Annotated in this window: 41 protein-coding genes, 1 tRNA gene and 1 pseudogene (1 of these 43 running past the window's edge); 27 read left to right on the top strand and 16 right to left on the bottom strand. The window is 42.3% G+C overall.

Annotated features, from left to right (window positions below):
• The 9 genes from hemZ to GT641_RS06280 all read left to right on the top strand — a co-directional run.
• On the top strand, nucleotides 1-539 hold the end of the coding sequence (hemZ, locus tag GT641_RS06320; RefSeq protein ID WP_161117093.1) for a coproporphyrinogen dehydrogenase HemZ. 955 nt of this gene lie to the left of the window's left edge; 539 of the gene's 1494 nt are visible here — the last part of the coding sequence; its start codon lies off the left edge, out of view; it ends in the stop codon at nucleotides 537-539.
• A complete protein-coding gene (locus GT641_RS06315; RefSeq protein ID WP_008401760.1) occupies nucleotides 536-1156 on the top strand; it encodes an HD domain-containing phosphohydrolase in 621 nt (206 codons plus the stop codon). Before hemZ ends, GT641_RS06315 begins: the two co-directional genes overlap by 4 nt.
• 41 nt (nucleotides 1157-1197) lie before the next feature.
• Nucleotides 1198-2448 carry a histidine--tRNA ligase gene (hisS, locus tag GT641_RS06310; RefSeq protein WP_119963281.1) on the top strand — a complete coding sequence of 417 codons (1251 nt, stop codon included), beginning with the start codon at nucleotides 1198-1200 and terminating at the stop codon, nucleotides 2446-2448.
• Nucleotides 2449-2471: 23 nt separating this feature from the next.
• A complete protein-coding gene (aspS, locus tag GT641_RS06305) occupies nucleotides 2472-4277 on the top strand; it encodes an aspartate--tRNA ligase (RefSeq protein WP_119963280.1) in 1806 nt (601 codons plus the stop codon).
• A 215-nt stretch (nucleotides 4278-4492) separates the two neighbouring features.
• Nucleotides 4493-7012 carry a fibronectin type III domain-containing protein gene (locus GT641_RS06300; protein WP_161117092.1) on the top strand — a complete coding sequence of 840 codons (2520 nt, stop codon included), beginning with the start codon at nucleotides 4493-4495 and terminating at the stop codon, nucleotides 7010-7012.
• Nucleotides 7013-7087: 75 nt separating this feature from the next.
• The gene (locus GT641_RS06295) at nucleotides 7088-7891 is read left to right on the top strand and encodes a hypothetical protein (RefSeq protein WP_119963278.1); all 804 of its coding nucleotides are present in this window, start codon (nucleotides 7088-7090) and stop codon (nucleotides 7889-7891) included.
• Nucleotides 7892-8002: 111 nt separating this feature from the next.
• A complete protein-coding gene (locus tag GT641_RS06290; RefSeq protein ID WP_008401765.1) occupies nucleotides 8003-8542 on the top strand; it encodes a DUF4342 domain-containing protein in 540 nt (179 codons plus the stop codon).
• Between the two features lie 255 nt (nucleotides 8543-8797).
• Entirely contained in the window at nucleotides 8798-9481 is a 684-nt protein-coding gene (locus GT641_RS06285; protein WP_008401766.1) for a response regulator transcription factor, read from the top strand.
• 95 nt (nucleotides 9482-9576) lie between these two features.
• Complete coding sequence (locus GT641_RS06280) at nucleotides 9577-10875, top strand: HAMP domain-containing sensor histidine kinase (protein ID WP_008401767.1); 1299 nt, start codon at nucleotides 9577-9579, stop codon at nucleotides 10873-10875.
• Between the two features lie 278 nt (nucleotides 10876-11153).
• On the opposite strand, the gene GT641_RS06275 is transcribed toward GT641_RS06280, so the two are convergent.
• The 10 genes and pseudogenes from GT641_RS06275 to GT641_RS06235 form a co-directional block, all read right to left on the bottom strand.
• A complete protein-coding gene (locus GT641_RS06275) occupies nucleotides 11154-12521 on the bottom strand; it encodes an MATE family efflux transporter (protein WP_161117091.1) in 1368 nt (455 codons plus the stop codon).
• A 15-nt stretch (nucleotides 12522-12536) separates the two neighbouring features.
• Complete coding sequence (locus GT641_RS06270) at nucleotides 12537-13013, bottom strand: dihydrofolate reductase (RefSeq protein WP_161117090.1); 477 nt, start codon at nucleotides 13011-13013, stop codon at nucleotides 12537-12539.
• Between the two features lie 60 nt (nucleotides 13014-13073).
• Nucleotides 13074-13520, bottom strand: coding sequence for a hypothetical protein (locus tag GT641_RS06265; protein WP_243104438.1), 447 nt, complete (start codon nucleotides 13518-13520; stop codon nucleotides 13074-13076).
• A gap of 67 nt (nucleotides 13521-13587) precedes the next feature.
• Entirely contained in the window at nucleotides 13588-14139 is a 552-nt protein-coding gene (locus GT641_RS06260) for a histidine phosphatase family protein (RefSeq protein ID WP_161117089.1), read from the bottom strand.
• A 54-nt stretch (nucleotides 14140-14193) separates the two neighbouring features.
• Nucleotides 14194-14295: pseudogene (locus GT641_RS13180) on the bottom strand (cell filamentation protein Fic); the annotation flags it as partial.
• Nucleotides 14296-14540: 245 nt separating this feature from the next.
• Entirely contained in the window at nucleotides 14541-16010 is a 1470-nt protein-coding gene (gene rlmD / locus GT641_RS06255; protein ID WP_161117088.1) for a 23S rRNA (uracil(1939)-C(5))-methyltransferase RlmD, read from the bottom strand.
• Between the two features lie 19 nt (nucleotides 16011-16029).
• Nucleotides 16030-16971, bottom strand: coding sequence for an HD domain-containing protein (locus tag GT641_RS06250; RefSeq protein WP_021944344.1), 942 nt, complete (start codon nucleotides 16969-16971; stop codon nucleotides 16030-16032).
• Nucleotides 16972-16987: 16 nt separating this feature from the next.
• A complete protein-coding gene (gene upp, locus GT641_RS06245) occupies nucleotides 16988-17617 on the bottom strand; it encodes a uracil phosphoribosyltransferase (RefSeq protein ID WP_008401775.1) in 630 nt (209 codons plus the stop codon).
• Nucleotides 17618-17823: 206 nt separating this feature from the next.
• On the bottom strand, nucleotides 17824-18429 hold the full coding sequence (locus GT641_RS06240; protein ID WP_008401776.1) for a transglutaminase family protein: 606 nt from the start codon (nucleotides 18427-18429) through the stop codon (nucleotides 17824-17826).
• Nucleotides 18430-18492: 63 nt separating this feature from the next.
• A complete protein-coding gene (locus GT641_RS06235; protein ID WP_117807836.1) occupies nucleotides 18493-19692 on the bottom strand; it encodes a class I SAM-dependent rRNA methyltransferase in 1200 nt (399 codons plus the stop codon).
• 220 nt (nucleotides 19693-19912) lie between these two features.
• Between GT641_RS06235 and uvrB the strand changes: the two genes are divergently transcribed.
• The 3 genes from uvrB to GT641_RS06220 all read left to right on the top strand — a co-directional run bounded on the left by uvrB (nucleotide 19913) and on the right by GT641_RS06220 (nucleotide 25604).
• A complete protein-coding gene (gene uvrB, locus GT641_RS06230) occupies nucleotides 19913-21901 on the top strand; it encodes an excinuclease ABC subunit UvrB (protein WP_161117087.1) in 1989 nt (662 codons plus the stop codon).
• A gap of 318 nt (nucleotides 21902-22219) precedes the next feature.
• Nucleotides 22220-25057 carry an excinuclease ABC subunit UvrA gene (gene uvrA / locus GT641_RS06225; RefSeq protein WP_008401783.1) on the top strand — a complete coding sequence of 946 codons (2838 nt, stop codon included), beginning with the start codon at nucleotides 22220-22222 and terminating at the stop codon, nucleotides 25055-25057.
• Between the two features lie 118 nt (nucleotides 25058-25175).
• Nucleotides 25176-25604 (top strand): hypothetical protein, encoded by a 429-nt coding sequence (locus GT641_RS06220; protein ID WP_008401785.1) that lies wholly within the window; start codon nucleotides 25176-25178, stop codon nucleotides 25602-25604.
• A gap of 47 nt (nucleotides 25605-25651) precedes the next feature.
• On the opposite strand, the gene GT641_RS06215 is transcribed toward GT641_RS06220, so the two are convergent.
• A complete protein-coding gene (locus tag GT641_RS06215; protein ID WP_161117086.1) occupies nucleotides 25652-26959 on the bottom strand; it encodes an MATE family efflux transporter in 1308 nt (435 codons plus the stop codon).
• A 254-nt stretch (nucleotides 26960-27213) separates the two neighbouring features.
• On the opposite strand from GT641_RS06215, the gene GT641_RS06210 reads away from it, so the two are divergent.
• Nucleotides 27214-28251, top strand: a complete 1038-nt coding sequence (locus GT641_RS06210; RefSeq protein ID WP_161117085.1) for a YeiH family protein — start codon at nucleotides 27214-27216, stop codon at nucleotides 28249-28251.
• A gap of 152 nt (nucleotides 28252-28403) precedes the next feature.
• Here GT641_RS06210 and fba read toward each other — a convergent pair whose 3' ends face one another.
• On the bottom strand, nucleotides 28404-29273 hold the full coding sequence (gene fba, locus GT641_RS06205) for a class II fructose-1,6-bisphosphate aldolase (protein ID WP_021944348.1): 870 nt from the start codon (nucleotides 29271-29273) through the stop codon (nucleotides 28404-28406).
• A gap of 305 nt (nucleotides 29274-29578) precedes the next feature.
• Between fba and GT641_RS06200 the strand changes: the two genes are divergently transcribed.
• From GT641_RS06200 to GT641_RS06180, 5 genes are all read left to right on the top strand, one after another.
• Nucleotides 29579-32212 carry an ABC transporter ATP-binding protein/permease gene (locus tag GT641_RS06200; RefSeq protein WP_008401791.1) on the top strand — a complete coding sequence of 878 codons (2634 nt, stop codon included), beginning with the start codon at nucleotides 29579-29581 and terminating at the stop codon, nucleotides 32210-32212.
• Between the two features lie 283 nt (nucleotides 32213-32495).
• Nucleotides 32496-33200, top strand: coding sequence for an ABC transporter ATP-binding protein (locus GT641_RS06195; RefSeq protein WP_008401792.1), 705 nt, complete (start codon nucleotides 32496-32498; stop codon nucleotides 33198-33200).
• Between the two features lie 9 nt (nucleotides 33201-33209).
• A complete protein-coding gene (locus GT641_RS06190; protein ID WP_192919812.1) occupies nucleotides 33210-35765 on the top strand; it encodes an ABC transporter permease in 2556 nt (851 codons plus the stop codon).
• A 155-nt stretch (nucleotides 35766-35920) separates the two neighbouring features.
• Nucleotides 35921-37075: an FprA family A-type flavoprotein gene (locus tag GT641_RS06185; protein WP_161117084.1), complete on the top strand. Its 1155-nt coding sequence runs from the start codon at nucleotides 35921-35923 to the stop codon at nucleotides 37073-37075.
• Nucleotides 37076-37151: 76 nt separating this feature from the next.
• The gene (locus GT641_RS06180; RefSeq protein ID WP_161117083.1) at nucleotides 37152-37760 is read left to right on the top strand and encodes a phosphoribosylanthranilate isomerase; all 609 of its coding nucleotides are present in this window, start codon (nucleotides 37152-37154) and stop codon (nucleotides 37758-37760) included.
• Between the two features lie 105 nt (nucleotides 37761-37865).
• Here GT641_RS06180 and GT641_RS06175 read toward each other — a convergent pair whose 3' ends face one another.
• A complete protein-coding gene (locus GT641_RS06175) occupies nucleotides 37866-38594 on the bottom strand; it encodes a LytTR family DNA-binding domain-containing protein (RefSeq protein WP_119963266.1) in 729 nt (242 codons plus the stop codon).
• Entirely contained in the window at nucleotides 38591-39934 is a 1344-nt protein-coding gene (locus GT641_RS06170) for an ATP-binding protein (protein ID WP_119963265.1), read from the bottom strand. The genes GT641_RS06175 and GT641_RS06170 overlap by 4 nt, the downstream gene beginning before the upstream one ends.
• 291 nt (nucleotides 39935-40225) lie before the next feature.
• Between GT641_RS06170 and GT641_RS06165 the strand changes: the two genes are divergently transcribed.
• The 4 genes from GT641_RS06165 (at nucleotide 40226) to GT641_RS06150 (ending at nucleotide 44684) form a co-directional block, all read left to right on the top strand.
• The gene (locus GT641_RS06165; RefSeq protein ID WP_119963264.1) at nucleotides 40226-41338 is read left to right on the top strand and encodes an FtsX-like permease family protein; all 1113 of its coding nucleotides are present in this window, start codon (nucleotides 40226-40228) and stop codon (nucleotides 41336-41338) included.
• Nucleotides 41335-42561: an ABC transporter permease gene (locus GT641_RS06160; protein WP_161117082.1), complete on the top strand. Its 1227-nt coding sequence runs from the start codon at nucleotides 41335-41337 to the stop codon at nucleotides 42559-42561. Before GT641_RS06165 ends, GT641_RS06160 begins: the two co-directional genes overlap by 4 nt.
• Before the next feature lies 1 nt (nucleotide 42562).
• Entirely contained in the window at nucleotides 42563-43225 is a 663-nt protein-coding gene (locus tag GT641_RS06155) for an ABC transporter ATP-binding protein (protein WP_008401800.1), read from the top strand.
• A 160-nt stretch (nucleotides 43226-43385) separates the two neighbouring features.
• Complete coding sequence (locus GT641_RS06150; RefSeq protein ID WP_008401801.1) at nucleotides 43386-44684, top strand: AAA family ATPase; 1299 nt, start codon at nucleotides 43386-43388, stop codon at nucleotides 44682-44684.
• 25 nt (nucleotides 44685-44709) lie between these two features.
• Here GT641_RS06150 and GT641_RS06145 read toward each other — a convergent pair whose 3' ends face one another.
• Together GT641_RS06145 and GT641_RS06140 are read right to left on the bottom strand one after the other, a co-directional pair.
• The gene (locus GT641_RS06145) at nucleotides 44710-45114 is read right to left on the bottom strand and encodes a hypothetical protein (protein ID WP_044945563.1); all 405 of its coding nucleotides are present in this window, start codon (nucleotides 45112-45114) and stop codon (nucleotides 44710-44712) included.
• 277 nt (nucleotides 45115-45391) lie between these two features.
• Nucleotides 45392-45465, bottom strand: a tRNA-Pro gene (locus tag GT641_RS06140).
• A gap of 460 nt (nucleotides 45466-45925) precedes the next feature.
• Between GT641_RS06140 and GT641_RS06135 the strand changes: the two genes are divergently transcribed.
• The 5 genes from GT641_RS06135 to GT641_RS06115 form a co-directional block, all read left to right on the top strand.
• On the top strand, nucleotides 45926-48367 hold the full coding sequence (locus GT641_RS06135; protein WP_161117081.1) for a LuxR C-terminal-related transcriptional regulator: 2442 nt from the start codon (nucleotides 45926-45928) through the stop codon (nucleotides 48365-48367).
• A gap of 171 nt (nucleotides 48368-48538) precedes the next feature.
• The gene (locus GT641_RS06130) at nucleotides 48539-48742 is read left to right on the top strand and encodes a helix-turn-helix domain-containing protein (protein ID WP_008401806.1); all 204 of its coding nucleotides are present in this window, start codon (nucleotides 48539-48541) and stop codon (nucleotides 48740-48742) included.
• A 278-nt stretch (nucleotides 48743-49020) separates the two neighbouring features.
• Nucleotides 49021-50823 (top strand): bifunctional homocysteine S-methyltransferase/methylenetetrahydrofolate reductase, encoded by a 1803-nt coding sequence (locus tag GT641_RS06125; RefSeq protein ID WP_161117080.1) that lies wholly within the window; start codon nucleotides 49021-49023, stop codon nucleotides 50821-50823.
• Between the two features lie 79 nt (nucleotides 50824-50902).
• Entirely contained in the window at nucleotides 50903-52270 is a 1368-nt protein-coding gene (locus tag GT641_RS06120; RefSeq protein WP_161117079.1) for an MATE family efflux transporter, read from the top strand.
• Between the two features lie 253 nt (nucleotides 52271-52523).
• Nucleotides 52524-57671 (top strand): SpaA isopeptide-forming pilin-related protein (locus GT641_RS06115; RefSeq protein WP_161117078.1); only part of this gene is annotated, 5148 nt, incomplete at its 3' end.

Here is a 57671-nt window from a genome sequence, read left to right as displayed (position 1 = left end):
CAGGCTTTGATAATATCAATATGGATCTGATCGTAGGTCTTCCGGGTGAAGATGCAGAGATGGTGAAGCGGACGCTGGAAAAAGTGAAGAAGCTTGCACCGGAGAGCCTTACGGTTCACACCCTTGCGATTAAACGGGCAGCACATCTGAAACAGGAGATGGACAAATACAGCTTTGCAGGTGATGTGGACGAGCAGTTATCACTGGTCGGTCAGGCAGCAGAGGAACTGGGTCTTGCACCATATTATCTGTACAGACAGAAGAATATGGCCGGCAATTTGGAAAATGTCGGATATGCAAGACATGGACTGGAATGTCTCTATAATATCCTGATCATGGAGGAACGGACAGACATTATAGGAATCGGTGCGGGAAGCTCCAGTAAGCTGATCCGCAGGGAAGGTGATTCGGATCCGGTTACTGGAGAGATGATTACAGGAACCCGAATCGATCGTGTGGAAAATTGTAAGAGTGTAGACGATTATATCGCGAGAATTGATGAAATGATTGACAGAAAAAAGCAGGCGTTTGCAAAATGACAGATAAAGTTATAAACTTAGACATAGATAAAGAAATTGAATACTATGAACAGGATCTGAATGATGCCATCCGTCATGGAATGTGTGTCAGCCGGTTGTCGTCGGAGCTTGCCAGAGAACTGGGGCTGTCAGAAGATGAGATCCATAAGATTGCGGTTGCCGGAATGATCCATGATATCGGAAAGCTTCGTATTACACCATATATCTATGGTCGTGGCAATTCCATGAAGATTGAGGAAATGCGTTATGTGAGACTCCATGCGAAGCTTGGAGCGGATATCGTAAAAAAAGAAGGCTACGGAGATGATATTGCGGATATTATCCTGTATCATCATGAGAACTACGATGGCTCCGGTTATCCGTTCTGCCTTCAGGGAGATGAGATCCCGATCGGAGCAAGGATCATTCGTGTATGTGATGTGTTTGTCGCGCTCATAAGTGATCGTGCATACCGGAAAGCATTTGAACCAAAGACTGCATTATTGATGGTGATCGATGAAGTGCGGCATTTTGACATGAATGTATTTCTCGCATTTCAGAGAATTATAAATACAACCGATATTTTAGATGAGGTTCAGTCAATTTTAAAAGGAAGCTATAAATCACAGATCAGTTGATGTATAGTATAAAAATATGAACAATAGATGGAGGATGGAATATGATAACTCAGGCACCAAGAGGAACCAGTGACTGGTTCGGTGACAAGATGAGAACACGTACACAGGTAGAAGCAATGGCAAGAAATCTGTGTGAGAAATTCAATATAAAGGAAGTGATCACACCGGTATTTGAGCATACGGTTTTGTTCCAGCGTGGTGTTGGAGAGACGACCGATGTAGTACAGAAAGAAATGTACACCTTTGTTGATAAGGGTGGAAGAAGTATCACATTGAAGCCGGAAGGTACAGCAGGTGCGATCCGTGCTTATGTTGAGAATAAATTATATGCAGAACCACAGCCGGTCAAGATGTTCTATATCACACCGGCATTCCGTTATGAGAAGCCGGAAAGCGGACGACTTCGTCAGCATCACCAGTTCGGTGTTGAGTTTGTCGGATCTCCAAATCCAATGGCAGAAGTTGAGGTTATGACACTGGTATCAACTCTCATCAGGCAGATCGGTCTGTCAGATGCGAAGCTGCATATCAACAGTATCGGATGTCCAAAATGTAAGAAGGTGTACAATGATGCACTGATCTCCTATTTGAAAGGGCATGAAGAGGGACTCTGCAATACCTGTAAGGAACGTATGGTTAAAAATCCGCTTCGTGTTATTGACTGTAAGGAGCCGGGCTGTAAGGCGATCGTAAAGGATGCCCCAAGAACGATTGATTATCTGTGTGAAGAATGCGATGCTCATTTTAAGGAGCTTCAGAGACTTCTGACAGAGCTTGAGATTCCGTTTGAGGTTGACACCGGAATCGTTCGTGGCCTGGATTACTATACAAAAACAGTATTTGAATTTGTGAATAAAGAGGGCTTCACCTTATGCGGTGGAGGAAGATACGATAATCTGGTATATGAGATTGATGGAAAAGAGGCACAGCCATCTGTTGGATTCGGTATGGGAATTGAAAGAATCCTATATTTCCTTGAGAAAGAAAATATCAATCTCGCACCGGAAAAACCGATCGACTTATATGTCGGTATCATGGGTGATTCCGCAAAGGCAAAAGCTTATAAGCTGGTATATGATCTTCGTCTGGCAGGTTATATTGTGGAGACAGATTATATGAATCGAAGTGTAAAGGCGCAGATGAAATATGCAAATAAATTAAATGCGAGATACACGATCATTATTGGTGATAATGAATTAGAGACCAATACCGGTCGTATCAAGAATATGGAAACGGGCGAGCAGACCGAGATCGCGCTGGATCAGCTTGCAAGTGTATTAGAAGAAAGATAAGAACCACAGGAGGATATAGAAAAATGGCAGAATCAATGCAGGGACTGAAGCGTTCCCACAGATGTGCAGAGGTTTCAAACGCTCTTGAAGGACAGAAAGTAACCGTAATGGGCTGGGTTCAGAAGAGCAGAAATAAAGGTGGAATTATATTTGTCGATCTCAGAGACAGAAGCGGTATTCTTCAGATCATATTTGAGGAATCCAAATGCGGAAGCGAGTGCTTTGAGAAGGCAACAAAGCTTAAGAGCGAGTATGTAGCAGCAATCGAAGGTACAGTTTGTAAGCGTGCCGGTGCGGTAAATGAGAATCTGACAACCGGAGATATCGAGGTTGTAGCAACTTCCCTTCGTATCTTATCAGAGGCTGAGACACCTCCGTTCCCGATTGAGGAGAACAGTAAGACAAAAGAAGAATTACGTTTGAAATACAGATATCTGGATCTGAGAAGACCGGATCTTCAGAGAAATCTGGTTATGAAGAGCAAGGTTATGACCATTGCCAGACAGTTCATGGCAAATGAAGGTTTCCTTGAGATCGAGACACCTATGTTATGTAAGTCAACACCGGAGGGTGCAAGAGATTATCTCGTACCAAGCCGTATCCATCCGGGTACATTCTATGCACTGCCACAGTCTCCGCAGATCTACAAGCAGCTTCTGATGTGTTCCGGTTATGATCGTTATTTCCAGATCGCAAGATGCTTCCGTGATGAGGATCTTCGTGCAGACAGACAGCCGGAATTCACACAGATGGATATGGAATTATCCTTCGTAGATGTGGATGATGTTATAGATGTAAATGAAAGACTCCTTGCAAAGTTATTCAAGGAGATTTTGGATGTAGATGTACAGCTTCCAATCCGTCGTATGACATGGATCGAAGCAATGAATCGTTTCGGATCTGATAAGCCGGATCTTCGTTTTGGTATGGAATTAAAGGATATCAGCGATGTTGTTAAAGGCTGTGGATTCGGTGTATTTACAGGTGCACTTGAAAATGGCGGATCTGTCCGTGGTATCAATGCAAAGGGACAGGGCGCTATGCCTCGTAAGAAGATCGATGCTCTGGTTGAATTTGCAAAGACATACGGAGCAAAGGGTCTTGCATATATCGCAATTAATGAAGATGGCACTTACAAGTCGTCATTTGCAAAGTTCATGACTGAAGATGAGATGAACAATATCGTAGCAGCACTTTCCGGTGAACCGGGAGACTTATTGTTATTTGCAGCAGATAAGAACAAGGTTGTATGGGACACTCTTGGAGCACTTCGTTGCCATCTCGCAGAACAGATGGGACTGCTTGATAAGAATGTATTTGAATTTGTGTGGATAACGGAATTCCCACTTCTTGAGTGGTCAGATGAACAGAACCGTTTCACAGCTATGCACCATCCATTTACTATGCCGATGGAAGAGGATCTGGCGATCATTGATACAGATCCGGGTAAGGTTCGTGCAAAGGCTTATGATATTGTATTAAATGGTAACGAGATTGGTGGTGGATCTGTCAGAATCCATCAGGATGATATTCAGGAGAAGATGTTTGAATGTCTTGGATTTACAAAGGAACAGGCGTATGAAAGATTTGGTTTCCTGTTAGACGCATTCAAATATGGAGTACCACCTCACGCAGGACTGGCTTATGGTCTGGATCGTCTGGTTATGCTTATGGCAAAGCAGGATTCTATCCGTGATGTGATCGCGTTCCCTAAGGTAAAGGATGCATCCTGCCTGATGACAAATGCTCCGGATTATGTAGATGAGGCTCAGCTCAAAGAGCTGGGTATTGACATTACAGTGTTAGACGAACAGAAGACGGAAGAATAAAAAATAACAAGACTGCACACTGTATATTCTTATTGTGTATAAGCAATGAACCAAGGTTCGTGTTTACATCGGGCTTTGGCGGTTGTATAGGATATATGGGGTGCGGTTTTGTTTTTTAGGGAAACACAATGTGCAATAAGGCACATTGCGGATGCTATGATAGATTGAGAGAAAATGGAGCAGGATGTAATTAGTTTTATAAAGGAGAGAGGCATATGACAAAAGGTGTACAGGGGTTAAAGAAAAGCATCATTGCTGTAGTGACCGGATTTACAGTGGCAGCAGGAATTCTTTCCGGTGGAATAACAGGCCGCCTTGGTGGAGGACAGCAGGTACAGGCGGCAGAGGTTGCTTGTACAACTTATACAGGAGATAATATCGAAGATCAAAACTATGAGTATAGTCAGTGGGCAAAGCCGATCCGATCATATCTTACATATGAGAATGGAACTTATATGCGGGTACAGGCTGGGGCTGATGCCAACGGTTATGTCGTTGAATATTTTGATTCGTCTTTTACGATCACCGGACGGAAGATTGTTCCGCAGGAACTTCCTTTATTTGGTGGATTTTATGAGATGAATGGGAATTATTATATTCTTTCCGGTCAGACCAATAAGAACGAGTCGGATAGTGTAGAAGTGTATCGTATCACAAAATATACAAAGGACTGGAACCGGGTAGCTTCCTGTGGACTGTATGGAGAAAATACGACAGTCCCATTTGATGCCGGCTCTGCAAGAATGGCGGCTTATGGGGATTATCTGATGATCCGTACATCTCATGAAATGTATAAGTCAAAGAAAGATGGTTATAACCATCAGGCGAATGTAACGATTCAGGTAGATACATCTGCGATGAAGGTCACAGATTCATATACAAAAGTTATGAATGTAAGTTTTGGTTATGTCAGTCATTCATTTAATCAGTTTATTCAGATGGAGAATGGTAAGATCGTTGCGGTTGATCATGGAGATGCACATCCGAGATCTATCGTTCTGGTAAGGTATCCGTCTGTAGTTACTTCCAATGGATTCACCGATGTTTTTTCTACCTGCAAGGCAACAGATATTATGGCATTTGAGGGAAAATCAGGAGATAATTATACAGGAGCGACGGTTGGCGGATTTGAGATATCAGATACTGCATATCTGACGGCAGGAAGCGTTGATATTGACAGTACCGCCAAATATTCAGCAGGTCAGGATATATTTGTAGGTGTTGTATCTAAGAGTACAGATGCGGTGAAAGTAAACAAGATAACGAATTATACAGCGGGTCAGGGTACGACTGATACACCGCAGTTTGTGAAAATTGGAACAAACAGTTATATGCTGTTATGGCATAGAGGTTCTTCCGTATATTACACGAAGATCGATGGAAACGGAAATCAGGTCGGAGCTATCTATAGTCTGGCCGGCGATCTGTCAGACTGCGTTCCTGTTCTTGCGGGAGATAAGTTGGTCTGGTATACATGGAAAAATGAAATATTGCAGTTCTATCAGATCAACATAAATGATCTGTCAGACTATACAGTAAAAAATGTTGTGTTAGGGCATAGCTATCAGGTGAGTGCTACAAATGCATCAGATGCATCAGTGGTATTAACATGTTCAAAATGTGGTCAGTCGCATACGGAATATGTTGTTAAGTCTTTTGCCGTTTACTGGTATGGATCTGCAGATAATGGTTATTATTATACCAATTATGAGTCTAGATATGATACAGGTACGAAGCTCAAGTTCCTGTTAAGAAATCAGACCTATTCATCTGAATCTGATACGACCAATCAGAATAGCGAGATGGTATGGGAATCTTCAGATACAAGTATCGCAACAGTCAGTAATCTGACAGATGAAAGTGGAACCGTTAATATGCTTAAACCGGGTATTGTGAAGATCAGCATTTATCCAAAGTATAATCCATCTTGTAAGGAAACGGCTACATTTACGATAACAGAAGCAAAGAAAGATGACGGAAGTGAGACCAAACCGGGCGACGGAAGCGAGACCAAACCGGGCGACGGAAGTGAGACAAAGCCGGGCGACGGAAGCGAGACAAAGCCGGGCGACGGAAGCGAGACAAAGCCGGGCGACGGAAGTGAGACAAAACCGGGCGACAGCGGTAAGACGGAGCCGGGTGATGTACCTGCAATAATCACGGTAAATAAGACAACTATTTCCAAGGTGGAAAACAAAGCAACAGGTGTCAAGCTTACATGGAAGAAGGTTTCGGATGCTACCGGTTATGTTGTCTACCGTAAAAACTTAGGGTCCAAGTCATGGAAAAAGATTAAGATAGTAAAGGGCGCTTCGAAGAATACTTATACAGATTCAACAGTGAAGTCAAAGCATGGCACAGTTTATAGTTATAGAATAGAATCTTATAAATCTGTGAACGGACAGACGGCAAAGGCGGTTAGTAAAGAAAAGAAGATCCTTCGTCTGACTGCACCAACTAAGTTAAAGATTGCGAACCAGAAGGGAAGAAAGCTTTCAGTAACGTGGAAAAAGCAGAAGAAGATTTCCGGTTATCAAATTCAGTATTCTACCGGCAAGACTTTTGCAAAAGGGACAAAGATGACAAATATAGTTAAATCTTCCGATAAAGCAGTAATTAAGAAATTGAAAAAGGGAAAGACATATTATGTCAGAATACGTTCTTATCAGAAGTCAGGTTCGAAAAAGACATATTCTGCATGGAGCAGTTATACTAAGGCCAAAATAAAAAAATAATATGTGAAAAATCGGGGCGCATCAGATAGAAGTGGTGTACCCCGGTTTTGATAGAAATGTGGAGGATGAATTATTATGAAAAGAAGACATTATATTCTGGCAGCTGGCTTGTGTGTATTTGCAAGTCTGTGTGGTTGTGGAAAAAAGGAACAAAAGACAGAATCATCAACAGAAGAGGAGAATGTAACTGTCATTGTGCTAGATAATGACAAAGTGACTCTTACATATACAGGATATGACAAGGAAGCTGATGGTATGACGTTTACTGTTTCCAATAAGACGGGTGATCCTGTTAATATTTATTTTGGGGATGTAGCAATTAACGGAGAGACGATACAGCCATTGTTTGGTCCTGAACTGGAAGCAAATGCAACAGAAGAAGATGTGTGTATGATTGAGTGTGATAAAGCAGTTTCCGTATTGAATGGTATACTTTTTATTGATAACGATGCGGGAGAAACAGTTGGACATTATGAGGTTAAGGATGTTCCTTTATCTGGTAAGGCAGAAGCTTCGGGTGATCAGAGCTTTACATTAAAGGATGGTGCAGTTCAGGTGTTTGATAATGATAAGATTACCATTGCATATACAGGTATAGAGACTGACGGAGAGGGTGAAGATGCAGAGACTTGCCTGGCATTTGAAATCTATAATAAGACAGATGAATTAATTCAGGCAACATTTGACACTATCCTTGTAAATGGAACGGACGAAGAACCATCCTATATGACAGAGGCTCTTGGGCATACATATGGAAAGCTTCTGTGTGATGTAACAGATCCGGCAAGTATAAAAGAGTTAACCGCAAGCGTATCTATCTATACGGCAGAGGATGAGCTGATTGACAGTTATTCCATCGAAAAAGCAGCTTTAAAATAAAATGGTCAGATTTTTAATCTGATTTTAATCTTTCTCCTATTTTAGATTAATTCGTGGTTGGTATAGTAATACCATCAGCTGAGGAGAGAATAGAGAAAGAAGGAAAAAGATATGGATAATTTAGAAAAAGTAGAAAAGTTAAGAGAAAAAACAGGTGTCAGCTATGAGGAAGCCAAGGAGGCATTAGAAGCAAATAATTATGATGTGCTGGATGCGATCATTTATCTGGAAAAGAAGGGTAAGGTAAAAGCACCGGAAGTAACCGATTACACGACGGAACAGGCACAGCAGACATCAACAGAATTCGAACAGGCACAGCAGGAATATACTAGAGACTGCAATAAAAAGACCTTTGGTCAGATGATGGATCAGTTCTTTTCCTGGTGTGGAAGACTTTTGAAGAAAAGCGTTGATTCCAAGTTCATCATAGAAAGACGTGGCAGCACTATGGTGAATGTACCTGTTCTGGTATTGATACTTGCGATTATCTTCGCATTCTGGATCACGATCCCGTTATTAGTGGTCGGTTTATTCTGTGAATGCAGATACCATTTTGCAGGAATCGACAATATCAATGTAGATCTGAACAGTGCTTGTGACAAGGTTGCGGATACGGTAGAAACTATTAAGACAGACATTAACAAGAACTAATGTGAGAGATTAATTTACAATACACAGATTTATTTTAAGGGACATGAAACGAAAATACATTGTCCATGTTCTGATATACTATTATGCAGCAAGCCTTTGCGAATGTCGGTACTTAGCGATCCACGGAGTGGAGCGGTTAGAACCGCTACATGAGCAACAGAGCGAGAGCGTCTTGCGGAATAATAGTATATCAGAATATGGACATAGGTACTCAAGATACTCCCTTAAAATAAATTGTCACAACAAGGAGTAGAGATGAGCCGGAAGATTTTGATTGTAGAGGATGAAGAAAAGATTGCCAGATTTGTAGAGCTGGAATTGGTTCATGAAGGCTATGAAGTAATAAAGGCATTTGACGGGCGGACAGGTCTGGATCTGGCACTATCAGAACATGCTGACCTGATCGTGCTGGATGTTATGCTTCCAAGGCTAAATGGTCTGGAGGTCCTTCGCCGTATTCGTAAAGAAGGAAATAATGTTCCGATCCTGCTGCTTACTGCAAGGGATGCGGTAATGGACAAGGTGTCCGGGCTGGATGCGGGAGCGGATGATTACATTACGAAGCCATTTGCGATCGAAGAACTTCTGGCTCGTATCCGTGTAGCGCTGAAGCGGAAAAGCACCGACCGGCAGGAGACACATAAGCTAGAGATCCATGGGGTCAGCCTGGATACCGACCGGCATGAGGTTATGGTGGCGGGAGAACCGGTGGAGCTTACCAATCGGGAATTTGAGCTGCTGCATACTCTGATGGAGAATAAGAATATCGTCATGGATCGGGAAAAGCTGATGAATATTGTCTGTGGTTATGAGTATGTCGGTGAGACAAATATCATAGATGTATATATCCGGTATCTGCGTACGAAGATCGATGACCGGTTCGGTATCAAGCTGATCACAACGGTACGAGGCGTAGGCTATGTGATCAGGGAATCATAGGAAGGTGTAACGGGATAGAGTATACGGTCTGATGATAAGGGTAGATGCAGAAACAAGAGCAAGATTGAAAGAATGTATAAGAAAAGGTATCACGGATGAATGAAAATAAGAGGATGACCTCGATCGCCAGAAAAATAAATATCAGCTTCTGGCTGAAGGAAGTAGGCAATGTAATAGGAATCAATATTATCATTGCCTTTCTTATTATGGGAACCTGGATGTACTGGTGTACCACAAAGCTTCCGGATCAGGTAACAGGTGAGCATTATTATTTTAATGTCAATCAAGAAAAGCATACACTGGAATATGTGATCGATGGAAATGACCGGAAATCATATGCATATGATTTCCGGGATGTAAGGGATCTGGTAGCTGTACCGGGAATCATACTGTTATCGGCAGAAGGATTTGTGTTGTTCTTTGCGTTATTCCGGACTTCTGTTGTCAGAAGAAAGCTGAAGCCGTTAAATGATCTGGCGGTAAAGGCAGAACAGATCAGTAAGATGTCATTTGAGCAAAATGGTATGGAGGATCAGAAGAAACGTTCCGATAAGAAGTCTGCAAAGACATTTGACCAGAATCAGATGGATCATCTGGAACAGGCAATATCACATATTTCTCCGGATGATGCCGAACAGGGAGTCCATACCGGAGACAAGGAATTGAAAAGTATTGAGATCGCGTTGAATAACCTGCTTCGGAATATGAAGGAAAACGAAAGGCGGCAGGTACGGTTTGTATCGGATGCATCACATGAGCTTCGGACACCTATTGCTGTGATCCAGGGATACGTGAATATGCTGGATCGATGGGGAAAAGAGGATGAAAAGGTTCTGACAGAATCCATTGAAGCCCTTAAGAATGAGTCCCAGCACATGAAGGAGCTGGTAGAACAGCTTCTGTTCCTTGCGCGGGGTGACAGCGGAAGAAATACTCTGAATAAAGTGAAACTGGATCTGAATCAGATGGTCAGTGAGGTCTGGGAGGAATCCCAGATGATCGATGAGAAGCACCGCTATCTGTTTCGTGGAACAGATCCTGCATATATGACAGGTGATATAGCCATGATCAAACAGTCCATCCGGATCTTTGTACAGAATGCGGCAAAGTATTCTTCGGATGGTGCGGATATTACATTAGGAGTTATGCTGGAATCCGGTTATGTCAGTTATATGATTCAGGATGAGGGCATCGGAATGGAGTCGTCAGATGTCGTTCATATCTTTGAACGATTCTACCGATCGGACGAAGCGAGAAACAGCGAGACCGGCGGTTCCGGCCTGGGACTTTCCATAGCCAAATGGATCGTCGATGCTCACTCCGGCACGATCCAGGTCGTATCCCGTCCGGAGATCGGCACCCGATTTATTGTCCGTTTCCCGATGTGTGAGTAAACAAGAGGTTGTTGATGATTCTTGTGTTATTTATAGTTGTGATATTTTGGCTCTGCTGGTATGGATATATACATAAGACATCAGTGAAGTTTTCGTTGTGAGGTTTGCACTAGCTGTCAGCACCAAGCCCATGTCTGAACCCGTAAGGGTGAGTTTGGGCGACTGCTGGCAATAAGCGTGCAAATCCGAGCAGAAAACGGAACGGTCTTTGTATATGTCCATACCAGCAGAGCCAAAATATCATGGCAAAAAGTAGAGGTTGAACAACAACAACCTCTTTAGCGGAAAGGTCTGGTGCGGAATTCGTTAAAGACCATGAAGATGGCGACCGCTCCGGCAAGTCCATCGGCGATAGGGCCGGAATACATAATGCCATCAATACCCATAAAAAGCGGCAGAATAATTAATAATGGAAGAAGGAACAGGATCTGTCTGGTTAATGACAGGAATGTTCCTTTTTTCGGTTTGCCGATCGATGTAAAGAAGTTCGAAGTGATCGGCTGCATAAAGTTTATAAACGTAAAGAACAGAAAAATACGAAAATAGCTGATCGAAAACTGGAAGTAGCTTTCGGAGCCATTTCCGAAAATGGATATGATCTGCCTTGGCACAAACTGGAATAATAGAAACGCAATGAGCGCGATCACAAATCCACAGGTAGAGGCGAACAGATAGGCAGACTTTACCCGTTTGTATTTTCCTGCACCGTAGTTATAGCTGGTGATTGGCTGTAAGCCTTGTGATATACCGATAATCAGAGATAGAAATACCTGATTTACTTTTGTGATAATTCCGGCACAGGCGATAGGGATTGCTTCGCCATAGATGGAAAGGGAGCCATAGTATTTGAGAGATTTGTTCATAATGATCTGTACGATCATCATGGCAAGCTGATTGCTGCAAGGAGCAGTACCAAGGGATGTGACTTTCGCTATGATCGGTCTACTGATGCGGAGATGTTCTTTTCTTATCGTTACAGTCTTACAGTGGGATAAAAACCAGATGACAAGACCGGCGGATATTACCTGACCGATAACGGTTGCGATGGCTGCGCCTGCCATACCCATCTGAAGAACGGATACAAACAGAGCATCTAAGATGGTGTTGATCACGGCTCCGGTAAGGTTACAGATCATGCTGATCTTTGGTCTGCCATCTGCGCGGATCAGATGACCGCTTCCGGTCGTGAGGATCAGAAAAGGAAATCCAATCGCAACAATGCCTGTGTAAGTTTTTGCATAGGAAAGTACATTGTCGGGAGATCCAAAGAAACGGAGCAGAGGCTCTAGGAACAGCAGGGTGATCGTAGTTAAAATCACACCACAGCCAAAGAGCATGACAGCGGAATTGCCGATATAATAAACTGCTTTTTCCTTTTCTCCTTTTCCCATAGCCAGATTAAAAGCAGATGCGCCGCCGATGCCGAACAGCAGAGCGATCGCGATACAGGATATGGAAAGTGGAAATGAAATATTGGTTGCGGCATTTCCGAGTTCACCGACATTTCGCCCAATGAAAAACTGGTCAACAATGTTATAAAGAGAGCTGACCAGCATGGCTACTATACTTGGAATAGCAAATTGCATTAATAATTTTTTTACGGGTTGAGTGCCGAGAGGATTTTCATTCGTTGTCTGTGTATTCATGTGAGTTGTCCTTGTTTACAGTTTCTTGCGGGTGTAGGTCGTGCGGGTAAATGTAATGTCGTCACCACCGGATTCGCCGGTTGTAATATCGAATTCATCTGCATTGAATTCAGGGAAGAAGACATCTCCGTCTTCAACGACAGTATCAACTTCTGTGATATACATCGTATCAACCAGTGAAAGTGCCTCTTTGAACAGCCCATATCCACCGGAGATATAGACATTTCCCTCTTTTACAGCATCAAGAGCTTCCTGTAAGGAATGAACGGTAAGCAGGTTTTCACCGGAGTAATTGGCAGTATTTGACACAACGATATTCATTCGGTTCGGGAGAGGATGTCCGATCTCTTCATATGACTTACGTCCCATAACCACAGTATTCCCTGTTGTCAGTTCTTTAAACTGTTTCTGTTCTCCTTTGATCCGCCATGGGATCTGTCCATTTTTTCCAATTACATTATTTTTTGAACGTGCGACGATTAATCCTATCATAGTATGGGTTCCTTTCTCAGATGTCATATTTATTTTTCAGCATACCTGATCTTACGAAAATCAGCAAGTGGATTGCTGGTTTAAGCATGCCAGTTGTTGTTTCAGATATTCATATCTTAAACGTTTTTCTTCTTTTGCAAAATGTACTTCACGGAACTGCTCAGGATTGTTCTTATAAGAAAGAGTCTCATCACCAAACTGTTCACTGGTCAGGTCAAATATATGACCGTTGACATCGTTATAGCAATGATAGTTTCCGCCGGGACGCAGGATGCCATACACCTTGCCGCCAAAGATGTCCTGAACCAGAAATGCTGTGATAGAACACTGCCCCAAGGTTTTATTCTCCGGTGTCCAACCATCACGCAGTCTTGGTGCGCAAGTATCAGCGCACCAGATATCAGATAATCTGTCATACAGATCCTGTGGTGTATGGATTCCTTTATACTTGTTTGTTATGGCAGGAACGGTTGCCTGTTCCCAACCATAGAAGTTGTAGGTCTTCATTTTCAAATATCTCCTCATTTGCTATTGAATGAAATGTGTTGCTTTTGTTTGGATTTATAAATGATATTTATAGTATGCGTTTCAGTTTGCAGTTTTCGATTCCTGCGCTCCAGAATTCTGACAGCGGGATCCCTTTGACCTGACAGATGATACTGGAATTCATAGCTCCATGTCCGACAATCAGGACATCCTTTCCTTCGTCTAATTGTGGTTTTACAACCTCTTTTAGGAATTCTCCTGTTCTCGCAAATAGCTGTTTAAAGCTTTCTCCACCATCCTTTGGAACTTTATAGTTTGCCGGATCAAGAAAGAGATCTTTTATTGGACAGCCGGGAGTAGTTATGCAGTTTGCGGTTCCTTCATAGCTGCCAAAACTCATTTCTTTTAACCGGTCGTCCGTTATGATCGGAATGTTCCGCCCTTTTAATACGATCTCGGCTGTTTCCTTTGCTCGGATAAGGGGAGAGCAGTAGCAGATATCAAAATGGATATCGGCATATTCTGTTCTGGCATGCTCCGCCATCTGGCGTCCTTCTTCATTTAATGGAATGTCTGTCCGACCTTGTAGTTTCCGCATGGCATTCCAGTCTGTTTTTCCATGTCGCATGATGTATAACATTGTTGTATCTCCTATAGATATAATTTTTTATCTTCCGAATGTCTGACAAGCATCCAATTCTCTTTCCTCAAATATCTTTTTAATATGTCTCGATATAGTTGATTTATCCCTTTGAAACAGTTCTGCCATCTGGTCAAGTGATAACCAGACTGTATCATTTCCAAATTTCTCATATTTTCTCGTTGCTCTTATCTTTCACCATGTTTTCCGTTTTAATATAGTATGCCAACAGCCTAAGGACATAATCTGGAGCATTACACATTCCTCTTTCCTACGCTGTCTTTGCACTTCGTGCACGCCAATCGTGGACAGCTATCGCATGGTCAGTGCTAATGCTCCTTGATAAGGTTCAAGGAAGTTCTGCTCTCGCTTCGCTCGCCAGAACAACTGCGTTTCTAAGTTCAGACTTCGTGCGTTGCACTTGTCTTCTCTAAGAGAACGCAAGTTTCAACGTGCCCGGTGTGACCAAATTGGTCGACAACAGCGACTTTTTCGAGGTGGTAGCCGGCGGGAGTGAGGATGGCGATGTCACGGGCAAGGGTTGCGGGATCGCAGCTTACATAGACAAGCCGTTTTGGATTCATCCGGATCAGGGTGTCAAGGAGTACCTTGTCACAGCCTTTTCTTGGTGGATCGACAACGACGACATCTGCATGGGAACCATCGCCGCCTTTTTCGTAAATGGCAGGAACGACTTCCTCCGCTTTTCCGATAAAGAATTCGACGTTGTGGATATCGTTAAGTTCCGCATTTTTACGGGCATCCAGGATTGCTTGAGGAACGATCTCCACACCGTATACCTGTTTTGCTTTCTGAGCAAGAAACAGGGAGATGGTTCCGATGCCGCAGTACATATCCCAGACGGTTTCTTCGCCGTTCAGATCTGCATATTCCAATGCTTTTTCATAAAGTACCTTTGTCTGCACAGGGTTTACCTGATAGAAGGACAGAGGTGAGATCTGGTATTTTACATTGCCGATATAATCTGTGATGTATGGACTGCCCCACAGTGTTTTGCAGGTTGGCCCAAGAATCTTATTTGTTTTTTCTGTATTGATGTTCAGGCAGATTGAAGTCATTCCGGAAATCTTTGTCAGACGGGAGATGAGTTCATCTGCATGAGGCAGTTTTTTTCCATTTATGATGAGACAGACCATGACTTCGCCGGTTGTAAAACCAACACGGGTCAGAATATGACGTACCAGACCCTGTCCGGTTGTTTCGTTATAAGTGGAAATGTTATATTCCGTGAGAAATGCACGGATGATCGGCAGAATCTGATCATTTACTTCTGCACCGATCGCACAGGTATCGGAATCGATGATCGAATGGGTTCTGCCGGCATAGAAGCCGATCACGATATTGCCGTTTTTGTCTCTGCCAACCGGAAACTGTGCTTTATTTCGATAGTGGTATGGTTCTTTCATACCATAGATTGGTTCCATCAGAGTATCGGGATTCTCAATCTTGCCGATCCGGCGCAGACATTCTCTTACTTTATTCCATTTGTATTCCAACTGCTTCTCATAGGAAATGTGCTGAAGACTGCATCCACCACAGCTCTTTGCGACTGGGCAGACCGGAGTTACGCGGTAAGGGGATGGTGTGATCAGGCGAACCAGCCGTCCGTAGGCGATCGATTTTTTTGCTTTCATGATCGAGATCTCGGCTACGTCACCGATCACTGTATCTTTGACAAATACAGTGATATTCTGCACGTTATTTCCATCTTCGGATGAAGCTTTCGTGGAAATGTCTGTGCCTGTTTTGTTATTTGCTACATCAGAAAGAGAGAGATGGCCGATGCCTTCTCCCTCATTTCCCATGTCCGTTATTTCTATTGTATATATACTGTTCTTTTTAAGTTCCATAAAATAAATATCGTATCCTTTATTTTGTAGATCTGCGGATATTACTTTCTATCATTTTATTGTAACCAAGCCAGCCGGTCTCGTCCTTGCTGTCTAATGCTTCCATGAATGTCTGGATCTTGGCATCTGTATTATCGGCAAATGATAATGCAAGTGCTTCGATCAGGGCAGGCTTCTTTGGAGAGCCGTATTCCAGTTCGCCGTGGTGGGCGAGGATACAGTGCTCCAGTTCGTTTGCTTCCTTTGCAGGAAATTCCGGAACAGAATCACGAATCTTGTCGCGGATCATCATAGTACCCATTACGATGTGACCAAGTAACTGACCGGAATCTGTGTAATCGTTTTCCGGGAATGTTGAAAGCTCATAGACCTTGCCGATGTCATGAAGCATGGCAGCAGTCAGGAGCAGGTCACGATTTAAGATCGGGTAGTATGTAGTGTAGTAGTCACACATGCTGGTAACTGCCAGAGTGTGCTCTAACAGACCACCGACAAATCCATGATGAATGGATTTGGCAGCCGAATGCTTTTTGAATTCTTTTGCAAGAGCTTTGTCCTCTACAAAGAAGCTTTCCAGAAGCTTTTTGTAGTAAGGCTTTTCGATCGTTGCGATAATGCCAAGCAGCTTGTCAAACATTTCATCGACATTTTTCTTCGTGCATGGCATATAGTCGTTGATATCGTATTCCCCTTCTTCAGCGATACGGATCTTCTTAATTGTCAACTGGAGAGTGTTGTTAAATGAGGTAACCTGACCGTCAACCTTAACATAGTTCATGGATTCAAAATGCCCAATTCCGCTGTTCAGTTCCCAGATCTTACCATCCATTGTTCCGCTGGCATCTACCAGCTGCAGAGAATAGTAGGATTTACCTGATTTTGTCTTTCCTGTGATCTTGTTTTTGCAGAGGTAAACCTCTGAAACCATTTCGCCTTCGCGAAGCTCGTGTATATATCTCATAATGTAAGCCTTCCTGTTATTTTGTTCCGAAAATTCTGTCGCCGGCATCACCGAGACCCGGGCAGATGTAAGCATTTTCATTTAAGCATCTGTCAAGCTGACCAACATAGATCTGGATGTCCGGGTGATCCTTCTGAAGTCTTTCCAGACCTTCAGGAGCAGCGATGATACACATGAATTTGATATTCTTGCCGCCGTGCTGTTTGATAAATGAAACAGCTTCGGAACCGGAACCGCCGGTTGCTAACATTGGATCAACAACAAGGATTGTTCTCTGCTCGATCGGATCCGGCAGTTTACAGTAATACTCATGCGGCTCGTGTGTCTTCGGGTCTCTGTAGAGCCCGATGTGTCCAACCTTTGCTGATGGAACCAGAGCAAGGATGCCGCTTACCATGCCAAGACCGGCACGGAGGATCGGTACAACTGCCATCTTTTTGCCTGCAATCATAGGAGATTTGCAGGTTTCGATCGGAGTCTTGATCTCTACATCTTCTGTAGGCAGATCACGAAGTGCTTCGTAGCCCATAAGCATAGCGATTTCTTCTACAAGTGTACGGAATTCATTTGTTCCGGTGTTCTCGTTTCTTAACATTGATATTTTGTGTTTGATCAAAGGATGATTCATAATTGTGACATTACTCATATCGGTAACCCCTTTTCGTAAAATTTTTAACTGTGTATAATTCTACCATAAGACAACAGGAAATTAAACCCTGCGATACCGGAAAAATCAACGGAAATCATTTCAGACAGACATAAAAAATCATCGACCGCGCCAACAGAACAGTTTTTAGAATGATCAGGAAAAACTGTCGGTCGGCAGGACCGATGATTTTGTAAAATATAATATTAATCGTTGTAGTCCGGCAGATCGTTATAGTACATTTTGATCGCATTTGTGCTCTTTTCCAGAACTGCCATTGTCGATGGAAGAGGAACTGCGATCAGATCGTCGAATTCAAATTCACCAAGCTCCGGTCGGATCTCATATCCAAGATTTCGTTCGTTGATCGAGAAATCAGCTTGAAACTGGTAATTGTTTCCTCTGGCGTCCAAGCGGATCCATTTCTTGACATCCGGTTCAAATACTGCATTCAGTGCATGAAGTGCCAGCTTGTTATCATATGTGAATCGTTTGATCCTCTGGTAGCAGAATCCGGTGTAAATACCATTTGCACGCATCAGTGCGGCTAACAGATTTGCCTTTGAATAGCTGATACCGGTTTTCTTTTCCAGAACATCTGATGCAGAGATCGTGATCGTGGAATCTTTGGCGTCCCAGGTGTGATCAATTTCATCTCTGACAAAATAATATATGGTTTCTATTTTTTCGTAAACAGATCTGCAGTTTTTGGTAAGATCCATAGCCTTCTCCATAACCATGGGATTGTCGAAATCGACATATTTATCATACTGTAGATATGCTGCATCCCTATTTCTCTGTATTAGCTTCATGTTTACCTCCCAAAAGTATTACAAGTAAGATAAATGACAGAGGACCAATCTCTGAAACTCCAGCTATTTGTCGCTGGTTACTTGAAATATGTAGAACTTCAGATAATATGATTCATCTGCAGCCCACAGAATCGGATGATCAGGAGCCTGAGTACGGAATTCAACCTGTCTCAGTCGTTTGTGAGAGTTGGAAGCAGCCTGCCCGATGGTTTTTGTAAAGAGTTCATAGTCCATGAAATGGGAGCATGAACAGGTGGCAAGAAAGCCGCCATCTTTAACGAGCTTCATGGCTCTCAGATTTATTTCCCGATAACCTTTTACAGCGTTTTTAATTGAGTTGCGTGATTTTGTAAATGCAGGTGGATCCAGAATTACAACGTCGAATTTCTCGCCCTGTTCTTCCAGTTCAGGGAGCAGATCAAAGACATCTTTACAGATAAATGTAACCGAATCCTCCAGGTGGTTCAGCTTTGCATTTTCCTGTGCCTGTCTGACCGCAAGTGCGGAAGCATCTACACCCAGTACGCTTGCGGCACCGGCAATTCCGGCGTTCAGCGCAAAAGAGCCTGTGTGTGTGAAACAGTCAAGAACTTTTGCATCCTTACAAAGACGCTGGATCGCAAGTCGGTTGTATTTCTGGTCAAGAAAGAAGCCGGTCTTCTGACCGTCTTTTACGTCAACAATATAGTGTACGCCATTTTCAATAATTTCCACGTTCGTGTCGAATTCATCCCCAATGAATCCCTTGAATGGCTGCATCCCTTCATTTATTCTAACTTTAGCATCGCTACGCTCATAAACACCTTTGATTATTATACCATCCGATTTAAGGACATTTTTTAAAATATTTATTAACAAATTTTTAACTCTGTCAATTCCAAGTGCAAGTGACTCAACAACCAGCACATCTTCAAATTTGTCAATCACAATACCGGGCAGGAAGTCTGCCTCGCCAAATACGATACGGCAGCTACTTGTATCTACGGTTTTCTTACGATAATCCCATGCTGCCTGCAGACGCATGCGGAAGAAATCTTCATTGATCTCGGTATCGACGTGACGTGTCAGCATACGGACAGTGATCTTGGAATTCGTATTGATAAATCCCTTTCCCATCGGATATCCGTCAAAGTCTTTTACAATGATGATATCCCCGTTTTCAAAACTCCCCATGATGGTATCTATTTCATTGTCATAAATCCAGGCGCCGCCGGCTTTGATGGTTCTGCCCTCGCCCTTCTTTAATGTTACGATTGCGCTCATGTTACACCTCGTTCATTTTTTGATAAATTATAGTATATCATGGATGGCATGTTTTTTAAATCCGCTTTGCGGATGAAACAGTGGGAAGCAGAAGGTTCTTACAGAATAAAGAACAAATATTCGATTTACTCTGTACTTTTTTTAAATGGGATGATATATTAGACAGAGAACAATAATAAGAATATTGATTGTATTTATATAGATATATCAGGAGAACATAATGGATCATTTCAAATTAGTATCAGAATATCAGCCGACCGGTGATCAGCCGCAGGCGATCAAAGAGCTGGTGGATGGATTTAAAGAAGGAAATCAGTTTGAAACCCTGTTAGGTGTAACCGGTTCCGGTAAGACATTTACCATGGCAAATGTAATAGCACAACTGAATAAACCGACGCTGGTGCTTGCGCACAACAAAACGCTGGCGGCACAGTTATATTCGGAAATGAAGGAATTTTTTCCGGAAAATGCGGTAGAATATTTTGTTTCTTATTATGATTATTACCAGCCGGAAGCATATGTGGCATCGACTGATACTTATATAGCGAAGGATTCTGCGATCAACGATGATATTGACAAGATGCGTCACAGTGCAACAGCGGCCTTGATCGACAGAAAAGATGTTGTGGTCGTATCCTCGGTATCCTGTATTTACGGTATCGGTGATCCGGATGAATACCGGGAGCAGATGCTGTCGCTCCGTGTCGGCATGATCAAGGATCGGGATATGGTGATCGATGAACTGACGGATATCCAGTATGTCAGAAATGATATGGATTTCCACCGTGGAACATTCCGTGTACACGGGGATGTGCTGGAGATCCTTCCGGTATCGACATTTGAAGATGCTGTGCGGGTTGAATTTTTTGGTGATGAGATCGATCGTATCTGTGAATTTGATCCGTTGACCGGGGAGATCAGGCGCAGTCTGAATTTTACCTGTATCTTTCCTGCTTCTCATTATGTTGTCGGACATGAGAAGCTGGAACATGCACTTACAAAGATCGAAGCGGAATTGGCTGAACGGGTACAGTATTTTAAGGAAAATGATAAGCTGATCGAAGCGCAGCGGATTGAAGAACGGACAAATTTTGATATAGAGATGATGCGGGAGACAGGCTTCTGCTCCGGTATCGAGAATTATTCAGGACCATTATCCGGCAGAGAATCCGGGGAGACTCCGAGCACATTGCTGGATTTCTTCGGTGATGATTTCCTGTTGATCATAGATGAGTCGCATATGACGATTCCGCAGGTCGGAGGAATGTATGCAGGTGATCGTTCCAGAAAACAGAATCTGGTGGATTATGGATTTCGTTTGCCATCCGCATTGGACAACCGTCCGTTAAACTTTGAAGAATTTGAATCGAAGTTAGATCAGGTGTTATTTGTATCGGCGACACCATCCAAATATGAAGCAGAGCATGAGCTGCTCCGGGCTGAACAGATCATCCGGCCGACCGGATTGCTGGACCCACCGGTAGATGTCCGTCCGGTAGAAGGACAGATCGACGACCTGATGTCAGAGATATTGAAAGAGACAGAACAGGGACACAAGGTTCTGGTTACAACACTTACAAAACGTATGGCAGAGGATCTGACAGATTTCCTGCGTGAGAATGGCATTAAGGTCAAATATCTTCATTCCGATATTGATACAATGGAGCGTGTAGAGATCGTGCGTGATCTCAGAATGGGTGTATTTGACGTATTAGTTGGTATCAACCTCCTTCGTGAGGGACTTGATATTCCGGAGATCACACTGGTGGCTATCCTGGATGCAGATAAAGAGGGCTTCCTGCGTTCGGAGACGTCATTGATCCAGACGATCGGACGTGCTGCGAGAAATTCAGAAGGTCATGTTATCATGTATGCAGATACGATGACAGACTCCATGAAACGTGCGATCTCGGAGACAAATCGTCGTCGAAAGATTCAGGATGCTTATAATAAGGAACATGGGATCATACCGAAGACGATCCAGAAGAGTATCCGTGATCTTATTACAAATGAAGTCACAGAAGATAAACCGGTTGTGGATGCTGAGAAAGATATTGAATCCATGACGAAGAAAGAGCTGAAAGCAATGATCGATAAGCTGACAAAGAAGATGAACATGGCAGCCGCCGACCTGAACTTTGAAATGGCAGCGATCGTCCGTGATGAGCTGAAGAAGTATAAAGAAGCACTTCGGGACTATGATAAGTAGAAAATACAATACAGATCATGCTGTCGTACTAATTGAAAGTGTATAAACATGTATGATCATAATATTATTTGTTTGAATATTAGTTGTTAAACTAATATGAAAGATATCATTACTATTATGAAGTAAGCCTTATCCGAGGCCGGTACTTAAGTTGCGTTTTTTGCAACTTTATGTACCGCTGCACGAGGATACGAGCGGAAGCGTCTTACGGAATAATATGTAATGTATCTTTCATATTGTATAAAAGTAATAATAAATATAATGATCATACATGTTTATAAGATTCAAATAAAATGAGCAGAAAGAAGGTCAACCGAAATGGGTGATATTAAGTATATTACGATTAAAGGTGCAAAAGAACATAACCTGAAGAATATAGATGTGAAGATTCCGAGGGATAAATTTGTCGTTGTGACAGGTCTGTCCGGTTCGGGCAAATCCTCACTGGCATTTGATACGATCTATGCCGAAGGTCAGCGACGCTATATGGAGTCCTTATCTTCCTATGCAAGACAGTTCCTTGGACAGGCAGAGAAGCCGGATGTCGAGAAGATCGAGGGCCTGTCGCCTGCGATATCGATCGATCAGAAATCGACGAATAAGAATCCGAGATCCACAGTCGGAACAGTAACAGAGATCTATGATTATTTCCGTCTGTTATATGCAAGAGCAGGAATCCCACACTGTCCGAAATGTGGAAAAGTGATCAGCAAACAGAGCGTGGATCAGATGGTAGACGATATCATGCAATTGCCGGAACGGACAAAATTCATGGTACTTGCACCGGTTATAAGAGGCAGAAAAGGGGAACATGTGAAGCTGTTGGAGAAGGCGGCAAAGAGCGGTTTTGTCCGTGCGATCATTGATGGCAGTATGTATGAGTTATCCGAGGAGATCAAGCTGGATAAGAATAAGAAGCATAATATTGATATCGTTGTGGATCGTCTGGTCGTTCGTCCTGATATGGAACGAAGACTGACAGATTCTGTAGAGACAACTCTGCGGATGGCAGAAGGTCTGATGAAGATTGAGGTTATAAATACAGATGGAGAAAATGAAATCTTGAATTTCTCTGACAGCTTTTCCTGCCCGGATTGTGGAATCAGCATTGATGAGATTGAGCCCAGAAGCTTTTCATTCAATAATCCATTTGGCGCATGTCCATGTTGTGCCGGTCTGGGATTTAAGATGGAATTTGATCCGGATCTGATGATCCCGGATACCAAGCTGTCGATCAATGAAGGGGCAATTGTTGTGCTGGGCTGGCAGTCCTGTAATGATGGAAAGAGTTTCACAAATGCAGTACTTCGTGCATTGGCAGAGGAATATCATTTCTCACTGGACACACCATTTCAGGATTACAGTGATGAGATCAAAGATCTGTTATTATATGGCAAGAACAGCCGTCCGGTAAAGGTTCACTATAAAGGACAGCGTGGAGAAGGCGTCTATGATATTACATTTGAAGGACTGATCAAGAATGTCCAGCGAAGATATCGGGAGACCGGAGGTGAGACGACCAAGGCCGAGTATGAGACTTTTATGACGATCACGCCATGTGAAGAATGTAAAGGAAAACGTCTGAAACCGACAGCACTGGCTGTTACGATCGCCGATAAGAATATTGATGATCTGACCAGAATGTCGATCGAGGATCTTACAAACTTTATGGATAATATTAAGTTGACAGACCGGCAGATGCTGATCGGCGGGGCAGTTTTAAAGGAGATCCGGGCGAGACTGCATTTTCTGATCGATGTAGGCCTTGATTATCTGGCACTTTATCGTTCTACAGGCACATTGTCCGGTGGAGAGGCACAGCGAATCCGTCTGGCGACACAGATCGGTTCCGGGCTTGTGGGAGTTGCTTATATTCTGGATGAACCAAGTATTGGTCTGCATCAGAGAGATAATGATAAGCTGATCGGAGCATTGGAGCATTTGCGTGATCTTGGAAATACTCTGATTGTGGTAGAGCATGATGAAGATACGATGCGTGCAGCAGATTATATTATAGATATCGGTCCGGGAGCCGGTGAAAATGGTGGTTATGTTGTTGCGGAAGGTACAGCAGAGGAGATCATGAAAAATGAGAACTCGATTACCGGTGATTATTTAAGCGGAAGAAAAAAGATTCCGGTACCGGAGGTACGAAGAAAGCCAACGGGCTGGCTGACCGTTCAGAATGCGTATGAGAACAACCTGAAGCATATTGATGTGAATATACCACTGGGTATTATGGTATGCGTGACTGGTGTATCCGGTTCGGGAAAGAGCTCACTTGTAAATGAGATCTTATATAAGAAGCTGGCGAGAAGACTGAACAAGAGCCGTATCAAACCGGGACATCATGATCACATCGTGGGTTACGATGCACTCGATAAGGTGATCAATATCGATCAGTCACCAATCGGAAGAAGCCCGAGATCGAACCCGGCAACCTATACAGGTGTATTTGACATGATCCGTGATCTGTTTGCAAATACAAAGGATGCCAAGGCAAGAGGATATAAGAAGGGAAGATTTTCATTCAATGTATCGGGTGGACGATGCGAAGCCTGCCGTGGTGATGGTATCATCAAGATCGAGATGCATTTCCTGCCGGATGTCTATGTTCCTTGTGAGGTATGCGGTGGCAAGCGGTACAATCGTGAGACACTGGAAGTAAAATATAAAGGTAAGAGCATTTATGATGTTCTGGATATGACTGTGGATGAAGCCTGCGAGTTCTTTGCAAATGTTCCAAGCATTCTGCGAAAGATCGAAACGTTAAAGGATGTTGGCCTGGGCTATATCCGTCTGGGACAGCCATCTACCACTTTATCCGGAGGAGAGGCACAGAGAGTAAAGCTTGCGACGGAGCTTGCCAGACGTGGAACCGGAAAGACGATCTACATTCTGGATGAACCGACGACCGGACTTCATTTCGCCGATGTTCATCGTCTGGTGGATATTCTTCGCAGACTTAGTGACAGTGGAAATACCGTAGTTGTTATCGAGCATAATCTGGATGTTATAAAGACTGCCGATTATATCATCGACATGGGACCGGAAGGCGGTGTTCGCGGTGGAACAGTGATCGCACAGGGAACACCGGAGGAGATCGCAGAATGTGAGAATTCATATACCGGACAATATCTGAAGCGGTATTTATAAAGTGTGAAGATAGAGAATACAATTAAGCTCTTATATAGATATCAGTTTTATAGAATGTGTAGAATTGATATAGAGGAATTAGAGATATAGAAATTTGGAAACATAAGGAATTAGCAACATGAGGAATGATAAGATCATTGGCGCATTGATCGGCCTTGTAGGTGCGGCCGGTAATTCCGGCTGGACAGAGAAAACAGATCAGACGATCGCAAGTGCGTTATTACAGGAAGACAATGATGAGACAATAGAGGAAATACACCGGGAGAAATACCGACTTTCTCCCGGGTGTTCCACCTGTACGGCTCCATGCGGGAATACATCTGATTATGATATGAGCTGTTTCTGGAATGGCAGCCTGGAAGAACAGAAGCGTAAGCATGACATAATCAATGAATTACAGCAGGTGGCAGAACAGTATAACAGCGGAAATCTTAAGAGATTACCTGAGGTCTGTTTCCGTGCACTTGCATGCTTTTCCTATGGCATGGACGAAGCTGCATACGAGTCTTTAATGAGCGACTTCCATAATATAGCCGAAACTGTTTAAGAGTAGAACTGCAGATAGAGTTACAGTTATATCTTAGCGTTTATGTTCTATATAGATTTGCTTTTCAGGTAGCCAAGGCTGACAAATAACACTACGACTTCAACGATCGGCATAACAAACCACAGGCTGGATGCACCCAGACACAATGGAAATACAAGGATACAGATACTGCTTAAGATGATATTTCGGAGCAGTGAGATGCACAGGGATTGTGCAGATCGCAGTATCGCCTGTAAATAGTAAGAAGTCAGCAGGTTAATGCCAAATGGCAGGAATGCAAAAAAGTAGGTTCGTATACCCAGATTTGCAATATCAGTCAGTGTTGGATTCATTTTAATAAAAATACGACAGACCGCAGTCGGGAATAAGATTCCACTAAGCGAGAAGATGGCACCCATTATAAGGATAGTGGTATATGCCATCTTTTTTATTCCTTTGATTCGGACCCCATTTCCTGCACCATAATTAGTAGAGATAACAGGCTGGATCGACTGACCGACTCCGGTAAACAGGGAGTTGAACAGGATTACACAGTTTGAGATCACGCTGTAGATCGAGAGTGCATTTTCACCGCAGTATTTCAGGATCTGGATATTAAACAGCAGTACGATGAATCCATTTGCAAATTCATTGAAAAAACTTGGGATACCACCGACAATAATATGACGGATACTGGGAATCGTGTGAATCGGTCGGATGAAATGAAGACCGTTTTTGCGTGAGAAAAAGTGTGAGCCACCGACAATTACCTGGATAGTCATACCGAGAACGGAAGCGAATGCGGCACCGCCCATTCCCATATGCATAGGAAATACAAAAATGATATCCAGTGCGATATTTACGACGCCGCCAAGCAGAACTCCCGCCATTGCACGGTTTGGATCATTGTCGGCACGGATAAAGATTGCTACATAATTTGAAAATACAGCAACCGGAAGGAAAATGTTGATATAACGCATGTAGGACATGGCGTATGGGAATAATATGTCATTTGCTCCCATCAGATGAAGCAGCTCAGGCATGCAGGCGGCATAGATCAGCCATAATAGGGCAGTAACAGCCGCAAGCAGGAAAAAAGAGATCGTAAAATAACGATTGGATTTTTGGTGGTTTCCACTTCCTCGGTGAACGCTCATTTGCACAGAGCCGCCGACACCAAACAGGATTCCGGTTGACATCAGAATACAGAGAAGTGGTGTTGTAATACTTAGGGCTGCAAGGGCATTTGCGCCCACACCTTTTCCGATGACGATCGCATCTGTCAGTGTGTAAATAGACATAACCATGGCACTTCCAAGTGATGGTATCAGAAATTTGAAGTATAATTTTTTCAGATTGTCTTTTAATAAATCCATTATAAGTCCTCCTATGCTTTGCCGTTCACAATCAAAAAAAGAGCCGGATAAGATAATCTTATCTGGCTCATAACATTCATGTCCATCCGGGAATCCTGAATAACATTCAGAACACCTTGCAAGGTATATCATATATACCGTCCGATTCGTGCCTATTATACCAAGTTGATAGAAAATGTCAATCAATTTTATGGCATTTTTTGTATGCGGGTGTTATAATAGCATCCGCAAAAAACACAGTGAGGTAGGAATAAATGAATTTTATTAAGAAAAACTGGATAGGAATTCTGGTGTGTTTTATCATAGCAGCTCCTTCATGGTTAATTGGAAAACGGTTTCCGGTTGTCGGCGGACCGATCATTGCGATATTAGCCGGTATGTTGATCGCACTTGTATGGACGGATAAGGGAAAGGCAGAAGCCGGTATCAAATGGACATCAAAGATTGTTTTGCAGACAGCCGTTGTATTATTAGGATTTGGCATGAATCTCGGAGTAATCCTGCAGACAGGAAAACAGTCGCTTCCGATCATTATCTGTACGATCGGTACATCCTTATTGATCGCATGGATCCTTCGAAAGGTGATGAAGGTTCCGGCAAATACTTCGATTCTTGTGGGTGTTGGATCTTCTATCTGTGGTGGTTCCGCAATCGCAGCAACAGCACCGGTTATAGATGCAGACGACGATGAAGTCGCACAGGCTATTTCTGTTATCTTTTTCTTTAACGTGCTTGCGGCTATCTTCTTCCCGATCATAGGAAAAGCAATAGGATTTGATACGGCATCCGGTGATGCATTTGGAATATTTGCGGGAACAGCCATCAATGATACATCTTCTGTAACAGCGGCGGCATCAACATGGGACAGCATGTGGAATCTTGGAAGTGAGACTCTCAATAAGGCAGTAACGGTAAAACTGACCAGAACACTGGCAATTATACCGATCACATTAGTGCTTGCGGCAGTTCGTGCAAGACAGGCGGCAAAGACAGAGCAGAAGACAAATGGATTCAGCTTGAAAAAAGCATTTCCTATGTTCATTCTGTATTTTGTGATCGCATCTATAATCACAACGATCTGTATCAGTCTGGGCGTAAATGCGGATGTATTTGCACCGTTAAAGGAGCTGTCCAAATTCTTCATTATCATGGCTATGGCGGCGATCGGGTTAAACAGCAATGTTATTAAGCTGATCAAAACCGGTGGCAAGCCGATTTTGCTAGGTGCATGCTGTTGGATCGGCATTACCTTGGTCAGCCTGCTTATGCAGCATGTTATGGGAATCTGGTAAAAGCATGTAAGAACGCCCTTGGGGCATATATGGCAGAAAACCTGTAACAGCAATATGCCCCATATGGTTTATACAACAGAACACAAGTGGTCTGTGAAATAAATCCATATGGGGCATATTATTGTTATACGATATTCGTATTACGAAAGAAATTAGTCGTTAGCTTTGCCAACTGATCCGAAAAGTTCCATCTTTTCTTTAACAGTAGCCTTGATAGCTTCGAAACCAGGAGCAAGAAGCTTTCTAGGATCAAATCCCTTACCTTCAAGATCCTTACCAGCCTCGATGTACTTTCTTGTAGCATCTGCGAATGATAACTGGCACTCTGTGTTAACATTGATTTTTGAAACGCCAAGTGAGATAGCTTTCTTGATCATGTCAGCAGGGATACCTGTACCACCGTGAAGAACTAATGGCATAGTACCTGTCTTCTGCTGGATAGCATCAAGTGTTTCGAATGAAAGACCCTTCCAGTTTGCTGGGTACTTACCATGGATGTTACCGATACCGGCAGCAAGCATATCTACGCCAAGATCAGCGATGATCTTACACTCTTCTGGATCTGCGCACTCGCCCATACCAATAACACCGTCTTCTTCACCACCGATTGAACCAACTTCACACTCGATAGAAAGACCAAGCTGATGAGCAACATTAACAAGCTCTGTTGACTTAGCAAGGTTCTCTTCGAATGGATAGTGTGAACCATCGAACATGATAGATGTGAATCCGGCCTTAACACACTTGTAGCATCCTTCATATGTTCCGTGATCAAGGTGAAGAGCTACAGGAACTGTAATTCCTAAAGAATCGTGCATAGCCTTAACCATAGCTGCAACTGTTTCAAATCCAGTCATATACTTTCCAGCGCCTTCTGAAACACCAAGGATTACAGGAGACTGAAGTTCCTGAGCTGTAAGAAGAACAGCCTTTGTCCATTCAAGGTTATTGATGTTAAACTGACCAACGGCATATTTTCCAGCCTTAGCCTTTTCCAACATTTCTTTTGCTGAAACTAACATTATAAATTCCTCCATTATAAAAATTATTTTGGGCTTTCATCTGCCCGAATTGTCCACATTTATAATGTAAAAATCCGGTTAGATAACCCTACTCTGTCGCCATTATACATTATTTATTTCCAAAATAAAAGCCATTTACAAAAACTTGATAAAAATAAAAAAATACTGCGCCATAATAACCCTGATGTCGCAGCGTAGTATTTTATCATTATGTAAAACATTTATAAAAGAATCCGCCATTTCCTTGAAATGCTAAAACTGGGATGGTAAAATTTTTATAATATAATTCGTGGAGGAAACAATATATGCTTCAGTTAAAGAAGATTGTGAAGGACTATCAGACCGGAGATGAAGTGGTAAAGGCGTTAAAAGGCATTTCCATTAATTTCAGAAAGAATGAATTCGTATCGGTACTTGGTCAGTCCGGCTGTGGTAAGACAACGCTTCTTAATATTATAGGCGGACTTGATCAGTATACGAGTGGTGATCTGGTTATCAATGGCAGATCAACAAAAGAATTCAAGGCAAGAGACTGGGATTCATACCGGAATAATTCGATCGGTTTTGTATTCCAGAGTTACAATCTGATTCCGCATCAGACGGTTCTCGCAAATGTCGAGCTGGCGCTGACCTTATCCGGTGTATCCAAATCCGAGCGTAGAAAACGTGCAAAAGAGGTGTTGGAAAAGGTTGGTCTGGGCGATCAGATCTATAAGAAGCCGAATCAGATGTCCGGTGGACAGATGCAGCGAGTAGCGATCGCCAGAGCATTGATCAATGATCCTGATATCCTGCTTGCAGATGAGCCGACCGGAGCCCTGGACTCCGAAACCAGTGTCCAGATCATGGAGCTGTTAAAGGAGATCGCAGAAGAAAAGCTGGTCATCATGGTAACACACAATCCGGAGCTTGCAGACAAATATTCTACAAGAATCGTGAAGCTGTTAGATGGTAAGATCATAGATGATTCCGCACCATTTTCAGATGAAGACGAAGCGAAAGAATCAGAAGAAGCATATGCACCGAGAAAGACATCTATGTCTGTATTTACGGCATTTTCCCTCAGCTTTAATAACCTGCTGACGAAGAAAGGACGAACCCTTTTAACGGCATTTGCCGGAAGTATCGGTATCATCGGTATCGCGCTGATTCTGTCATTATCCAGTGGATTCCAGGGCTATATCAATGATGTGCAGGAGGAAACCCTGTCATCCTATCCAATCGAGATCCAGAAAAAGGCAATGGATTATTCTGACCTGATCTCGGAAATGGCGGGTAATACAAAGGAAGAAGATCTGAGTGATCATGACCCGGATCGTGTATACTCTGGTGATGTCATGGGCGATATGATGGTGTCCATGCTCTCAGAGGTAAAGGAAAACGATCTGGAAACATTTAAGAAATATATTGAAGATGATACAAATGGATTCAAGGATATCGTGAGTGATATCAAGTATACCTATGATACTCCGATGTATGTATTTAACGAAAATGCAGCAGGCGGTACACAGCAGGTAAATCCAAGTATCATGATGCGAGAGATGGGATTTGGCGATATGGAAGAATCCCAGAAATCCCTGTCAGGCTTCATGTCGGCATTCAGTTACGGAAATAATTCCATGGATATGTGGAAGCAGTTAATGAGTAATCGGGAGCTGTTGGAACAGCAGTACGATGTGCTTGCAGGACACTGGCCTCAGAATAAAAATGAAGTTGTACTGGTCGTTGATAAGAATAACGAGATCAGTGATTTTACCTTATATACATTAGGTGTCAGAAATGCTTCTGATCTTGGAGAGATGGTTCCGAAGATCATGGCAGGTAAAGATTACGATGCACCGGAGGAAATGAGCTTCTCCTATGATGATCTTTTAAATCTCAAATTCAAGCTCATTCTGCCGAGTGACATTTATCAAAAAAATGCAGACGGAACATGGGCAGACAAGAGTTCCGATGAAGATTATATGGCAGATGTGATCAGCAAAGGTCTGGATATTCAGGTTTGTGGTATCATCCGTCAGAGCGAATCCTCTTATGCAGCATCGATCGATGCGGGAATGATCGGTTATACCGCTGAACTTGCAGAGTATGTTGTATCCGAAAATGAAAAATCGGAGATCGTAAAACGGCAGCTTGACAATCCGGATACCGATGTATTTACAGGACTTCCGTTTTCAAACGGAGAAGATATCGACATGAGTCAGGTGGACATGCAGCAGATCGTTGCATCCATGAACCTGTCAGAGGAACAGCAGGCATATATTTCACAGATGTCTGATGAGCAGTTATTTGAAATGTTAAAGGAACAGGGCTATTTTGCACAGTCTACCGCAACCTATGATGATAATATCGAGAAGCTTGGATTTGCGGATCTGGCAAAGCCGTCCGTTATCAGCCTGTATTGTTCAGAATTCGCGGACAAGGATAAGCTGACAGATCTGATCGACAAATATAATGATTCACATTCAGACAGCGAGATCACTTATACCGATTATATCGGGCTGATGCTATCTTCCGTTACGAAGATCATCGATGCGATCACTTATGTATTGATCGCATTTGTAGCTATCTCGTTGATCGTATCATCGATCATGATCGGAATCATTACCTATATCTCTGTACTGGAGAGAACGAAGGAGATCGGTATTCTTCGAAGTATCGGAGCGTCGAAAAAGGATATTTCCCGTGTGTTTAACGCAGAGACATTTATTATCGGACTGGTATCCGGTGCGATCGGTATTCTGGTTACGGTGCTGTTAAATATCCCGATAAGCAAAGTGATAGAGAAATTTGTAAATGTGCCAAATGTATCTTCACTTCCGGTAAAGGGTGCGGTGATCCTTGTGATCATTAGTGTTGTGCTTACTTTGATCGGCGGTCTTATCCCATCTAAGATGGCAGCGAAGAAAGACCCTGTAATAGCACTTAGAAGTGAGTAACAGATAATTGTGAAATTAAAAATTATAAGTTATATATGAACAGTTTGAATTACCAAAACAGTGGCATTTGAGTCCGCCGGTCCTTAGATGGTGCATTAGCAGCATCTTAGTACCGTTGCAGGGCTAACTGAGACCTTAGCGAGGTTTACCGAGGTTAGTTCGAAGTTACACAGCGGGGAAACGAGCGGAAGCGTCCACTGGTTGGTAATGTCAATACTGTTCATATAAAAAAGAGAATATTTAATTCACAATTATCTGTCATGATAGAAAGGAGCGAGGCGGCATGAGTGCATATGTTGAGTTTAAGGATGTTAAGAAAATATATAAGACCGGCGAGGTTGAGATCCATGCTCTGCGGGATGTGAACTTCGAGATTGAAAAAGGAGAATTCTGTGTCATTGTTGGAGCGTCAGGAGCGGGAAAGACAACGATTCTGAATATCCTGGGCGGAATGGACACGCTGTCCGGCGGCAGTGTATATCTGGACGGAAAAGAAATCTCCGGGCTGAACAAGCGGCAGCTTACGGCATACAGGAGATATGATGTAGGATTTGTATTTCAGTTCTATAATCTGGTGCAGAATCTGACGGCACTGGAAAATGTAGAGCTTGCGGCACAGATCTGTAAGGACCCGTTAGATGCGGCAACGGTATTAAAGCAGGTAGGGCTTGAGGATCGTATGGCAAATTTCCCTGCACAGTTATCCGGTGGAGAGCAGCAGCGGGTAGCGATCGCCAGAGCACTTGCAAAGAATCCGAAGCTGCTTTTATGTGATGAACCGACCGGTGCGCTGGACTATAATACAGGAAAATCCGTACTCAAATTGCTTCAGGATACCTGTAGGAACACCGGAACTACGGTTATCGTTATCACACATAATCAGGCACTTACAGCAATGGCAGATCGTGTGATCACAGTTAAGAGCGGAACAGTAGAGAAGGTTGTTCTGAATGATAACATTAAAAATGTAGAAGATCTGGAATGGTAGGTATGTCTTATGAAATCAATGATGCGTCGTACGACATTTCGAGAAATTAAAAACAGTTTTGGACGGTTTGCAGCGATTCTCGCGATCATAGCGTTAGGTGTTGGTTTCTTTTCAGGCCTGAAGATGACCAAGCCGGCTATGGTGAAGACGATTACGGATTTCCTCAGTGATTCGGAATTCTATGATCTGCATCTGGTGTCTACGCTTGGCTATACAGATGAGGATGTGGAAGCATTTGCGGGTGAGGATGATGTCCGGTATGCAGAGGGCAGCTATTCATTTGATGTGCTTTATGATGGTATGGGTGATAATGAACGTGCACTCAAAACCTTGTCATTGCCGGAGCATGTGAATGACATCCGTCTGGTGGATGGCAGACTGCCGGAAGCGGATGATGAATGCGTAGTGGATGACAAGCTGACAGATGTGAGAATCGGTGATGTCATTACCGTGGCAGATACGAATGGTGATGCCACTGAGACAAAGCTCCGCTATAGGAAATTTACGGTTACCGGAACCGTACAGTCCTCCCTTTATATTAATTTTGAACGTGGAACGACTACTCTCGGGACCGGTAAATTAAGTGGATTTGTATATATGAAGCCGGAAGCATTTGACTGTGAATGCTACACTGACGTCTATGTCAGGTTTGATCAGGACTATGCGTTATACGATGATGCGTACGATACCTATATGGACGAGAAAAAGGATGCCTGGGATGCTATCTGTCATGACCGTGTTACGAAACGATATCAGGCGCTTTTGATGCAGACCGGGCTTACCGAAGATATGGTTGCCGGCGTAACCATAGATGACGCACCGGATGTCAGTTATTATATTCTTGGCAGGGAGACGAATGTCGGTTATGTCTGTTTTGAGAGTGATTCCGATATCGTGGATGGTGTAGCAAAGGTATTTCCGGTGTTCTTTGTATTGGTTGCTGTGCTTGTCTGTATGACGACGATGAATCGTATGGTCGAGGAACAGCGAACAATGATCGGAATGCTAAAGGCACTTGGATACAGTGAGCATACGATCATGAGCAAATATATGATCTATTCAGGGCTGGCAGCAGTTATCGGATGTATAGGAGGCTTTTTTGCAGGAACGTATGCATTCCCACGGGTAATCTGGAAAGCATATCATATGATGTATCTGAATATTAGCTTAAAATATATTGTAGACTGGAAGCTGGCAGGAATTGCTATGCTGGTATCTCTGGCATGTTCGGTAGGAACGACATGGTTTACCTGCCGGTATGAGCTGTCGGAGACTGCGGCAGGTCTGATGCGGCCGAAGGCACCGAAGGCGGGCAAACGTGTATTCCTTGAGAAAATATCATTTGTATGGAAACGATTAAAATTTCTGCATAAGGTATCGGTTCGAAATATCTTTCGGTATAAGAAGCGTTTCTTTATGATGGTAATAGGAATCAGCGGATGCACAGCCCTGCTTCTGACCGGATTTGGTATCAATGATTCGATCGCCGGTTTTGCAGATCGTCAGTTTGATGAGATCCAGATCTTAGACGGAACGATGACCCTTGCAGAGAGTGTTGATGACGTAAAGAAAACGAATGCTGCTTCTAAGGAAAATCAGAAGGATCAGCAGGAAGCAACGCAGACGGGTTCAGAATCAGCGGCAGCCGGTAATCTGTATGATAAATTAGACAAATATATGCAGGACTATGATTTTGTCGGTGAGACAAGCTGGGATCTGATAGAGTCCGATGGCATTAAGAGCATTAATCTGGTTATTATGAAGGAACCGGAGCATTCGGACAAATATATGGATTTTCACAACAGTAAGAATGAGAAGGTCGCATATCCGGGCAAGGATGAGGCGGTTATCAACAGTGCTTTGGCAACCCGGTATGATCTGTCCGTTGGGGATACCATTACGATCCGGAACAGTGATATGAAAGAGATCAAGGCAAAGATTTCCGGCATCTTTGAAAATTATGTATATAATTATGTATATCTGTCGCCGGAAACATACATGGATCAGATGGGAGAAGCTCCGGTATATCATTCCGTCTATTTCAATCTGAAGCCTGATATGGATGCACATGAAGTGGCTGCCGATCTTATGAAAGAAAATGTAGTTTCTGCAGTAGTCGTGAATGGAGATATGCGCGAACGTATCAGCAATATGATGAAGAGTCTGGACTATATCGTTCTGGTCGTTATCCTGTCGGCGGCAGCACTGGCATTTATCGTGCTGTATAACCTGACAAATATCAATATTACAGAACGAATCCGGGAGATTGCAACCGTAAAGGTGCTTGGATTTTTCAGAAATGAAACCTCATCTTATGTGTTCCGTGAAAACTGGGTGCTGACGGCAATCGGAATAGCGGTCGGTCTGGTGCTCGGAGTATTTCTGCATAGCTTTGTTATGGATCAGATCCGTGTGGATATGGTTTCATTTGACACTTACATTTCACCGCTTAGTTATGTGTACAGCATTATCCTGACGTTTGCTTTTAATGGCTGTGTCAACCTGTTCATGTCGGTGAGACTGGAGCGGATCAATATGGCGGAGTCCCTGAAATCAGTGGACTAAGGGAAAGCGTAAAAATGGAATCATGAAATATAGAAAACAGATACTGTATTGCGGTTGATGCAATGAAAAAATACCGTAAAGAACTGTGGGTGAACAAGAAGCCCGCAGATAGAAAAATATACAAATAAAAATATAGTGGCAGGAGGAAGAAAAGAATGACAGTTACAAATGATATTAAGTATATCGGTGTGAATGACCATGAGATCGATCTGTTTGAGGGACAGTATATTGTGCCAAATGGCATGGCATATAATTCTTATGTGATCATGGATGAGAAGATTGCCGTTATGGATACGGTGGATCAGAATTTTACAGATGAATGGTTTGCAAAGCTGGAAACGGAGCTTGCAGGCCGGACACCGGATTACATCGTGGTTCAGCATATGGAGCCGGATCATTCGGCGAATCTTGCAAATTTCATGGAGAAGTATCCGACAGCAACAGTTGTTGCAACAGCGGCAGCATTTAACATGATGAAGAACTTCTTTGGAAAAGATTATGCTGATAGAAGAATGATGGTGAAAGAGGGAGATACCTTATCACTTGGAAAGCATGAGCTGACATTTGTCATGGCTCCGATGGTACACTGGCCGGAGGTTATGATGACCTATGACAGCACAGATAAGGTATTATTCTCCGCGGACGGCTTCGGCAAATTCGGAGCCTTGGATGTAGAGGAGGACTGGGCATGTGAGGCTCGCCGTTACTACATCGGAATCGTAGGAAAGTTCGGTGCACAGGTTCAGGCATTGTTGAAGAAGGCAGCAGGACTGGATATCCAGATCATCTGTCCGCTTCATGGACCGGTTCTGACAGAGAATCTCGGATACTACATCGGTTTATATGATACATGGTCATCGTATGGAGTGGAAACAGATGGCGTAGTGATCGCTTACACATCTGTTTATGGACATACAAAAGAAGCAGCAGAGCTTCTTGCAAAGAAGCTGACTGAAAAGGGATGTCCAAAGGTAGCAGTCAATGACCTTGCCCGCTGTGATATGGCAGAGGCAGTAGAGGATGCGTTCCGTTATGGCAAACTGGTGCTTGCAACAACGACCTATAACGGTGACATTTTCCCATTTATGAGAGAGTTCATCAATCACCTGACAGAGCGTAATTTCCAGAACCGCACGATCGGTCTGATCGAGAATGGCGCATGGGCTCCAATGGCTGCAAAGGTTATGAAGGGTATGTTTGAAAACAGCAAGAATCTGACATTTACTGATACAACAGTTCAGATCAAGGCGGCATTAAATGACGCAAGCCTTGCACAGATCGATGCACTGGCAGATGAACTGTGTAAATAATCGATTCTTATATAGAAGTATTGTTCTACCACTATGATAAAGAGGTCGTACATATAAATGACAGAATGGAGAAGCTATGAGTCTGGTAAAAATCTGTGGAATCACAGAAGAACAGGAAGTTGAATATGTAAATGAAGCCGGCGTGGATTTTATGGGAATGGTGATGTTCTTTCCGAAAAGCAAGCGGAATATCACAGTAGAAAAAGCATCTTCCCTTATAAAGATGCTGAATCCTAAGATTACATCCGTAGCGGTAACGGTAGAACCGACGCTCGATCAGATCCGGGAGATCGAAGCTGCCGGAATTCAGATGATCCAGATTCATGGGGATGTCAGCGAAGAACTGCTGCAGGAGATCCGTATTCCTGTTATCAAAGCATTTAATGTACATGATCTGTCTTCTTATGAGAGATATCATCAGGCGGACATAGTAAAAGGATATATCTTTGATGCACAGACACCGGGCAGCGGGAAGACCTTTAATTGGTCTGTGCTCTCCGATATTCCGCACGATGAGAAGTTTGCCCTTCTTGCCGGAGGTTTAAATCCTGACAATGTGGCAGAGGCATTTGCCGCAACTCATGTGGATGGTGCAGACACCAGCTCCGGTGTGGAGAACGACACCGGAATCGGCAAAGACCGGGAGAAGATCCTGAGATTTGTGGAGAATGTGAAGAATCAGTAAGAGATGTATTATTTCAGGCACTCTGTGGGCAGTGATACGTTTTTGAGCAGACATTGGTTATTTTCATTGACTGTTTGAAAGGTATCATGCTTATAGGGTGCTGTTTTATTGTGCGATTCGCAGCAATGCTTTTCGTACATCATCCAGATAATTTCTTCCGACCGTCTGGGTTTGTTTATTTGCAAGATAGATCGTGGAGCCGGATAATGAGGTGACATGATTTATATTGACAATGCAGGACTTGTGACACCGTATAAATGGTTCGGGCAGATGCTGTTCCATGTTTTTCAGCGAGGTTCGTTCTGTGTATAATCCGGAAGCTGTTGTGATACAGCAGTCATGCCCCAACCTGCTTATGGAAATGATATCATTGAACGGAATCCGTGTGATGTTATTGTCCTTATGCAGGCAATAATAGTCTGAAGAATGCAGTGAAATATACTGATCCAGGCAACGTTCGATCGCTTCAGGTGAAACAGGTTTTAATAAATAGTTGATTGCCTGTGCCTGATATCCGTCAAAGACATATTCACGGAAGGCTGTAAGAAAAATAATATCTCCTTGATATCCGTTTTTCCTTAATTGTGTACAGATATCGATTCCATTTTTGATGTGATCATCGGCAGGTATATTCGTGTCGGCATTTTTCAGTTCAATATCGGAAAACAGCAAATTACAATCTTTCATAAATGCTGATCCTAAAATAGAAGTTTCATCGTGAAACCATTTGACAGAAACAGCATATTCCTTTTTCTCAGCCCAGTTATGTATAACTTCCGCTAATTGTTTATAATGTTTTGGAATGTCTTCCAGTACAGCGATATTTATATTCATTCGATCAATTCATCCTTTCGTTTAAGTGGCAACAATATCTGGATCATAAAGGTATCCGTCGTTGGTTGAATGTTAAAAATACCATTATGATCGTTTATAATACTTTGGATTCTCGACAGCCCCAATCCATGTTCGGGTGTATCCTCTATGGTTTTCGTTGATAGGAAATGATTCTTCTTATCTATTCTGTAATATCCATTTGTCCGGTTGCTTATGGCGATGGAAAGCATATTCTGAAATGGTTTCATCGAAAAATCAATCGAGCGTTGTTCTGTTTCCGGAAGCTGTTCACATGCTTCGATGGCATTGTCAAATAAATTACCAAGTAAGGAACATAATTCAATATCCGATAGCGGAATGTTGTCCGGCAGAAATACCGAGTATTCAACCTGAATCTGTGCAGATTTACATTGGATCAGTTTATTTGTGAGGATGCTGTCTACCGTGGAGTTGCCGCTCGCAAGAATGTAGTGGTTGTTATTTACGGTTGCGGTCAGGTCCCGGATAAATGCCTCTGCTTCCGGATATGCATGATTTACCATCAGGGCGTGAAGGGTGTCCAGATGATTGCTGATGTCATGCTTCAGATAGCGAAGCTCTGATATGGAGCTGATGATCTGGTCGTATTGCTTACGCTCCATTTCTGATAGGAGCTGTTGCCTGGACAATTGGATATTTTTCTCACGTTCTATGCCGAGATGGTACAGGTATATTGTCAGGGAGACAAATAAGATCAAGATCAGGAAACAGATGGCAGACAGAAGATCTGCATAGGTTTCCGGGCTTCCGGTATGGATATTTACCTGACCGGCAACGATAAGATTTTCAATCACGATGCATAAGACTGACAACAGAACGAAGATTATTTTTTCTGTTCGTGAGAGCTTGAAGGCTCTGGATGAGAAACAGAGCAGAATGGATGTCAATACCGTAAGGGTCAGAAGATACAGGATCGTAACCGAGCTTTGTACTGCATAATCCGTCAGCATCCCATCGGCATCTGTGTGCAGCCATTCTACAGGGAATATGGTCGCTGTGAATTTGGAAGCAAGTTCTACTATGCAGAATATAACGACCCAGAACAGATTGCTGATCTGGAACGTAAAGAATATACAGGTATACAGGTAATGTAAGACCAATAGTATAGTCAGGGATTTGATGATAACGGGAGCCTGCATGACATCCAGTAATAAGGCACATTCTGCCAATACGAGAACCGACAGGATCTGTAACAGATAAGAATATCTGAAGCTTCGCCGGTTTAATTTTCCGTTTGCAAGTATCAGAAAAAGAAATGATACCCAGATATTTATAATAAATTCTGCAATATAGTCACTCAAAAATATCCCCTCGCATTCCCATATCGTTTGTGTTCATTTTCGATAAATCTACACTTCTACAATATTTATTGTAACATACCAGCCTTTGCTGTGAAGACTATAATTTCATTTCCGTATGTTGTTTGCATCCGGCAGGATGTTGTTTGCGCCGGCGTGCCTTGAACAGGGGAATGTGGATGGTATGATGATGAAAATCATTTACTTGCAAGGGATGATCTTTCAGGTGTATGGAATGAGCCATGGCCGTAAAATTGTCTGCTTGCAAGGTTGTTTAGGAAGGAGGGCATATCTATGATATTCGGACATGTATTAAAGAAACACATAAGCATGAATCCTGTCATATCCGGGTTGTTATTGTTGGGCGTTGTCATATGTGTATATTGTATCAGTATCATGCTTGGTCTGGCAGTTGGACAGTATCAGTTGGCTACCTGTAGCAATACGGAAGCATCTCTGACGATCGATATAGACGAGAAAAACGGTATAAATATGGATGAGATGTCTGCATATCTGAACAGCATTTCAAAGAAAGGCATGGTAAATGTATTATATTTCACAAGATTGGAAAACAAAAAAGTATTGGTAGGCTGGGATGGAACAAAAGGAAACAATTGGTTCCCGATTACTTCAGGAAATTTTTTTAACAAGGAGGAACAGGCAGCAGGTGAATATGTTGGTTTTGTATCTGATAATATGAAAAATGCAATAGCCGGAAGCGGAAGCTTTGAGGCAGGCGAGCATACATATGAAGTAATCGGTATGGGCTGGATCATTCCATGGTCCTTTGCTTCAGCCAGATCATCACAGTCACAGATCGACATTTTAGGGGAAGAAGCCGGTGAGGAAATGCAATATATGTTGATCCCATATAAATGCTATAAAGAAGAATTTCAACCGGAACAGATTTTGGCGCAATTCAATTATGCATCTTATGAGGATTTGAAGAAATATGCAGAAAAAATACAGGATATGTTTCCATCGACACAAGTATATTTACCCGATAGCAATTCCGATGATGTGCTGGAAGAAGGACGGACGCAATATGAAATACTGGCATTTCTTTTGTGTATGATCGCCGGGATAACAGTGATCAGACTCATGGCAGAATGGATCACAACTTATAAAAAAGAGATCACCGTTTTGTGGTTGTGTGGGATGCCAAAAGTACGGTGCATGTTATTGATATATGGACACTGGCTTTTATATTATGGCGTTGGCAGTATCATTGCGATTATTCTGCAATATCTTACATTTCCATTACTTCAATATGTCTATGGAAATGCGTTCCCAATGCCTGACAGCCTGATATATATATTAGCTGTTATGTTTGGATTTTCGATATTATGCACGTTAAGACCGATGGGAAAGGTGGTTCGTTTATATACAAAGGGGGAGATCGTATGAATTTTCTTCGGATATGCAGGTATTTATATACAAAGAAGTTATTTGGGGAGATCGTTTTATTCATTCAGTTGATATGTATGCTTGAAATGTCATTTGTTGTATTAAAACCGGTCGATTCATATTTGATGGAGAAAAAGCAGGTAAAAGCGGTATATACATTAGACTTTGATTCTATGGTTCATTTTAGCAAGAATAATTCAATATATGCGCAGGAAATGACCGGAAATGGAACTGCGGCAAAAGAGATTTATGAGCTGCTGCGGGAGTCGAACGGTGTGAAAAAAGTAGATCGATGTGTATTTGAAAATGGTACTTATATGCAGACGGATGGGAAGATGAGCAGCGCAAATCTGGTTTTATATTCGAGTGAAATGTTAGATGTTATCCAGTTAAATACGGAATCAGCGGCGTTGAAAAATGTATCGGAAGGATATGTTCCGATATTGGTCAGCGATTCTTTGGCAGAGGAATTACCAGTTGGAACAAAGACGGAAATCAATCTTGCTTTTGATAATACGATAAAAATACCGTGTGAAGTGGTGGGTATCTTACAGGAAGACAGTGCGGTTCCTGTGGTTTTCAGTTATGGAGATATCATGGAACTGGGAGATATGGCAGTTCCGTCGAAAGATTTATCGGAATACAGATTTATTGTATTTGGCAAGGCTATGGATGAATTATTTGCTCGTTTGACAAATGTTAATTTCCTGATAGAACCGGAAGAACATATATCGGGAGAAAATCTGGCAACCTCTTTGCAAAGCAAAATGAGAAATTATGGAACTTTAAATACTTATCGGACGATAGCAGCAGGAGCTTTTAAGAATATGCTGGAAGAAAATGCATGGTATGTGCTGGCATTTGCTTTGTTGACCTTGATCGCAGTATTTGGATATGGAGGGTATCTGTATCTTATGATCGCACAGAAGAAAAATGAGTTTGCAGTATTTTATATATTAGGAATGACAAGAAAGAAGATGATAGCGGTTATCTTCTCATCCGGTGCAATTTTGCTGGCTGTGTCATTTGGAATAGCGGTACTTTTATATCCATGGTTTACAAAAACGGTATTAAAAATACAGGAGAGTTACGGATACATAGGGATATTTAGTTATGGATTTTCAGCAGGTGTGCTTTTGTTTATTTTGCTATTGAGCATATGGATGGGATTCCGGCGCACCGGAAAACAGGCGGAGATTGAATTATTAAAGGGTGGTGACTGATATGATCGAATTAGAAAAGATTGAAAAAATATATAATGCAGGAAAAGCAACCGAGACGCATGCATTAAAGGATATTAATCTGAGAATAGAAGAGGGGGATATGGTTGCCATTACGGGACCTTCCGGTTCCGGAAAATCAACTCTGCTGCATATTATTGCGGGAATTGATTCGCCGAGTTCCGGAGAATATCGTTTTTGTGGGAAACTGGTTTCTGATATGTCTGATAAAGAAAGATGCAGAATACGCAATCAAAAGATAGGGATGATCATGCAGGATTTTGGACTTCTTGGAAACGATACAGTTCTGCGAAATGTATGTCTGCCCGAAGTGATCGGAGGACGATATAACCGCAAATTTGAAAATAAAGCAAAGGAGATATTGTCGGCTGTCGGGCTTTCAGGACTAGAGCAAAAAAAGACAAATCAGTTATCCGGTGGACAAAGACAGAGGGTTGCGATCGCCAGAGCATTGGCAATGGATGCAAAAATAATTATTGCAGATGAACCAACGGGAGCGTTAGATTCTGAAAATACCGATAGTCTTATGGATTTATTGTTGGAACTAAACAGACAGGGGATAACGATCATTATCGTATCGCATGATCCAAAGGTTGCGATGCGGTGTCCGATCCGGTACAGGATAGAGGATGGAAGAATTGAATGAGTATATTTATCACCTGAAAATTGTTGAGTTTATAAAAATTACCACCTGAAAAATGCTATAGACGAACAAATTACCACCTGAAAAATGTTGATAAAATATAAATAAAAGCATATAATATTGGCATAACTGCTACGGATAAGTGCAAAGGTGGTATGAAGTTATGGAAAGAGATTTATTTATAAAGTTAGAAAAATGGAAGGATAAGAAAAAAAGAAAACCTTTAATTATCCAAGGTGCCAGACAAGTTGGAAAAACATGGATTATGAAGGAATTTGGTGCGCGATATTTTAAGAATACAGTATATATTAACTTTGATAATAATGAAATTATGAAAAGGGTATTTCAAATTGATTTTGATATTGCGCGTATTGTATCTGCTATTAAAATTGAGTATGGAAAAAGTTTTGAAGCAGCAGATACATTGATTATATTTGATGAAATACAAGAAGCGCCTGAGGCTCTTACATCGTTAAAATATTTTTATGAAAATGCACCACAATATGCCATAATTGCTGCAGGATCATTATTAGGAGTAGCACTTCATAGTGGTACTTCATTTCCTGTTGGAAAGGTAGACTTCATGCAGCTTTATCCTTTGAATTTCAGCGAGTTTTTATGCGCAAATGGTGAAAATGAGTTGGCAAAATTATTACAATCGCGTGATTATGAAATGATAAATGCCTATTCTATAAAATATACGGAGCTATTAAAAAAATATTACTATATAGGTGGAATGCCAGAAGTTATTCAAACATATTTAGATACAGATGACTTTAATGAAGTAAGAGAAATCCAGAAGAATTTACTGAAGTATTATGAAGAGGATTTTAGTAAGCATGCACCCAGAGATGTAATTCCAAGAATTATGATGGTATGGAATTCTATTCCGGCTCAGCTTGCAAAAGAAAATCGTAAGTTTATTTATGGTTGTGTGAGGGAAGGCGCCAGAGCAAAGGATTTTGAATTAGCAATCCAGTGGTTGGAAGATGCCGGTTTGATTATAAAAAGTTATCGTGTTAGTAAACCGGATATTCCTTTGATTGCATATATGGAGATGAGCAGCTTCAAGATGTTTATGATTGATGTAGGGCTTCTTGGGGCAAAGGGAAATATTGCAGCAAAAGTGTTGCTGGATGGGTGTAGAATTTTTGAAGAATTTAAAGGAGCATTGACAGAACAGTTTGTTGCACAGCAGTTAAAAGCAGCTGATAGAGAATTGTATTATTACTCTACAGAAAATTCCAGTGGGGAGATTGACTTTTTGATACAACAGGAGATGCAGTGTATTCCTATTGAGGTAAAAGCAGAAGAAAACCTACGAGCAAAGAGTTTGCGAGCTTTTTGTGAAAAATATAAACCTGAAATGGCAATACGATCTTCTATGTCGAAATTTAGAAAACAAGATTGGATGGTGAATGTTCCATTGTATATGCTGGATCAATTTCTCAGCACCCTATGAGTAACCATAGGGTGCTTTCAGAAATTTACTTCAACACCGTGCCATCTGCAAGAGTGATGGTGTAGCCGTTGAAATTGATCGTGCCATTATTGGTAAGGCTGCTGATCGTGCAGTTACCAGTCAGATTCCAGGTGCTTCCGGAATCAATCGTAACAACGGCATTGTCGGAGACAGCAGTACCACCATCGGCATTATCGATAATGTTGATCGTTCCGTTAAAGGTGCTGTTATCAGATAATGTCATATCAAGCGTGGAGATCGTATCCACAACGATATCACCGTCTAAGGTCTGGTCGCTTGCGGAAAATGTTACCTGTGCGCCATTTGCTCCAGCGGTACCCCAGCCATGGGAAGCGGAGTTGCCGCAAATATTCATCAGGTAGCTGTCGCTGTCTTTATTTGTGATCGTTCCATCGGAAAGAGAGATCACACAATTCGTATTTGTAATGTAAATATCGCTGCACGAGGATTAGAGTGGAAACGACTTACGAAATAATAGGTAGATGATATAGATGTACAGGAACTATTTAATTTACTTGTATTCTAAAAGGGAATCCTTAAACGAACTTTAAGACAGAGAAAAATACTGTCGGTGACAAGATAAAAATTCGCTTACCTGTATGCGCGGTTATAAAACAATCCGTTTCTTGTGTTGAAATACAAAAATGGATTGTTTTATAACTGTGCGTAAAAAAGAGCATAAAAAATCGGCGCGACAGGATTTGAACCTGCGACCTCTTCGTCCCGAACGAAGCGCTCTACCAAGCTGAGCCACGCGCCGAAAGAAAATCCATACTCAAATGTATGGATCTCAATACCTGTACTAGTATAAATATTTATTCTGAAAAAAGCAAGTGTTTTATTTGAAAGAATGAAAAATAATAAAAAAATGTGCAATACTAGCCGTTTGTCCAGTGTACAGTGCGCCAAAACAAGTGATATAATGAGTGAATAACCCCGGCAAGCAATTACACAGCATGCCTGCTAGCAGGCAAAGCTGTGTAATTATTTGCCGGGCAAACAGACATGAGCATGAAGGACGAAAGTCCGGAAAGCGAATGGCTGAGGCGATTTCGGGAGTTCGAAGAACGGAGAAATCGTAGTTATTCACGGAGAAGAGACATGAGCATGAAGGACGAAAGTCCGGAAAGCGAATGGCTGAGGCGATTTCGGGAGTTCGAAGAACGGAGAAATCGTAGTTATTCACGGAGAAGAAGAAACAAGCGAAAGGAACAGCGGTTATGAACGGAAATCCATCAATAGAAAAAGGCGACTATATCAAACCGAAAAAAGCCTGGCGGTTGCTGAAGACGGCAGACGATGAGAACATAACCGCATATATATTTGGAGTCAGCGGAACCGGAAAAAGTGAGTTGATCACCCATTATCTGGGTAAGAGAAAATATAACCTGTTCCATGCAGGAGAAATAACGGCAGAGAACCTTGAGATTCCGGAGGAAACAGCCAGAAAGATTGTTGTGATCGATGATATACATGAGCTTACATGGGAAGAAGATGATGAACTCCGAAACGCAATTTTTAAGTTAATTATGAGGGAGGATGTCTGGATGATCCTGGCTGGCAGATGCCCTGTTCCCCCATGGCTTTCAACGCTGCGCTTCCGGGAAGGCTTTTATATTATAGATGAAAGCATGCTTATTATGGATATGCCGTCAATCTTGAAATATATAGAGCTGACACAGATGGTTCTGACTGAAGAGCAGAAGAAGCGACTGGCAAGAGAAACCTATGGTATGCCATTTGCATTAAACGTAGCAACAACCATGTACTACGAACTGGGATATGAAAATGGATTGTCTGATCCGGAGTACGATGAGTACTCAAGAAAAGTAACAGAGCAGATGTGGAATTATCTTGAGTTCCATGTATACGATAATTGGGATATCCAGATGCAGGATTTTCTGATGAAAATATCGATCGTAGATACATTTACCATACGGCTGGCTGAGATGATCACGGGAGCGAATGATGCAGAGAATCTGATCGAGCATGCAAGATGGATGGGTAATTTCTTAGATGAACAGATGGGAGCAAACGGAGAAAAAATCTATAAGCTTCGAGATCATATGCGATTATCCATGTTGCGCAGAATGAACAGAAAATACACAAAAGAACAGATAAAAAATGTATATGAAAATGCAGGATTGTTTTATCAGTTAGCAGGCAGACCTTTACAGGCACTTGAAATGTACGAGAAAGCAGACGCGATGGAACGAATGGTATCTATTCTGATCGATAATGCAAGAAAGTCAGCAAACAGTGCGTATTATTATGAATTGAAGAAATATTATCTTGCGTTGTCGGAGGAGATCGTGAAGAAAAGTCCGGAGCTTATGTGTGGCATGAGTATGCTGCAATCGTTGTTGTTGAATCCGGAGGAAAGTGAACGCTGGTATTCGGAGCTGCAGGCATTTGCAGACAGTCATCAGGGCAGTATTCGCAAGGTAGCAAAGAATAATCTGCTGTATCTGGAGATCGGATTGCCTCATAGAGGTTCAGCGGATATGATAAGTATTATGAAGAATGCATATCGACTGGTATTTGACAGGCAGGCGACATTGGGCGAATTTTCAGTTACTTCTAACCAACCGTCTATGATGAATGGAGGAAAAGATTTCTGTGAATGGAGCAAAAAAGACCGCGAACTGGCAGGCAAGATAGGTAAGCTTGTGGAATTTGTTCTTGGCAAATACGGTAAAGGCCTGATCAATCTGGCATTGGCAGAGAGTTTTTTTGAAAAAGGCGAAGACAATTACGAGGTGGCTGTCCTTGCAAATAAAGGTCGTATGCAGGCAGAAGCCGGAGGCAAGATTGAACAGTGTTTTGTAGCTGACGGTATCCTTGCATGGCTTCATATCATAAACGGAAAAGTTCAGGAGGCAGAAGAAGTTCTCCGAAGCTTTTATGAGAAAGCTGAAAAGGAGGGGGCAGTAAAGCTGTTGCCGAACATACAGACATTTCTTGCCCGATGTGCACTGTATAAGGGCGAATGGGCAGAAGTAAACCGGTGGATGGATCAGACGGTAGATGAGAATGTGGAATTTTCAATCTATGACAGATTTATTTATCTTACAAAGGTTCGGGTATACATTCAACGAGGCAAATATGAACAGGCATACAGTTTATTGGTGAAGCTTCAATATTATGCCGAAGTCATGAAACGTACTTATATTCAGATCGAGTGCAGATTACTGATGGCGATCACGATGTATCGTATGGGAAATAAAGCCTGGCGGGAAGAATTGCAGGCAGGGATAAAGGAAGCGGCAGATTATCATTTTGTAAGAGTGATTTCCAGAGAGGGAGCAGCTGTCTATCCGCTGCTTCAAGCATTGCCGTTTGTACCGGAAGAGGTGGAAGATGATCCGAAACTTATAAAAAAGAATCGTCAGTATCATAGACAGGTGATGAAAGAGACAGAGAGTGTTGCAAGATCATATCCGGGATATCTGAAAATGGGAAAGGCAGAAGTCCGGATAAGTGAGACCGGTATCCGTATCATCAAACTTCTGGCAGAGGGATTCTCTAGGATCCAGATTGCGGAGCAGCTTAATATGACGGAGGCAAATGTAAAATATCATATGGCACAGACATATAAAAAACTGGGAGTAAAAGACAAAGCCGGCGCAGTTATGGAAGCGAAGAACAGGAATCTGATCTGATTCTGCATGTCATTTTTGGGGAAACAGCCTCGAAAATGGTAAAGAAATGGTAAAATAATGCAGAAAACAAGACATTTTTGCAAGGTGTATTGCAAATCCTGCGTTATTTATATAAACTAAACTATATATTGGTTTGGGGACAAATACAAAAGGGTTAAGGAGGAAAAAAGCATGGATGAGAAAGAAGTATACGGAAATGAGGTTCGCAAACTTCGTGACAGTATGGGTATGAATCGTAAAAAATTCTGCGATTATTATGGAATCCCATATCGTACCGTGCAGGATTGGGAGGCCGGAAAAAGAAAGATGCCGTCCTATGTGCTTCGGATGATGAAGTACGTTGCCGAGAAGGAACAGATGATAAGAGTATCATAAAGTTCCGATTAAAATGAAATGATCTGTATACAAGGGCAGTCAGAAAATGACAGACTTGTATGCAGATCATTTTTGCGTTATAAGAAGTAAGATGTTTTGCGGGTTTTGTTTGGAAGTACAGGAGTGGCAGATGCCATTTGGCTCTTGTGGCGGCATACCATTGAATTCTGATGGATGTCCATATATAATGGTGTGGAAAAAACGCCTAATGATAGACAAAGGCAGACTGTAGCACATAGGCCGAATTTGGAAACGGACAAGGAGATAAACAGATTTTTATGAGATTGAAAGAATATATACAGACAAAACGAATCATTGCAGACGGAGCATTTGGTACTTATTACATGTCATTATATGGAGATGGAAGTAAGCCGGAAAAAGGGCTTGCGATTTCAAATCTTCCGGAGCTTGCGAATATAACAGCACCGGAGCGGGTCATTGGCATCCACACCGAATACATAGAAGCGGGAGCACAGCTTATCCGCACGAATACATTTGCATCAAACACAAAGAGCCTTTTAAGTGATACAGAAGCGGTAAAAGAGAATATCCGGGCGGCAGTTACATGCGCGAAGGCAGCGGCAGAAAAGGCGGAGCATGAGATTTATATTGCAGGAGATATCGGCCCGATCCCCGCCGAGGGTGTACCGCATTCCGATAACCTGACGAAGGAATATATCATGATCGGAGAGACATTTATCGAGCAGGGAATCGACATTCTGTTATTTGAGACATTTCCGGAACTGGAAACGATTCTCCCGGCGATCGCATATCTGAAAGAGACACATGACTGTACGATTCTGGTACATTTCAGTGTCAATCAGTTCGGCTATAGCAATACAGGCCTGTCTGCGAAACGACTGATCGCGGATGCAGAGGCATGCAGATATATAGATGGCACCGGCTTAAACTGTGGTGTCGGACCGGGCCATATGAAGAAGCTGATCCGGAATATATCGGCAGACGATGCTACATTCCTTTCGGTATTCCCGAACTCCGGTTATCCGAAATATCTGAATAACCGTCTGACCTTTACGGATAATGCAGAATATTTTGCGGAGAAAATATCAGAGATCGCAGAGTCAGGCATCTGTATCTTCGGTGGATGCTGTGGAACAACACCGGATTATATTCGGAAGATAGCAGCAGGGATATCACCGGATTATCCGGTTGGCAGCAGGGAAACAGTGGCAGAGGTAACTGTATCTTCGGAGAAACCGGCATATGGTTTCATGGAGCGTCGGGTGAAGGATCCGTCCCATAAGCTGGTTGCAGTCGAACTGGTTCCTCCGTTAAATGCAGATGATGAGAAGTTACTCGATGCAGCGCATATATTAAAGAATGCAGAAGTCGATGTCGTGACTTTCCCGGATTCTCCATCGGGAAGAACCAGAGCCGATTCGGTATTGATGGCAGAGAAGATAAGACTTGAGACAGGACTGTGCGTTATGCCGCATATTTGCTGCAGAGATAAGAATGCGATCGCGATCCGTTCCACGATACTTGGAGCAAGTCTGAACCATATCACGAATTTCCTTTTGCTGACAGGTGATCCGGTTCCCGTATTATTCCGTCAGACGACAAAGAGCGTGTTCAATTTCGACTCTGTAGGAATGATGAAGATCGTTCAGGAAATGAACAGTGATACATTTAGCGAGCACCCGGTTACATATGGCGGTGCAATCAATCATAACCGGATGAATACAAAGGCAGAGACAGAACGAATCCGAAGAAAGATGGCGGCAGGAGCGACATTTTTTATGACCCAGCCGATCTTCTCGGCAGAGCAGGCAGAGATTATAAGGCAGATGAAGAAAGAGACCGGAGCTACGATCCTTGTCGGACTGATGCCGCTTGTCAGCAGGAAAAATGCTGTCTTTATGAAGAATGAAATGACGGGTATCGAGATACCGGATTCAGTTATAGATCGTTACAGAGAGGATATGAGCAGAGAAGAAGGAGAAAATTGTGGTATCCGGCTTGCCAGAGAATTCATGGCAATGACCGATGATTTTGCAGACGGATATTATTTTTCATTCCCATTTAACCGCGTTCATATGTTGAAAAAGATATTAGGATAATGATAGAAGTATGCCATTGCTAAGATTTTAGATGGTGGAAAGCTTACATGACAGATAAGACAGGAACAGAGGGATACAGATGAAGTCAGAAACGAAAAAAGGCACTCTGATGACAGAGGGAAGCATCGTAAAAAATATATTATTTTTTGCAATTCCACTAATATTAGGAAATCTGCTGCAACAGTTGTATAACACAGCAGATTCGATCATCGTTGGTAATTTTGTAGGAAAGAATGCACTTGCGGCAGTCGGCTCCAGTACATCGGTGATTTACCTGCTGATCGCATTCAGTCAGGGCGCTTCCGTAGGTGCAGGTGTCGTAGTTTCCCAGTATCTGGGCGCAAAGAAGAAAAAAGAGACAGAGGATGCTGTTCATACAGCCCTTGCAATATCTGTTATATTAGGCGTGATCCTTACGATCGGTGGTGTTCTGTTCAGCCGCAGACTTCTTTTGTGGATGCATACCCCGGAAGAAGTATTTGACGGCGCAGTTCTCTATCTGCAGATTTATTCTGGTGGACTGTTATTCAATGTTCTATATAACATGGCAGCAGGCATCCTGAACGCAGGTGGTAATTCGAAGCGTTCACTGATCTACCTTGCGTATGCATCGGTTACAAATATCATCCTCGATCTGGTTCTGATCCGGGGCTTTGGCATGGGTGTAGAAGGCGCTGCGATCGCAACGGATATCAGTCAGGTGGTATCAAGTGTTCTTGCGACCGGTTATCTGATGCGCGTAAAAGCAGATTACAGAGTTTCTCTGAGAAAGATAAAGATACATAGACAGATGGCAGGACGTATCGTGAAGATCGGACTTCCAACCGGAATCCAGAATATGGTCATTTCCCTGTCAAATATCCTTGTGCAGTCCAGTGTGAACGGATTCGGAGCAGATGCGGTAGCAGGATTTGGCGCATATCTGAAGATCGATGGCTTCAATATCCTTCCGGTTATGAGTATCAGCATGGCAGTTACGACATTTACCGGACAGAATTATGGAGCCGGAAAGATAGACCGGGTAAAGAAAGGCATGTGGGTGACGATCGCGATGGGATTGATCTATACGATCACCACAGGAATCCTGCTTCTGGTATTTTCAGACCCGTTGATGCGGTTATTCACAAATGATGATGCAGTCGTCGCATACGGAGAACTGGCGATGAAGTACTTCTGCCCGTTTTATTTCATTTTAAGTATCATGCACGGTCTGGCAGGAACCATCCGGGGGGCAGGAAAGAGTGTACCGCCAATGGTCGTACTGCTGACATCTTTATGTCTGTTCCGTATCGTGTGGATTCAGTTTATCCTTCCTACTTTCCATGATATCGACGGAATTTTTGTCTTATATCCGGTCTCATGGGCGTTCGGAGCGGCTCTTATGGTGCTCTATGCATGGAAGGGAAAATGGCTGCCTGCAAATACGGTCGGCAAACAGCTTTCTTAATTTAATAAACAAACTTAATCCTTGGCGAAATTTAATAAATACAACCTTGCTGCTTTGTTGACTTTTTTATGGTAATGGCGTATGATGTGATGAACTGGAACGTTTATGCCCTGGGGGTAGTCTGTTCATTTTTAGGCTAAGATTATATATCCGGTGCAGATCGTTAAACCAGATTATATATAAACAATTAAGAACAAGAATGCTAAACAAAGAAAAGAGAACTAAGAGCAACAAACAAATGGAGGTAAAGAGAATGGGAAGGAAAAGCAAAAAAATAATTGCGATTTTGTTATCTATGCTGATGGTCTTCTCAGTTTGTTCACCAATTACAGGGGGAGCAGGTCTTGGAAGTACCAGTGCAAAGGCTGGAGCGGAAGCCCGGACAGCGACAGCGTCAGATGCGGATGTCAGATTATATGGAGCCATGAGAGCGAGTGGAGATAAATATGATCTTTCATCATACCTTGACAGTGTTACAGTTGGAAAAAAGGAATCCGGCACTTATGTAGAAACAGATAAGGTTTTCGATGGAGATGATATTCAGATCAGTATAAAGTATACTATGCCAGATGGCATTATTTCTGAGGAGAATAATCAGGTAACTTATCAGTTGCCGGGAAACATTAAACTTTCATCAGAGATAAAAGATGGAGTAGTAAAAAGTGGTGACCTGACAGTTGGTACTTATACTATTGATGAGAATGGCTTAGTTACAATAACTTACAGAACAGATATGAGTAACTTTAATCCATCAAAGAAGTTCCCGGGTACATTGATCTTTAATTGTTCAGCAAATGCAAATAAAAAACAGGAAGAAGATTCTATCAGTTTTGATGGAAGTGGAACAACGATTAAGGTTGTTCCGGCAAAGGATGCATTTGATATTGATGCAACCAAAACAGGTGGTTCTTACGATTCTGCAACAAATAAAATACATTATACAGTTAAGGTATCTTCTGTAAAGGGAACCAGAGATACGGTAACAGTAACAGATACTGTGAATGATGCAAGTGGTATGTTTACCATTGATGCAAGCAGCATTAAAGTAAATGGAACTTCCTATAGTACCGGAGTGACAGTCGGTAAGACAAGTGAGAACAAAAGTACTATGACGATCAAGGATCTTCCAAAGCTTGATGCGGGAGAATCTTATACGATCGAATATGATGTTGATGTTGATCCGGATCAGGTGAAAAACCTGAATGGTTCAAAATGGATTAACAATCAGGCGAAAGTAGAAAGTAAGGATGAAGATGCAAGTAACGACAAAGACGCATATGTTAACACAGAAGTAAAACATGAGATGTTGACAAAGGGAGCTAGTGTATCAGGAAGCACGATCACATGGACGATCACAGTTAATGGTGCAGGAGAGAATCTGAATGGCTTTACCTTAAAGGATGTTCTTACTCCGCCGGCAGGAATGACGATTGATACCAGTGATATTAAGAATTTTACTGTTACACCTGCAAAGGATGGACTGACAGCAGATAAGTTATTTGGTTCAGGATATACCTTTACAGATGATGATACGAATAAATACACAATTACATATACATATACTTCAGAAAATGATATAAGAGATACTGAAGAAAAGTATAAGAATGATGCAGAACTGTCTGATCAGGATACAGATTATACCGCATCCAAAGATGCAACGATCGGAAAATCAGATTATCAGTATAAGAATTTCAAGAGTGCGTCGAATGAGACAAAGCAGGGAGGCGTCTATACCTGGGAGATAGGTGTCAGAATACCGGAAAGCGGAATACCTGCCGGCAGCTACACCAAAGATACCTTGGGAGATAAACTGATAATTAATAAGGATACATGGGGTATCACAGGTCTGCCGACAGGTGCAGAACTTGTATTCCATGGTACAGACGGTATAGATTATACAGATATAAATGATCTGCCGGATGGCGTAAATGCAGATGGATTTACGATCAACTATACACAGGATATACAGCGTACAGGATCTTTACGGGAATTCAGAATACAGTATACAACCTATGCCGACTATACAGGAATGAGCGAAGGGGATAAGAGAGTATTCCAGAATACTACGGCTCTTACGATCAATGGTAAGACAGAGCAGGATTCAGCAAATCATGAGTATGAGATTAAGACTCCGATGATTAAGTATGTAAATTCTGAGTCGGGTGATTGGAGTTGGAAGGCTGATGGCGAAAATAGTGTATTGGATTGCACAAATGCGTCATATGGCAAACTCAGATATCGTATCGCAATTAATCGCGATGGAGGACTGACTAATACGACATCTGATGTAGTTATTACGGATGAATTACCGGATGGTGCTACATGGGCTGAGTCAGAAGGCGTATATGCATATAGATATGATAGTAGTAAAAATGAGTATAAATCAAACTTAACAACAACTCAGTCTGGCAATAAACTGATATTTACACTGGATAAATCAGTATTTTCGACATCAGAGATTATTTATATCGAATATACATTGAATATGCCGAAGAAAAAGGGAAGTTATACAAATAAAGCTTCCATTGATGGCACAAATATATCTTCACAGATTACGCAGAAAGTCACGGGGGACAATACCTCTGATAATACTATAAGCAAAAATGGTGTTCAGCAGTTAGATGCAGATGGTAATGCAACATCTAAGATTAAATATACTGTAATTGTAAATCCGGATGGAGCGGATCTGCTTCCTGATTCCGATACAATTACACTTACAGACAAGTTGAGCACTATTGATGCTAATCTTCAGTCAGTTATCTTTAACAAAGATGATGTGGTGGTATATAACTATGATGAATCAGCAGCGGATAAAAAAGGACAACGTATATCTTCCGGCTTGTATCAGGTAGATACCTCAACGGCACAGACGATAGATGGAAATAATCGTGTATCATCTATCATATTTAAAGTGCCGGATGAGACTCCTCTGGTTATTGAGTATACCTATGATATACAGTATTCATCTAAGATGGCAGATCCGACAGTACAGATCAGTAATGCCATTTCATTAGACGGAACATCATACCATAAATCAAATGATATTAATTATACTGTCGCCTCATCATCAGCGACAGCGGGCAATAATCCTAGCCTGACCTTATATAAGACGGATTCAGGAAATATACATGTGAATCTTTCAGGTGCAAAGTTCCGTATGGAGAAGTTCGATTTTGACTCGACCAGTAAGACTGGAACATGGAATACAGAGAGTGAAATTCAGATTCCTGAGACAGGTTTGAACCTGACAACAGACAGCCAGAAAGCATCTGCCGATGATATTGTAGTAGAGAAGAAAGTATTATACAGATTAGTAGAGACGGAAGCTCCAACGGGATATACGATTGACAGTACTCCTATCTATATGATGTTTGGTACTGGCGGTAGTGATGAATCCTTATCGGATCTTAAGAAGGAGATTAAAGACAACGGCTTACAGTCTGCTGCAGGTTTACAGGATAATACGACGATTCATTTCTATATTAGTAAGGGTATGACAGATACTATTACGAACGATATAGATGATACAACAGTAGTTATAAGAAAAGAGTGGCAGAATGCAGATGGAAGTGCATTGACACCAACAAATGCACAGAGTGCAACCATTACTTTAAAACAGCAGAAGTATGAGAGAAATGGTGGAGATTATAAGACTGTAACGGTACATAATAAGTATGCTTGGAACAATACTCAAGAAGGGGTGGCGACTTACTATGTAAAACCTGGAACAAGCTGTACAATAACCTGGAATAATGGTTATGGTGCTTCTGGTGCGGATTTGACAGTAAGTACAAATGGAGGAACGGCTGAGACAAAATCTTTCACAAGTGAGTCATCAACTGCAAAAACTTATACATTTACAGTGGATGCAGATACTGATATTACATTTGCGCCAGATGATAACTGGTGGGATAACCCTGTAACTCCTGTAAATAATTGGCCGGTAGCTGTGTCTGCAGAATATCAGGAAGCACTTTTTGAAGCGACGGGAACAGCAACATCTGTATTTGCAGATGCCGGAAGTACAACACCGGTGGATCATGTATATACATTGAGTAATAGTAATTCCTGGGAGGAGATAGTAACAAAACTTCCTACCAAGGATGGAGAAGGTATAAGATATTATTACTTTATTGAGGAAGCAGATATACCGGGATACAAGGTAACATATTCAGCTAATAATAAGACGGGTATTAGTAGTGGTATATTGACAGCCGTTAATAAGGCGGATGCTCAGGTTGTGACCGGAGATCTGAAATTGATCAAAAAGGATCTGGATAATAATTATTTAGGTGGAGCAACATTCTATCTTTATAATTACGATGACACAAAGGCTGATTTCAAAGGCTCTGTAGTTGGTCACGGAACTTCTCAGAGTGGAACGGGAGAACTTACAATTACAGGTTTAGCTGTTGGAAAGTATATATTGGAAGAAACAACAGCACCTTCCGGCTTTTTGAAGCCAACAAGTACATGGACTGTAACGGTAACAGAAGATGCAGGAAAGGCCGTTGTGTCCATAGAGGGCTTAACAGCTGATGTAAATGGAGCATTTGGAATTATAAATTACAGTGAAACTCCGAAGGTAGGCAACCTGAAGCTGACAAAGACGGTAACTGGAGATAAGACACTCGCAGAAGTAAAGGCAAATATCAGCTTTAAGATTACCGGACCAAATGGCTACAGTGAGACAGTATCAGGAACACAGCTTGATGCAAGCGGCAGTGTACAGATTGATGGCCTTGCAATCGGAGACTACACAGTAGTCGAAACTGTAGCAGGAATCACAGGTTATACATTAACAACCAACCATAAGGTTGGAGACGGAAGTGAAGTTGATGGCAAGACAGCAACAGCAGCCGTACCAAACGGCGGAACAGCAGAAGTAGTATTTACAAACAACTACAAGAAGCAGGTCGGCAGCCTGAAGCTGACAAAGACAGTAAGTGGAGACAAGACGCTTGCGGATGTAGCAGCGGATATCAGCTTTAAGATCACAGGCCCAGACAGCTACAGCAAGACCGTAACCGGAGCAGAACTGTTAACAGCAGGCGGCAGTGTACAGATTGATGGCCTTGCATTAGGAGACTACACAGTAGTCGAAACTGTAGCAGGAATCACAGGTTATACATTGACAACCAGCCACAAGGTAGGAAGCGGAAGCAAAGTTGACGGAAAGACAGCAACGGCAGCTGTAACAGATGGAGCAACCAGCAACATAGAGTTTGTAAACAATTACAAGAAGCAGGTCGGCAGCCTGAAACTGACAAAGACAGTAAGTGGAGATAAGACACTCACAGATGTAGCATCAGATATCAGCTTTGAGATCACAGGCCCAGACAGCTACAGCAAGACCGTAACCGGAGCAGAACTGTTAACAGCAGGCGGCAGTGTACAGATT

Source organism: Clostridium sp. BIOML-A1, from assembly GCF_009874105.1.
GTDB lineage: Bacteria > Bacillota > Clostridia > Lachnospirales > Lachnospiraceae > Coprococcus.
Note: the sequence above shows the minus strand (reverse complement) of the source record. Positions and strands in the feature narration are given on the sequence as shown.

Coding starts and splice junctions, on each gene's coding strand:
- GT641_RS06285 (WP_008401766.1), top strand. CDS start 8,798: ATGAGCCGGAAGATTTTGATTGTAGAGGATGAAGAAAAGATTGCCAGA.
- GT641_RS06160 (WP_161117082.1), top strand. CDS start 41,335: ATGAATTTTCTTCGGATATGCAGGTATTTATATACAAAGAAGTTATTT.
- GT641_RS06130 (WP_008401806.1), top strand. CDS start 48,539: ATGGATGAGAAAGAAGTATACGGAAATGAGGTTCGCAAACTTCGTGAC.
- GT641_RS06270 (WP_161117090.1), bottom strand. CDS start 13,013: ATGATAGGATTAATCGTCGCACGTTCAAAAAATAATGTAATTGGAAAA.
- upp (WP_008401775.1), bottom strand. CDS start 17,617: ATGAGTAATGTCACAATTATGAATCATCCTTTGATCAAACACAAAATA.
- GT641_RS06210 (WP_161117085.1), top strand. CDS start 27,214: ATGAATTTTATTAAGAAAAACTGGATAGGAATTCTGGTGTGTTTTATC.
- GT641_RS06265 (WP_243104438.1), bottom strand. CDS start 13,520: ATGAAGACCTACAACTTCTATGGTTGGGAACAGGCAACCGTTCCTGCC.
- hisS (WP_119963281.1), top strand. CDS start 1,198: ATGATAACTCAGGCACCAAGAGGAACCAGTGACTGGTTCGGTGACAAG.
- GT641_RS06220 (WP_008401785.1), top strand. CDS start 25,176: ATGAGGAATGATAAGATCATTGGCGCATTGATCGGCCTTGTAGGTGCG.
- GT641_RS06200 (WP_008401791.1), top strand. CDS start 29,579: ATGCTTCAGTTAAAGAAGATTGTGAAGGACTATCAGACCGGAGATGAA.
- GT641_RS06150 (WP_008401801.1), top strand. CDS start 43,386: ATGGAAAGAGATTTATTTATAAAGTTAGAAAAATGGAAGGATAAGAAA.
- aspS (WP_119963280.1), top strand. CDS start 2,472: ATGGCAGAATCAATGCAGGGACTGAAGCGTTCCCACAGATGTGCAGAG.
- GT641_RS06195 (WP_008401792.1), top strand. CDS start 32,496: ATGAGTGCATATGTTGAGTTTAAGGATGTTAAGAAAATATATAAGACC.
- GT641_RS06300 (WP_161117092.1), top strand. CDS start 4,493: ATGACAAAAGGTGTACAGGGGTTAAAGAAAAGCATCATTGCTGTAGTG.
- GT641_RS06125 (WP_161117080.1), top strand. CDS start 49,021: ATGAGATTGAAAGAATATATACAGACAAAACGAATCATTGCAGACGGA.
- GT641_RS06155 (WP_008401800.1), top strand. CDS start 42,563: ATGATCGAATTAGAAAAGATTGAAAAAATATATAATGCAGGAAAAGCA.
- GT641_RS06180 (WP_161117083.1), top strand. CDS start 37,152: ATGAGTCTGGTAAAAATCTGTGGAATCACAGAAGAACAGGAAGTTGAA.
- GT641_RS06295 (WP_119963278.1), top strand. CDS start 7,088: ATGAAAAGAAGACATTATATTCTGGCAGCTGGCTTGTGTGTATTTGCA.
- uvrB (WP_161117087.1), top strand. CDS start 19,913: ATGGATCATTTCAAATTAGTATCAGAATATCAGCCGACCGGTGATCAG.
- GT641_RS06190 (WP_192919812.1), top strand. CDS start 33,210: ATGAAATCAATGATGCGTCGTACGACATTTCGAGAAATTAAAAACAGT.
- GT641_RS06315 (WP_008401760.1), top strand. CDS start 536: ATGACAGATAAAGTTATAAACTTAGACATAGATAAAGAAATTGAATAC.
- GT641_RS06290 (WP_008401765.1), top strand. CDS start 8,003: ATGGATAATTTAGAAAAAGTAGAAAAGTTAAGAGAAAAAACAGGTGTC.
- GT641_RS06120 (WP_161117079.1), top strand. CDS start 50,903: ATGAAGTCAGAAACGAAAAAAGGCACTCTGATGACAGAGGGAAGCATC.
- GT641_RS06275 (WP_161117091.1), bottom strand. CDS start 12,521: ATGAATACACAGACAACGAATGAAAATCCTCTCGGCACTCAACCCGTA.
- GT641_RS06175 (WP_119963266.1), bottom strand. CDS start 38,594: ATGAATATAAATATCGCTGTACTGGAAGACATTCCAAAACATTATAAA.
- GT641_RS06165 (WP_119963264.1), top strand. CDS start 40,226: ATGATATTCGGACATGTATTAAAGAAACACATAAGCATGAATCCTGTC.
- GT641_RS06215 (WP_161117086.1), bottom strand. CDS start 26,959: ATGGATTTATTAAAAGACAATCTGAAAAAATTATACTTCAAATTTCTG.
- GT641_RS06280 (WP_008401767.1), top strand. CDS start 9,577: ATGAATGAAAATAAGAGGATGACCTCGATCGCCAGAAAAATAAATATC.
- GT641_RS06185 (WP_161117084.1), top strand. CDS start 35,921: ATGACAGTTACAAATGATATTAAGTATATCGGTGTGAATGACCATGAG.
- fba (WP_021944348.1), bottom strand. CDS start 29,273: ATGTTAGTTTCAGCAAAAGAAATGTTGGAAAAGGCTAAGGCTGGAAAA.
- GT641_RS06135 (WP_161117081.1), top strand. CDS start 45,926: ATGAACGGAAATCCATCAATAGAAAAAGGCGACTATATCAAACCGAAA.
- uvrA (WP_008401783.1), top strand. CDS start 22,220: ATGGGTGATATTAAGTATATTACGATTAAAGGTGCAAAAGAACATAAC.
- GT641_RS06235 (WP_117807836.1), bottom strand. CDS start 19,692: ATGAGCGCAATCGTAACATTAAAGAAGGGCGAGGGCAGAACCATCAAA.
- rlmD (WP_161117088.1), bottom strand. CDS start 16,010: ATGGAACTTAAAAAGAACAGTATATATACAATAGAAATAACGGACATG.
- GT641_RS06240 (WP_008401776.1), bottom strand. CDS start 18,429: ATGAAGCTAATACAGAGAAATAGGGATGCAGCATATCTACAGTATGAT.
- GT641_RS06260 (WP_161117089.1), bottom strand. CDS start 14,139: ATGTTATACATCATGCGACATGGAAAAACAGACTGGAATGCCATGCGG.
- GT641_RS06250 (WP_021944344.1), bottom strand. CDS start 16,971: ATGAGATATATACACGAGCTTCGCGAAGGCGAAATGGTTTCAGAGGTT.